The sequence below is a fragment of the Gordonia sp. SMJS1 genome, from assembly GCF_029866425.1.
Classification (GTDB): Bacteria; Actinomycetota; Actinomycetes; order Mycobacteriales; family Mycobacteriaceae; genus Gordonia; species Gordonia hongkongensis.
Window position 1 is genome coordinate 1 of sequence record NZ_CP123381.1, and the last position, 55,932, is coordinate 55,932.

55 protein-coding genes, 3 tRNA genes and 3 pseudogenes (1 of these 61 only partly in view) are annotated in these 55,932 nt (G+C 67.2%); 34 read left to right on the top strand and 27 right to left on the bottom strand.

Annotated elements, in window-relative coordinates; genetic code table 11:
* The 9 genes from dnaA (at window position 1) to QAD21_RS00045 (ending at window position 11,404) form a co-directional block, all read left to right on the top strand.
* On the top strand, window positions 1-1,509 hold the full coding sequence (gene dnaA / locus QAD21_RS00005) for a chromosomal replication initiator protein DnaA (RefSeq protein WP_068970745.1): 1,509 nt from the start codon (window positions 1-3) through the stop codon (window positions 1,507-1,509).
* A gap of 654 nt (window positions 1,510-2,163) precedes the next feature.
* Window positions 2,164-3,333: a DNA polymerase III subunit beta gene (dnaN, locus tag QAD21_RS00010; RefSeq protein ID WP_058252995.1), complete on the top strand. Its 1,170-nt coding sequence runs from the start codon at window positions 2,164-2,166 to the stop codon at window positions 3,331-3,333.
* 42 nt (window positions 3,334-3,375) lie between these two features.
* Complete coding sequence (gene recF / locus QAD21_RS00015) at window positions 3,376-4,575, top strand: DNA replication/repair protein RecF (protein WP_068970744.1); 1,200 nt, start codon at window positions 3,376-3,378, stop codon at window positions 4,573-4,575.
* Complete coding sequence (locus tag QAD21_RS00020; protein ID WP_068970743.1) at window positions 4,568-5,152, top strand: DUF721 family protein; 585 nt, start codon at window positions 4,568-4,570, stop codon at window positions 5,150-5,152. Before recF ends, QAD21_RS00020 begins: the two co-directional genes overlap by 8 nt.
* A 342-nt stretch (window positions 5,153-5,494) precedes the next feature.
* Complete coding sequence (gene gyrB, locus QAD21_RS00025; protein ID WP_068970742.1) at window positions 5,495-7,561, top strand: DNA topoisomerase (ATP-hydrolyzing) subunit B; 2,067 nt, start codon at window positions 5,495-5,497, stop codon at window positions 7,559-7,561.
* A 44-nt stretch (window positions 7,562-7,605) separates the two neighbouring features.
* Complete coding sequence (gene gyrA / locus QAD21_RS00030; RefSeq protein WP_280360326.1) at window positions 7,606-10,095, top strand: DNA gyrase subunit A; 2,490 nt, start codon at window positions 7,606-7,608, stop codon at window positions 10,093-10,095.
* Between the two features lie 117 nt (window positions 10,096-10,212).
* Window positions 10,213-11,127, top strand: a complete 915-nt coding sequence (locus tag QAD21_RS00035) for a DUF3566 domain-containing protein (protein WP_065630876.1) — start codon at window positions 10,213-10,215, stop codon at window positions 11,125-11,127.
* A gap of 66 nt (window positions 11,128-11,193) precedes the next feature.
* Window positions 11,194-11,267: transfer RNA gene (locus tag QAD21_RS00040), tRNA-Ile, on the top strand.
* Window positions 11,268-11,328: 61 nt separating this feature from the next.
* Window positions 11,329-11,404: transfer RNA gene (locus QAD21_RS00045), tRNA-Ala, on the top strand.
* A 70-nt stretch (window positions 11,405-11,474) separates the two neighbouring features.
* Here the strand turns inward: QAD21_RS00045 and QAD21_RS25285 are convergent.
* On the bottom strand, window positions 11,475-11,798 hold the full coding sequence (locus QAD21_RS25285) for a cupin domain-containing protein (RefSeq protein ID WP_348534470.1): 324 nt from the start codon (window positions 11,796-11,798) through the stop codon (window positions 11,475-11,477).
* Window positions 11,799-11,805: 7 nt separating this feature from the next.
* On the bottom strand, window positions 11,806-12,039 hold the full coding sequence (locus QAD21_RS25290) for a helix-turn-helix transcriptional regulator (RefSeq protein WP_348534471.1): 234 nt from the start codon (window positions 12,037-12,039) through the stop codon (window positions 11,806-11,808).
* Window positions 12,040-12,107: 68 nt separating this feature from the next.
* Here QAD21_RS25290 and QAD21_RS00055 point away from each other — a divergent pair, with 68 nt between their 5' ends.
* Complete coding sequence (locus tag QAD21_RS00055; protein ID WP_280360327.1) at window positions 12,108-13,070, top strand: saccharopine dehydrogenase; 963 nt, start codon at window positions 12,108-12,110, stop codon at window positions 13,068-13,070.
* Between the two features lie 8 nt (window positions 13,071-13,078).
* Here the strand turns inward: QAD21_RS00055 and QAD21_RS00060 are convergent, their stop codons facing one another.
* A complete protein-coding gene (locus QAD21_RS00060) occupies window positions 13,079-13,645 on the bottom strand; it encodes a dihydrofolate reductase family protein (RefSeq protein WP_280360328.1) in 567 nt (188 codons plus the stop codon).
* 74 nt (window positions 13,646-13,719) lie between these two features.
* Here QAD21_RS00060 and QAD21_RS00065 point away from each other — a divergent pair, with 74 nt between their 5' ends.
* From QAD21_RS00065 to QAD21_RS00070, 3 genes and pseudogenes are all read left to right on the top strand, one after another.
* A complete protein-coding gene (locus tag QAD21_RS00065; RefSeq protein ID WP_137809129.1) occupies window positions 13,720-14,289 on the top strand; it encodes a TetR/AcrR family transcriptional regulator in 570 nt (189 codons plus the stop codon).
* A 127-nt stretch (window positions 14,290-14,416) separates the two neighbouring features.
* Window positions 14,417-14,620 (top strand): annotated as a pseudogene (locus QAD21_RS25295) (protein kinase); the annotation flags it as partial.
* A gap of 7 nt (window positions 14,621-14,627) precedes the next feature.
* Window positions 14,628-15,650: a protein kinase gene (locus tag QAD21_RS00070; RefSeq protein ID WP_348534472.1), complete on the top strand. Its 1,023-nt coding sequence runs from the start codon at window positions 14,628-14,630 to the stop codon at window positions 15,648-15,650.
* Window positions 15,651-15,669: 19 nt separating this feature from the next.
* Here QAD21_RS00070 and QAD21_RS00075 read toward each other — a convergent pair whose 3' ends face one another.
* Together QAD21_RS00075 and QAD21_RS00080 are read right to left on the bottom strand one after the other, a co-directional pair.
* Entirely contained in the window at window positions 15,670-15,930 is a 261-nt protein-coding gene (locus tag QAD21_RS00075) for a type B 50S ribosomal protein L31 (RefSeq protein WP_058253002.1), read from the bottom strand.
* Window positions 15,931-15,967: 37 nt separating this feature from the next.
* Window positions 15,968-17,318, bottom strand: a pseudogene (locus QAD21_RS00080) (GTP-binding protein).
* Between the two features lie 104 nt (window positions 17,319-17,422).
* On the opposite strand from QAD21_RS00080, the gene rpmB reads away from it, so the two are divergent.
* Genes rpmB through rpsR form a run of 4 tightly spaced genes read left to right on the top strand, consistent with a single transcriptional unit; the run spans window position 17,423 to window position 18,420 of the window.
* Complete coding sequence (rpmB, locus tag QAD21_RS00085; RefSeq protein ID WP_004020952.1) at window positions 17,423-17,659, top strand: 50S ribosomal protein L28; 237 nt, start codon at window positions 17,423-17,425, stop codon at window positions 17,657-17,659.
* Window positions 17,659-17,823 (top strand): 50S ribosomal protein L33, encoded by a 165-nt coding sequence (gene rpmG / locus QAD21_RS00090; RefSeq protein ID WP_058253004.1) that lies wholly within the window; start codon window positions 17,659-17,661, stop codon window positions 17,821-17,823. The genes rpmB and rpmG overlap by 1 nt, the downstream gene beginning before the upstream one ends.
* Complete coding sequence (rpsN, locus tag QAD21_RS00095) at window positions 17,823-18,128, top strand: 30S ribosomal protein S14 (RefSeq protein WP_280360329.1); 306 nt, start codon at window positions 17,823-17,825, stop codon at window positions 18,126-18,128. Before rpmG ends, rpsN begins: the two co-directional genes overlap by 1 nt.
* Before the next feature lie 28 nt (window positions 18,129-18,156).
* A complete protein-coding gene (gene rpsR / locus QAD21_RS00100; protein WP_058253006.1) occupies window positions 18,157-18,420 on the top strand; it encodes a 30S ribosomal protein S18 in 264 nt (87 codons plus the stop codon).
* A gap of 267 nt (window positions 18,421-18,687) precedes the next feature.
* On the opposite strand, the gene QAD21_RS00105 is transcribed toward rpsR, so the two are convergent.
* The 3 genes from QAD21_RS00105 to QAD21_RS00115 form a co-directional block, all read right to left on the bottom strand.
* Entirely contained in the window at window positions 18,688-19,407 is a 720-nt protein-coding gene (locus QAD21_RS00105) for a type 1 glutamine amidotransferase domain-containing protein (protein ID WP_058253007.1), read from the bottom strand.
* A gap of 107 nt (window positions 19,408-19,514) precedes the next feature.
* Window positions 19,515-20,363 carry an SDR family NAD(P)-dependent oxidoreductase gene (locus QAD21_RS00110; protein ID WP_159369726.1) on the bottom strand — a complete coding sequence of 283 codons (849 nt, stop codon included), beginning with the start codon at window positions 20,361-20,363 and terminating at the stop codon, window positions 19,515-19,517.
* A complete protein-coding gene (locus QAD21_RS00115) occupies window positions 20,353-20,604 on the bottom strand; it encodes a hypothetical protein (RefSeq protein ID WP_280360330.1) in 252 nt (83 codons plus the stop codon). The genes QAD21_RS00110 and QAD21_RS00115 overlap by 11 nt, the downstream gene beginning before the upstream one ends.
* 78 nt (window positions 20,605-20,682) lie before the next feature.
* Here QAD21_RS00115 and QAD21_RS00120 point away from each other — a divergent pair, with 78 nt between their 5' ends.
* On the top strand, window positions 20,683-22,167 hold the full coding sequence (locus QAD21_RS00120) for a DHA2 family efflux MFS transporter permease subunit (protein ID WP_280360331.1): 1,485 nt from the start codon (window positions 20,683-20,685) through the stop codon (window positions 22,165-22,167).
* 161 nt (window positions 22,168-22,328) lie between these two features.
* Window positions 22,329-23,633 carry an IS110 family transposase gene (locus QAD21_RS00125; protein ID WP_247449427.1) on the top strand — a complete coding sequence of 435 codons (1,305 nt, stop codon included), beginning with the start codon at window positions 22,329-22,331 and terminating at the stop codon, window positions 23,631-23,633.
* 389 nt (window positions 23,634-24,022) lie between these two features.
* On the opposite strand, the gene QAD21_RS00130 is transcribed toward QAD21_RS00125, so the two are convergent.
* Together QAD21_RS00130 and QAD21_RS00135 are read right to left on the bottom strand one after the other, a co-directional pair.
* The gene (locus QAD21_RS00130) at window positions 24,023-24,457 is read right to left on the bottom strand and encodes a DUF4190 domain-containing protein (protein ID WP_280360332.1); all 435 of its coding nucleotides are present in this window, start codon (window positions 24,455-24,457) and stop codon (window positions 24,023-24,025) included.
* 732 nt (window positions 24,458-25,189) lie between these two features.
* Window positions 25,190-25,369, bottom strand: coding sequence for a hypothetical protein (locus QAD21_RS00135; RefSeq protein WP_211540287.1), 180 nt, complete (start codon window positions 25,367-25,369; stop codon window positions 25,190-25,192).
* A gap of 110 nt (window positions 25,370-25,479) precedes the next feature.
* Here QAD21_RS00135 and QAD21_RS00140 point away from each other — a divergent pair, with 110 nt between their 5' ends.
* Both QAD21_RS00140 and QAD21_RS00145 read left to right on the top strand, forming a co-directional pair.
* Entirely contained in the window at window positions 25,480-26,001 is a 522-nt protein-coding gene (locus tag QAD21_RS00140) for a peptidylprolyl isomerase (protein WP_058253011.1), read from the top strand.
* 209 nt (window positions 26,002-26,210) lie between these two features.
* The gene (locus QAD21_RS00145; RefSeq protein WP_280360333.1) at window positions 26,211-26,924 is read left to right on the top strand and encodes a rhomboid family intramembrane serine protease; all 714 of its coding nucleotides are present in this window, start codon (window positions 26,211-26,213) and stop codon (window positions 26,922-26,924) included.
* Window positions 26,925-26,937: 13 nt separating this feature from the next.
* Here the strand turns inward: QAD21_RS00145 and QAD21_RS00150 are convergent, their stop codons facing one another.
* Window positions 26,938-27,441, bottom strand: coding sequence for a PH domain-containing protein (locus QAD21_RS00150; protein ID WP_280360334.1), 504 nt, complete (start codon window positions 27,439-27,441; stop codon window positions 26,938-26,940).
* 115 nt (window positions 27,442-27,556) lie between these two features.
* Entirely contained in the window at window positions 27,557-27,847 is a 291-nt protein-coding gene (gene crgA, locus QAD21_RS00155; RefSeq protein ID WP_010843022.1) for a cell division protein CrgA, read from the bottom strand.
* 149 nt (window positions 27,848-27,996) lie between these two features.
* On the opposite strand from crgA, the gene QAD21_RS00160 reads away from it, so the two are divergent.
* On the top strand, window positions 27,997-28,656 hold the full coding sequence (locus QAD21_RS00160) for an aminodeoxychorismate/anthranilate synthase component II (protein ID WP_078114064.1): 660 nt from the start codon (window positions 27,997-27,999) through the stop codon (window positions 28,654-28,656).
* Window positions 28,657-28,816: 160 nt separating this feature from the next.
* Here QAD21_RS00160 and pknB read toward each other — a convergent pair whose 3' ends face one another.
* The 7 genes from pknB to QAD21_RS00195 form a co-directional block, all read right to left on the bottom strand.
* Complete coding sequence (gene pknB, locus QAD21_RS00165; protein ID WP_280360335.1) at window positions 28,817-30,763, bottom strand: Stk1 family PASTA domain-containing Ser/Thr kinase; 1,947 nt, start codon at window positions 30,761-30,763, stop codon at window positions 28,817-28,819.
* A 92-nt stretch (window positions 30,764-30,855) separates the two neighbouring features.
* Window positions 30,856-32,223, bottom strand: a complete 1,368-nt coding sequence (locus tag QAD21_RS00170; RefSeq protein ID WP_280360336.1) for a protein kinase — start codon at window positions 32,221-32,223, stop codon at window positions 30,856-30,858.
* The gene (locus tag QAD21_RS00175) at window positions 32,220-33,719 is read right to left on the bottom strand and encodes a penicillin-binding protein 2 (RefSeq protein ID WP_280360337.1); all 1,500 of its coding nucleotides are present in this window, start codon (window positions 33,717-33,719) and stop codon (window positions 32,220-32,222) included. Before QAD21_RS00175 ends, QAD21_RS00170 begins: the two co-directional genes overlap by 4 nt.
* Window positions 33,716-35,149 (bottom strand): FtsW/RodA/SpoVE family cell cycle protein, encoded by a 1,434-nt coding sequence (locus tag QAD21_RS00180; RefSeq protein WP_280360338.1) that lies wholly within the window; start codon window positions 35,147-35,149, stop codon window positions 33,716-33,718. Before QAD21_RS00180 ends, QAD21_RS00175 begins: the two co-directional genes overlap by 4 nt.
* A complete protein-coding gene (locus QAD21_RS00185; protein ID WP_068971405.1) occupies window positions 35,146-36,660 on the bottom strand; it encodes a PP2C family serine/threonine-protein phosphatase in 1,515 nt (504 codons plus the stop codon). The genes QAD21_RS00180 and QAD21_RS00185 overlap by 4 nt, the downstream gene beginning before the upstream one ends.
* Window positions 36,657-37,121: an FHA domain-containing protein gene (locus QAD21_RS00190; RefSeq protein WP_058253019.1), complete on the bottom strand. Its 465-nt coding sequence runs from the start codon at window positions 37,119-37,121 to the stop codon at window positions 36,657-36,659. Before QAD21_RS00190 ends, QAD21_RS00185 begins: the two co-directional genes overlap by 4 nt.
* Before the next feature lie 222 nt (window positions 37,122-37,343).
* Entirely contained in the window at window positions 37,344-38,663 is a 1,320-nt protein-coding gene (locus tag QAD21_RS00195) for a DUF3662 and FHA domain-containing protein (RefSeq protein WP_280360339.1), read from the bottom strand.
* A 277-nt stretch (window positions 38,664-38,940) separates the two neighbouring features.
* Between QAD21_RS00195 and QAD21_RS00200 the strand changes: the two genes are divergently transcribed.
* Window positions 38,941-39,026, top strand: a tRNA-Leu gene (locus tag QAD21_RS00200).
* Between the two features lie 153 nt (window positions 39,027-39,179).
* Window positions 39,180-39,614, top strand: coding sequence for a DUF309 domain-containing protein (locus QAD21_RS00205; RefSeq protein ID WP_280360340.1), 435 nt, complete (start codon window positions 39,180-39,182; stop codon window positions 39,612-39,614).
* 6 nt (window positions 39,615-39,620) lie between these two features.
* Here QAD21_RS00205 and QAD21_RS00210 read toward each other — a convergent pair whose 3' ends face one another.
* Both QAD21_RS00210 and QAD21_RS00215 read right to left on the bottom strand, forming a co-directional pair.
* Entirely contained in the window at window positions 39,621-40,169 is a 549-nt protein-coding gene (locus tag QAD21_RS00210) for a dihydrofolate reductase family protein (protein ID WP_280360341.1), read from the bottom strand.
* Window positions 40,170-40,240: 71 nt separating this feature from the next.
* Window positions 40,241-40,798: a TetR/AcrR family transcriptional regulator gene (locus tag QAD21_RS00215; RefSeq protein ID WP_348534474.1), complete on the bottom strand. Its 558-nt coding sequence runs from the start codon at window positions 40,796-40,798 to the stop codon at window positions 40,241-40,243.
* 37 nt (window positions 40,799-40,835) lie between these two features.
* On the opposite strand from QAD21_RS00215, the gene QAD21_RS00220 reads away from it, so the two are divergent.
* Window positions 40,836-41,531, top strand: coding sequence for a lysophospholipid acyltransferase family protein (locus QAD21_RS00220; protein WP_280360343.1), 696 nt, complete (start codon window positions 40,836-40,838; stop codon window positions 41,529-41,531).
* A gap of 37 nt (window positions 41,532-41,568) precedes the next feature.
* Here QAD21_RS00220 and QAD21_RS00225 read toward each other — a convergent pair whose 3' ends face one another.
* From QAD21_RS00225 to QAD21_RS00235, 3 genes are all read right to left on the bottom strand, one after another.
* Window positions 41,569-41,997: a nitroreductase family deazaflavin-dependent oxidoreductase gene (locus QAD21_RS00225; protein WP_280360344.1), complete on the bottom strand. Its 429-nt coding sequence runs from the start codon at window positions 41,995-41,997 to the stop codon at window positions 41,569-41,571.
* A gap of 344 nt (window positions 41,998-42,341) precedes the next feature.
* Window positions 42,342-42,848 carry an FBP domain-containing protein gene (locus QAD21_RS00230; RefSeq protein ID WP_280360345.1) on the bottom strand — a complete coding sequence of 169 codons (507 nt, stop codon included), beginning with the start codon at window positions 42,846-42,848 and terminating at the stop codon, window positions 42,342-42,344.
* A gap of 288 nt (window positions 42,849-43,136) precedes the next feature.
* Window positions 43,137-43,736, bottom strand: a complete 600-nt coding sequence (locus QAD21_RS00235) for an NAD(P)H-dependent oxidoreductase (protein ID WP_280360346.1) — start codon at window positions 43,734-43,736, stop codon at window positions 43,137-43,139.
* 132 nt (window positions 43,737-43,868) lie between these two features.
* Here QAD21_RS00235 and QAD21_RS00240 point away from each other — a divergent pair, with 132 nt between their 5' ends.
* From QAD21_RS00240 to QAD21_RS00270, 7 genes are all read left to right on the top strand, one after another.
* The gene (locus QAD21_RS00240; RefSeq protein WP_280360347.1) at window positions 43,869-44,621 is read left to right on the top strand and encodes a DUF72 domain-containing protein; all 753 of its coding nucleotides are present in this window, start codon (window positions 43,869-43,871) and stop codon (window positions 44,619-44,621) included.
* 130 nt (window positions 44,622-44,751) lie between these two features.
* Window positions 44,752-44,970 (top strand): DUF2510 domain-containing protein, encoded by a 219-nt coding sequence (locus QAD21_RS00245; protein WP_280360348.1) that lies wholly within the window; start codon window positions 44,752-44,754, stop codon window positions 44,968-44,970.
* A gap of 78 nt (window positions 44,971-45,048) precedes the next feature.
* Window positions 45,049-45,543, top strand: coding sequence for an Rrf2 family transcriptional regulator (locus QAD21_RS00250; protein ID WP_280360349.1), 495 nt, complete (start codon window positions 45,049-45,051; stop codon window positions 45,541-45,543).
* Window positions 45,544-45,617: 74 nt separating this feature from the next.
* Window positions 45,618-46,799, top strand: coding sequence for an FAD-binding oxidoreductase (locus tag QAD21_RS00255; RefSeq protein ID WP_280360350.1), 1,182 nt, complete (start codon window positions 45,618-45,620; stop codon window positions 46,797-46,799).
* Window positions 46,796-47,230: a hypothetical protein gene (locus QAD21_RS00260; protein ID WP_280360351.1), complete on the top strand. Its 435-nt coding sequence runs from the start codon at window positions 46,796-46,798 to the stop codon at window positions 47,228-47,230. Before QAD21_RS00255 ends, QAD21_RS00260 begins: the two co-directional genes overlap by 4 nt.
* A 461-nt stretch (window positions 47,231-47,691) precedes the next feature.
* Window positions 47,692-47,946, top strand: coding sequence for a hypothetical protein (locus QAD21_RS00265; RefSeq protein WP_280360352.1), 255 nt, complete (start codon window positions 47,692-47,694; stop codon window positions 47,944-47,946).
* Window positions 47,947-48,146: 200 nt separating this feature from the next.
* Entirely contained in the window at window positions 48,147-48,872 is a 726-nt protein-coding gene (locus QAD21_RS00270) for a GntR family transcriptional regulator (protein ID WP_280360353.1), read from the top strand.
* 21 nt (window positions 48,873-48,893) lie between these two features.
* On the opposite strand, the gene QAD21_RS00275 is transcribed toward QAD21_RS00270, so the two are convergent.
* The 3 genes from QAD21_RS00275 to QAD21_RS00285 all read right to left on the bottom strand — a co-directional run bounded on the left by QAD21_RS00275 (window position 48,894) and on the right by QAD21_RS00285 (window position 54,134).
* Window positions 48,894-50,105, bottom strand: a complete 1,212-nt coding sequence (locus QAD21_RS00275; protein WP_280361853.1) for an amidase — start codon at window positions 50,103-50,105, stop codon at window positions 48,894-48,896.
* Between the two features lie 128 nt (window positions 50,106-50,233).
* The gene (locus QAD21_RS00280) at window positions 50,234-52,054 is read right to left on the bottom strand and encodes a hydantoinase B/oxoprolinase family protein (protein WP_280360354.1); all 1,821 of its coding nucleotides are present in this window, start codon (window positions 52,052-52,054) and stop codon (window positions 50,234-50,236) included.
* 1 nt (window position 52,055) lies between these two features.
* On the bottom strand, window positions 52,056-54,134 hold the full coding sequence (locus QAD21_RS00285; protein ID WP_101820405.1) for a hydantoinase/oxoprolinase family protein: 2,079 nt from the start codon (window positions 54,132-54,134) through the stop codon (window positions 52,056-52,058).
* Window positions 54,135-54,389: 255 nt separating this feature from the next.
* Here QAD21_RS00285 and QAD21_RS00290 point away from each other — a divergent pair, with 255 nt between their 5' ends.
* Together QAD21_RS00290 and QAD21_RS00295 are read left to right on the top strand one after the other, a co-directional pair.
* Window positions 54,390-54,944 carry a MaoC family dehydratase gene (locus QAD21_RS00290; protein ID WP_065632054.1) on the top strand — a complete coding sequence of 185 codons (555 nt, stop codon included), beginning with the start codon at window positions 54,390-54,392 and terminating at the stop codon, window positions 54,942-54,944.
* Window positions 54,941-55,932, top strand: a pseudogene (locus QAD21_RS00295) (CoA transferase); it runs 251 nt beyond the window's last position. The gene QAD21_RS00290 and the pseudogene QAD21_RS00295 overlap by 4 nt, the downstream one beginning before the upstream one ends.

The window sequence follows — 55,932 nt, forward strand, 5'->3', positions numbered from 1 at the left end:
GTGACTTCAGACCGAGACACTTTCGGCGAGGTGTGGCAACAGGTCGTCGCCGAACTCAACGACGACGAAGCCGCACGCGACCACGAACCACTGACACGCCAGCAGAAGGCGTGGCTGTCACTGGTTCGACCCCTGACCCTCACCGAAGGCTTCGCCCTGCTGACCGTGCCGACGGCGCTGGTCCAGGAACAGATCGAACGCAATCTCCGGGAGACCATCCGCTCGGTCCTCAGCCGCCACCTCGACGAACCCGTCGATCTCGGCGTCCGTATCGCCACCCCGCGCAACGACGAGCCGGTGGCGGAAACACCGGTTCCCGACGTACGGCCCATCGCCGGAGCGGCCGCAGCAGTCGACTACACGGCCGCCCCCGTGGGCGCGGGCCGCGCGCCGTCCCACATGCCGGAGTCGACGCGCCCGTCCGGCGACTGGGCGTCGTACTTCGCCGAGCGGCCCACCTCGACGCCGCCGGCCACCGGCGCAAACCTCAACCCCAAGTACACCTTTGACACCTTCGTCATCGGCGCGTCGAACCGGTTCGCGCACGCATCGGCGGTGGCGGTCTCGGAAGCCCCCGCCCGGGCCTACAACCCACTGTTCATCTGGGGAGAGTCCGGACTCGGCAAGACGCACCTGCTGCACGCCGCGGGCCATTACGCGCAGCGCCTCTTCCCGGGCATGCGGGTCAAGTACGTGTCCACCGAGGAATTCACCAACGACTTCATCAACTCGCTCCGCGACGACCGGCGGGTGGCGTTCAAGCGCCGGTATCGCGACGTCGATGTGCTGCTGGTCGACGACATCCAGTTCCTCGTGGGCAAAGAAGGCATCCAGGAAGAGTTCTTCCACACCTTCAACACCCTGCACAACGCGAGCAAGCAGATCGTCATCTCCTCTGACCGGCCGCCGAAACAGCTTGCGACACTGGAAGATCGGCTCCGTACACGGTTCGAGTGGGGCTTGATCACCGATGTCCAGCCGCCCGATCTGGAGACCCGGATCGCGATTCTGCGCAAGAAGGCGCAGATGGACAACATCGCGGTTCCCGACGATGTACTCGAACTCATCGCGTCGAAGATCGAGCGCAACATCCGTGAACTCGAGGGTGCACTCATCCGCGTGACGGCGTTCGCGTCGCTCAACGACGCTGCTCTCGACAAGTCCCTGGCCGACGTCGTCTTGCAGGCCCTGCTGCCCAACTCGGGGACCCTGGAGGTCAGCGCGGCGAGCATCCTCGCGATCACCGCCGAGTACTTCGACATCTCTGTCGAGGAACTACGAGGTCCCGGTAAGACACGGTCGATCGCCCAGGCCCGCCAGATCTCCATGTACCTGTGTCGTGAGCTCACCGACCTCTCGCTGCCGAAGATCGGCGAGACCTTCGACCGCGATCACACGACGGTCATGTACGCCGAACGGAAGATCCGCAAGGAGATGGCCGAGCGCCGCCGGGTGTACGACCATGTCCAGGAACTCACCGCCCGCATCAAGCAGCGCGCCGTGGGCTGACACGCTCACACCTACAGCTCTCCGCACCCCCGAGGCCACGACGGCCCGGGGGTGCGGTCGTCTGAGGGTGTTCCGCCGCCCGCAGTGGCATCCGATGGCGGCCGCGATGGCCCGTCCGAATGCCAAGTCTGGTCCTTAGGTCGAGAGTCTTCGACGCCGTGGACCGCCTTCCCGCAGTAGGATTCGGCCGACATCGACGCTGCTCACGATCGATCACCAGCTGTGCACAATCCTTGGGATAACCGGGGTCGGCATGTGCATCGCCGGTGGACGCCGCGCGAACAACATGAGAACTCCACATCCCCGGACGGATCCGCTCGACGTTGCTCCACCGGTCATGCACACGTCCACACCCGCCCGGACTGGCCCGATGTCATGGTTGTCCACAGATTGCACAACTCCTATTACTGAGATGGATCCCTCTAGAAAGAGATTCTTTTGTAAGAAGGTCTGTGCACAGACCGTCGCCGATCGGGTCGCCCGCAGCCGGCTCCGACGACGGTGTGACTTGGCCCCAACCACTCCGGCTCGGGCGGCGGCGTTCTACAGTGGGATTCCCGGATGCGGGATCCCACTCCAGGCCGGCCGACCCACTGCGGCGCCGACCCGGCGATCCAGGCGGGAACGAGAACGAGAGAAGGGCAACCTCCCAGCATGAAGTTTCGTGTCGCGCGTGACGAGTTCGCTGATTCCGTCGCCTGGGTGGCCCGCAGTCTCCCGTCTCGTCCGCCCGTCCCGGTTCTCGGCTGTGTGGTGCTCAACGTCGGCGAAACGGGCCTGACCGTCTCGGGTTTCGACTACGAGGTCTCGGCCCAGGAAAATCTGGGCGCGGAGGTCGCCGAGCCCGGACAGGTCCTGGTCTCCGGCCGGCTCCTCGCCGACATCACCAAGGCCCTGCCGAACAAGCCGGTCGACGTGACCCTCGACGGTGCACGCGTCGCGATCACCTGCGGCAGCGCGAAGTTCTCGCTCCCGACTATGCCGGTCGAGGACTACCCGCAGTTGCCCGACGTGCCCTCCGTCACCGGAACGATCCCGTCGCAGCTCTTCGCCGAGGCGATCTCGCAGGTGGCCGTGGCGGCCGGCAAGGACGACACCCTGCCCATGCTCACCGGTGTCCGCGTCGAGATCGAGGGCAACTCCGTCGTCCTCGCCGCGACCGACCGTTTCCGCCTCGCGGTGCGTGAATTGCAGTGGGAGCCTTCCGATCCCGACACCAAGGGGGCCGTCCTGGTGCCCGCGAAGACGCTCTCGGAGAGCGCCAAGACCGCAGGTGCCGAGGGCACCGGCGTCGTCTCACTGGCGTTCGGTGGTGGCGCGGCCATCGGATCCGACGGCATTCTCGGCATCCTCGGCGAGACCAAGAAGACCACCACCCGCCTTCTCGACGCGGAGTTCCCGAAGTTCCGTCAGCTGCTCCCGGCCAGCCACACCGCCGTCGCCACCATCGACAGCGGCCCGCTGATCGAGGCGATCCGGCGTGTGGCCCTGGTCGCCGAGCGCGGCGCGCAGGTCCGGATGGAGTTCTCCGAGGGATCCGTGCTACTCACCGCGGGCGGCGACGAGGCCGGCAAGGCCGAGGAAGAGCTGCCCGTGTCGTTCCAGGGTGAGCCCCTCACGATCGCGTTCAACCCCGGGTACCTGCAGGACGGATTGTCGGCGATCAACGCCGACGCGGTGGACTTCGGATTCACCACCCCCAGCCGGCCTGCCGTCCTCCGCCCGGCCAGCGGAGAGGATCCGGTCGCGGACGAGTCCGGCGCCTTCGTCGCTCCCGAGAGCGCATTCAGCTACCTGTTGATGCCCGTCCGCCTCCCGGGCTGACGGCCGCCACGGCCTCACCGTCCTCAGGATCGACGCCGACTCGTGTTCGTCCGTGAGCTGCATCTGCGCGATTTCCGATCGTGGCGGTCCGTCGACCTCGATCTGGCACCCGGGCCGACGGTCTTCACTGGCCGCAACGGCTTCGGCAAGACCAATCTGCTCGAGGCGCTGTTCTATCTCTCGACGCTGCGCTCACACCGGGTGAGTTCCGATGCACCGCTCGTACACGCGGGCTCCGCGTCGGCGTCGGTCACCGCGACGGTTGAGAACGACGGCCGTGAGCTGACCGCCGAGCTGCGGATCAATGCCGAGGGCGCCAACAAGGCGACCATCAACCGGAGCCCGGCGCGGCGGCCCCGCGACCTGCTCGGCATCCTCCGTACGGTGCTGTTCGCGCCCGAGGACCTGTCCCTGGTGCGTGGTGACCCGAGCGACCGCCGACGCTTCGTCGACGAACTGGTCGCCCAGCGGGGTCCCCGTTACGCCGCCGCCCGCGCGGACTACGACCGGGTCCTGCGTCAGCGGTCGGCCTTGCTCAAGACTGCCGCCGCGGCGCTGAGACGTGGTGGGCAACAGGCAGATTCGGTGGTCAGCACACTTGATGTCTGGGATGGTCAGCTCGCGGATCTCGGCGGTCAGGTGATCGCCGCACGGTTGTCGGTGCTCGCCGAGCTCGAGCCGCACTTCACCGGCTCATACGCCTCGATCGCGCCGCATTCACGGCCGGCCGTGCTCCGGTATCGTCCCGCCGGCGGTGTCGAGATCGAGGAGCACACACCCGAGGCGATCGCCGACGTGCTGGCACTACGCCTGACGGAGTTGCGCGACAAGGAGATCGAGCGGGGCCTGTGTCTCGTCGGTCCGCATCGCGACGACATCGACATCGTGCTCGGCAGCGATATCGCGAAAGGCTTTGCCTCACACGGGGAATCCTGGTCGTTGGCACTGGCTCTGCGCCTCGGCTCCGTCGAGCTCACCCGCGCCGAAGGTGTCGAGCCGGTGATCATGCTCGATGACGTGTTCGCCGAACTCGACGCCAAGCGGCGCGCGCAACTCGTCGATTTCACCGCCGACGCCGAGCAACTCCTCATCACCGCCGCCGTCGCCGAGGACATCCCCGGGCGGATTGGTGGCCGGCGGATCGGCGTCGATGTGGTCGACGACGACGCGGGCCGGCGGTCGCACATCGTCGACGAAGCGCTCGACGATGTGACGGCAGCGGGGGAGGAAGCCCATGAGTGACGATCGACCGTCCGGGTCCCCGGATCCCGCCGACCCCGCACCACGGCCGACACCGCCCGGCGAACTCGGCGGGTACGAACGTGCCCGCAAGGCGCTCGAGGAGGCCCGGGCACAGGCCCGCGCCGCGGGTAAGTCGGTCGGCCGGGGCCGGGCGTCGCCCGTCCGTCGGGTCCCGCGCGGATCCCAGGGGCGTCGACGCTGGTCCGGCTCCGGTCCGGATCAGCGGGATCCGCAGCCCTTCGGCCGGCTGGTCGGCGGGCTGGCGAAGGATCGCGGGTGGCAGGAGAAGATCGGCGAAGGCACCCTGTTCGGGATGTGGGAACAGATCGTCGGTTCGGACATCGCGGCTCATGCGAAGCCGGTTGCGTTGCGCGACAACGTCCTCCACGTGCAGGCCGAGTCGACGGCATGGGCGACGCAACTTCGCTACATCCAATCCCAGATCCTCGCCAAGATCGCGGCCGCCATCGGCAACGGCCAGGTCACCTCGTTGCGGATCAGCGGTCCGAAGGGCCCGTCGTGGCGTAAGGGTGAACGGCATGTGCGCGGGCGCGGCCCACGCGACACCTACGGCTGACGCGCCGCTAGCAGAGTCGACCGCACTTTACTAGTTGCAGAGCCTCGTGGGCCGTTTTCCATCCCCAAGCCACGATCGAACCGGGATCGAGGCAAAAAAATCGTTCTGAGGGCCTGTTAGCGGCCCCGGATGCGCGTTCCAGGGCGAGTCAGGCAGTACACTGTGGAGAGTTGTCCCGACAGGGGTGCACAACAGCAGACAGACAGCGCCTCCAGGCTACCCGGATGTACCCACCGGGTATTCCTGTGCGCGCAACCGCCGTGTGCCCCGTCGAGAAGGATCGACGACGGATCCGGAGACCACCTGATCCGTCGATGAGCAGAACAGGAGCGGACGCACCTCGTGGCCGACACCAACGACACCGGACCGAAGAAGAACAAGAAGAAGCCGTCAGAGTATGGCGCCGATTCGATCAACATCCTCGAAGGTCTGGAAGCCGTCCGCAAACGGCCCGGCATGTACATCGGATCCACCGGTGAGCGAGGGCTGCACCACCTGATCTGGGAGGTCGTCGACAACTCGGTCGACGAGGCGATGGCCGGCTTCGCCTCGCGCGTCGACGTGACCCTCCTGGCCGACGGCGGTGTCCAGGTCGTCGACGACGGCCGCGGCATCCCGACCGGCATGCACCGCACGGGCGTGCCGACGGTCGAGGTCGTCATGACCCAGCTGCACGCCGGCGGCAAGTTCGACTCCGACGCCTATGCGGTGTCCGGTGGTCTGCACGGCGTCGGCATCTCGGTGGTCAACGCGTTGTCCACCAAGGTGGAGCTGGAGATCCAGAACGACGGATTCAACTGGGAGCAGACCTACACCTACGCGACACCCGGCGCCCTCGAGAAGGGGACCCCGACGCGCAAGACCGGCACCACGGTGCGGTTCTGGCCGGACCCCGAGATCTTCACCGAGACCACCCGATTCAACGCCGAGACCGTGGCGCGTCGTCTGCAGGAGATGGCCTTCCTGAACAAGGGGCTCACCATCACGCTGACCGATCAGCGTCCGCAGGCCATTGAGCCGCCGGGTGACGCCGACGGTGACGAGGAGAGCGGCACCACCGAGGCCGCCGAGGTGGTGAAGTCCGAGGAAGAGAAGGCCGCCGCCGCGGCCAAGCCGAAGACCCGTACCTATCACTACCCCGACGGGCTCGTCGACTACATCAAGCACCTCAACCGGACCAAGCAGTCGATCCACACCACCGTCGTCGGCTTCACCGGCCAGGGCACCGGCCACGAGGTCGAGGTCGCGATGCAGTGGAACGCAGGTTATTCCGAATCGGTCCACACCTTCGCCAACACCATCAACACCCACGAGGGTGGTACCCACGAAGAGGGTTTCCGCGCCGCGCTGACCCTCACCGTGAACAAGTACGCGGTGGACAAGAAGCTCATCAAGGACAAGAAGGAAGACCGCCTCTCGGGTGACGACATCCGCGAGGGCCTCGCCGCAGTGATCTCGGTGAAGGTCGGGGATCCGCAGTTCGAGGGCCAGACCAAGACCAAGCTGGGCAACACCGAGGTCAAGGGATTCGTCCAGCGCGTCTGCAGTGAACACCTCGGACACTGGCTGGAGGCCAACCCGGCCGAGGCGAAGACGATCATCAAGAAGATCGTCGAGTCGCAGCGGGCCCGGATGGCAGCGCGCAATGCCCGCGATTTGGTGCGCCGCAAGACCGCCACCGACATCGGTGGTCTCCCCGGCAAGCTCGCCGACTGCCGCAGCAACGATCCCGGCAAGTGCGAGGTCTACATCGTGGAGGGCGACTCGGCCGGCGGCAGCGCCAAGTCGGGCCGTGACTCGATGTACCAGGCGATCCTTCCGTTGCGCGGCAAGATCATCAACGTCGAGAAGGCGCGAATCGACCGGGTGCTCAAGAACACCGAGGTCCAGTCGATCATCACCGCCTTCGGCACGGGCATCCACGACGAGTTCGACATCAGCAAGCTCCGCTATCACAAGATCGTGCTGATGGCCGACGCCGACGTCGATGGTCAGCACATCTCGACCCTCCTGCTCACCTTGCTGTTCCGCTTCATGCGGCCGCTCATCGAGCACGGTCACGTGTTTCTCGCGATGCCGCCGCTGTACAAGCTCAAGTGGCAGAAGTCGGCTCCGGAGTTCGCCTATTCCGACCGCGAGCGGGACGGACTGCTCGAGGCCGGTCGTGCGGCGGGCAAGAAGATCAACACCGACGACGGCATCCAGCGGTACAAGGGTCTCGGTGAGATGAACGCCAAGGAACTGTGGGAGACCACGATGGACCCGGCCGTGCGTGTCCTGCGCCAGGTCACCCTCGACGACGCCGCGGCCGCCGACGAACTGTTCTCCATCCTGATGGGTGAGGACGTCGCCGCCCGACGCAGCTTCATCGCCCGCAACGCGAAAGACGTTCGCTTCCTCGATGTCTGATCGCGGGTTCCTGCGATTCCGCTCCGATCGGAGAAAGTACACACATGACTGACACCACCCTGCCGCCCGCCGGCGGTGAAGGCGATCGCATCGAGCCCGTCGATCTCGGGCAGGAGATGCAGAAGAGCTACATCGACTACGCGATGAGCGTCATCGTGGGCCGTGCGCTCCCCGAGGTCCGCGACGGTCTCAAGCCGGTGCACCGCCGCCTCCTCTACGCGTCCTTCGACGCCGGGTTCCGCCCGGACCGCAGCTACGTCAAATCGGCGAAACCCGTTGCGGAGACGATGGGTAACTACCATCCGCACGGCGACACCGCGATCTACGACGCCCTGGTGCGCCTCGCCCAGCCGTGGTCGATGCGGTACCCGCTCATCGACGGTCAGGGCAACTTCGGCTCGCGGGGCAACGACGGTGCCGCGGCGATGCGTTACACCGAGGCCCGGCTCACCCCGCTGGCCATGGAGATGCTGCGCGACATCGGCGAGGAGACAGTCGATTTCGTCCCCAACTACGACGGCAAGACGAATGAACCGACGGTCCTGCCGTCGCGTATCCCGAACCTGCTGATCAATGGTTCCGGCGGTATCGCCGTCGGTATGGCGACGAACATGCCCCCGCACAACCTCAACGAGGTTGCCGATGCGGTGTTCTGGGCGCTGGAGAACCACGACGCCGACGACGAGACCACCCTCGCCGCGTGCATGGAGTGCATCAAGGGACCCGACTTCCCCACGGCCGGACTGATCGTCGGCAGCCAGGGGATCAAGGACGCCTACACCACCGGGCGCGGCAGCATCCGGATGCGCAGTGTCGTCGACATCGAGGAGAACAAGGGATCCACCACGCTGGTGGTCACCGAGTTGCCCTACCAGGTCAACCCGGACAACCTGATCCAATCGATCGCCGAGCAGGTCAACGAAGGAAAGCTGAAGGGCATCAGCCGGATCGAGGATCAGTCCTCGGACCGCGTCGGCATGCGGATCGTGGTGACGCTGCGTCGCGACGCCGTCGCCAAGGTCGTCCTGAACAACCTGTACAAGCACAGCCAGTTGCAGACCAGCTTCGGTGCGAACATGCTGTCCATCGTCGACGGCGTGCCCCGCACGCTGCGTCTGGACCAGATGATCCGTTACTACGTGGCGCATCAGATCAACGTCATCGTGCGACGGACGCGGTACCGGTTGCGCAAGGCCGAGGAGCGCGCCCACATCCTGCGCGGTCTGGTGAAAGCCCTTGACGCGCTTGACGAAGTGATCGCGCTGATCCGCCGTTCGGCCAACACCGAGACCGCGCGTACCGGCCTGATCGACCTCCTCGACATCGACGAGATCCAAGCCGATGCCATCCTCGCGATGCAGTTGCGCCGTCTGTCGGCCCTGGAACGTCAGAAGATCGTCGACGAACTCGCCGAGATCGAACTCGAGATCGCCGATTACAAGGACATCCTCGACCGGCCCGAGCGTCAGCGCGCCATCGTGCGCGACGAGCTCAAGGAGGTCGTCGAGAAGTACGGTGACGAGCGTCGGACCAAGATCATCGCGGCCGACGGCGATGTCAGCGACGAGGATCTGATCGCTCGCGAGGACGTCGTCGTCACGATCACCGAGACCGGATACGCCAAGCGCACCAAGACCGACCTGTACCGCAGCCAGCGTCGCGGCGGCAAGGGTGTCCAGGGTGCCGGGCTCAAGCAGGACGACATCGTCAAGCACTTCTTCGTGTGCTCGACCCACGACTGGATCCTGTTCTTCACCACCAAGGGTCGCGTCTACCGCGCCAAGGCCTACGAGCTGCCCGAGGCGAACCGCACCGCCCGTGGTCAGCATGTCGCCAACCTCCTGGCCTTCCAGCCAGAGGAGCGGATCGCCCAGGTCATCCAGCTGAAGACCTACGAGGATGCGCCGTATCTGGTGCTCGCCACCCGCAACGGCCTGGTGAAGAAGTCGCGACTGGTCGACTTCGACTCCAACCGCTCCGGCGGCATCGCGGCGATCAACCTGCGTGGCGAGGACGAATTGGTCGGTGCCCAATTGTGCAGCGCCGACGACGATCTGCTCCTGGTGTCGCAGAAGGGACAGTCGATCCGGTTCCACGCCGACGACGAAGCCCTGCGGCCGATGGGCCGGCAGACCTCCGGCGTCCAGGGCATGCGGTTCAACACCGACGACACGCTGTTGTCACTGAACGTCGTCCGCGAGGGCACCTACCTGCTGGTCGCCACGTCCGGTGGATACGCCAAGCGGACCGGTATGGACGACTACCCGGTGCAGGGTCGCGGCGGCAAGGGTGTGCTGACGATCGCCCACGATCGTCGACGCGGTGAACTGATCGGCGCGCTCATCGTCGACGACGACTCCGAGCTCTACGCCATCACCTCGGGGGGCGGCGTCATCCGCACCACGGCGAAATCGGTGCGCAAGGCCGGACGCCAGACCAAGGGTGTCCGTCTGATGAACATCGACGAGGGCACCACGGTCATCGCCATCGCCCGCAACGCCGACGAGCCGGACGAGACAGAGGTCTCTTCCTAGGCGTTAGGGTGAAGGCCACTGTTGCTCGACCCGTCGCGAGTCGACGGGTCGGGAACGGTGGGTTCGGACCCGGCGCCGAGCGAGCAACGTCAGGAACGCCTGAGTGAGGGAATGTCTGTGAGCACACCGAACGAGCCGCATCAGGACCAGAACGGGCGCCCCGCCGGGGGACCGGCGGGACCCGGAACGGGGACCCCGACCGGGGGACTGGTGCCGCCGTGGCAGCGGGGGCCGGCCGACGATCCGTCAGCCGCCCCGACCGAGACGTTCAACCGCGACGCCGCCCAGCGTCCGAGCACCGGTGAGGGCCCGGCCGGCCCGCCGCTGAACAACCCGGGCGGCCCGCCGCTGAGTAACCCGGGCGGCCCGCCGCCGCGCGGCGTCGTGACGAACAGCGGCACCGCTGCCGCCAGCATGAGCGGCCAGCAGGCCCCGGTGACCAAGCTGGAGAGTCCGCGCCGATCGGGTACGGCGACGGCGACCGAGGAACCCGGCTTCGTCGAGTCACCCACCAGCACGATCGATCGCGGACACCTTCCGGAGAACGATCTGCCCGACCTCGATCAGATCCACCACACGGCGGACCTGAAGCGACCCGAGACGGCACAGGCGCCGGGATCCAAGCCCTCCGCACCGCGGTCGGCGCCTCGCCAGGTACTCGCCGCCGGGACCGCGCTGCGCGCCTCGGTGCAGGTGCGTCGGATCGACCCGTGGGCGACGTTCAAGGTCGCGGCCGTGCTGTCGGTGGTCGGGTTCTTCATCTGGATGATTTCCGTCGCCGTGCTGTACCTCATCCTCGACGGCATGGGCGTGTGGGATCAGGTGAACAACAGCTTCGGAACGCTCATGGCGGAGGAATCGGCCGCGAGTAACGACGTGATCGGGGCGGGCACCGTCTTCGGCGCCGCGGCGCTTCTGGGCGCCATCAACGCCATCCTGCTGACCGCGCTCGCGACGATCGGCAGCTACATCTACAACATCTGTGCCGACCTCGTCGGCGGCGCCGAGGTGACTCTCGCCGACCTCGATTGAGTGAGCGCCTGACCAGCCGTTTTGTTTGTTGGGGCATCGGTCGGGTAATCTCACTCCTCGGTTCAAGGGCCTATAGCTCAGGCGGTTAGAGCGCTTCGCTGATAACGAAGAGGTCGGAGGTTCAAGTCCTCCTAGGCCCACTGCGACAGATGTTTTCGGACATCGGAATCTCGCATCCCGCCGAACCGATCGGTACGGCACGGGGCCTTAGCTCAGTTGGTAGAGCGCTGCCTTTGCAAGGCAGATGTCAGGAGTTCGAATCTCCTAGGCTCCACCATTTCTCGAAGGCGACGATGCGGCTCGACAAGCCACTCGTCGCCTTCGGCGTTTCTCTCGATCGCCGACTCTCATCCCAGCCGCACAACAGGCCGGTCACCATGTGGACCGAAGAGATGCAGGATCTCGACGGGGCTGTCGCCGACCGGTCCGAACCAGTGTGGAGTCGTGGGATCGAACTGGACCGTCTCGCCGGGTTCCAGGACGTGCTCGGCGTCGGCGAGAAGTAGGCGCACTCGCCCGGCGAGCACATAGAGCCAGGCGTGCCCCTCATGGGTGACTAGGTGCGGCTCGCGTGGGCCGAGGACGTGCTTGAACGCCCGTACCCGCCCCGGGTAGCCGCTGAGTGGAACGATGACACCCCCGGACGCCACCGACCTCGGTTCGAGATGCACACGAGGATCACCCGTGGGCGGTGCGTCGACGAGTTGATCGAGCGAGACCCGATAGACCTTCGCGAGGGGGAGCAGGACGTTCGAGCGTCGGCTGCCGCTTCCCGGTCTCCACCCGGGAGAGTGCGCTGATGGACAGTCCCGACTCCTCGGCCACAGCGGTCAGCGTGAGCGCCCGCGCGAGGCGGAGCGTACGAAGCCGCGGACCGATCGCGCTGATCAGCTCGGTCAGGTCAGCTGTCATGGCGTCATCTTTGCAGATTCCGCAAAAGCTCTCGCCGGTCGCGACTGCCGTCGCAGACCATGGACTCCATGAGCATCGGGAACGACGCAGGTGGCGTTGAGGTGGACGAATCGAACGAGCATCTACGAATCCTGCTTCTCGGCGGGCGCGGTGCGGTGGGCGAAGTCGTCGCCCGGGAGCTGGTGGACGCCGGCCACGTCGTGACCGCGACGAGCCGCACGGCAACCGGTGACGCCCGGGTCGATCTATTGGGCAACCTCTCGGAGTTGTGTGGTCTCGTTGCGCGACACAACGTCGTCGTCAATGCCTCCGGGATCGAGCGCCCGGAGCTCGGCACCGCGACCGGACCGACGCCACTGGTCGACATCTCGGCGACGGGGGCCTACCTCGACGCGCTGCGGGCCGCCGCCGTGGGGCCCGTCGTCCTGGGAGCGGGGCTTGCACCGGGCCTGAGCACGATCCTGGCCGCCTCCCTCGACTCGCGCCCGGACGACGACCTCGATGTGCTCGTGATGCTCGGGGCGGGCGAGAAGCACGGCACGGCGGCGGTCGCCTGGACGGTCGGTCTGGTCGGCACCGACGTCCACCACCCGCCCGAAGGCCGCCCGGTGCGCAACCTCGGCGAGACCCGCCGCGCCACCGGACCGGACGGCCGCACGAGGCGCTATCTGCGCGCGGACTTTCCCGACCACGTCCTGCTCGGCGACAAGCCCGGGGCGATTCGCACGTATCTCACCCTCAGCTCGGCACCGATGACCGCGGCGCTGGGTCTGATCGGTCGGGTGCCGGTGTTGCGGAGCACGCTGACGTGGGCGCCTCCCCTCGGGTCGGACGCCTGGCACGTCATCGCCGAGAACCGGCGGTCCGGTGAATGTCGACACGCCTGCGGTACAGGGCAGTCCGAGGCGACAGGTCGGTTGACGGCGCTGGCTGCCATCCGCGCTGCGACAGAGCTGCGCGATTCGTCGCGGACTGCGGTGACGATGGCCGACCTCGTCTCGCTCGACGACGCGCTCGCGGTGGTGACGTAGGTCCGCTCCTACGCTGCGGCGTATTCGACGATCGACACGCCGGTGTCGAAGTCGTGTGCGCTGACGCGTCGAAACCTCCTGGGCGCGTACCGGCCGGGCGCCATCAGCGGAATGCCGCTCCCGAACATCACCGGCTGACGCTTGAGGACAAACCGGTCGATCTCGTCGGCCAGTTGAGTCGCGAGATCGCCGCCTCCGCAGAGCCAGATGTCTTTTCCCTTGCGCTGTTTGAGCTCACGCACCACCTCGACCGGGTCGCGATCCGTGAACGTCACGCCGTCCACCGGGTCGCGTCGACGATGGGTGAAGACGTACTGGTCGAGGTGGCGATACGGACTCGTCACCTCTGGCAACCCGGCGGCATAGGTACCGGCTCCCATCAGGACGGTGTCGAAAATCCCTGTGCTCTGGTCGATCCCGAGTGCGGCGGCGTAGTCCGTCGGGATGGTGTCGGCAAACCGCTCGTTGATGCCGTCCATGTGATCGCCCTCCATCAGAAAGGCGTCGAACTGGCCGTCCGGTCCGGCGATGTACCCGTCGAGACTCACGGCCACGTAGTACACGAGTTCACGCATGCTGATCCCCAATCACCTCAGATGTAGTGGTTGAGAAACTACAGCACATGTAGTGGTTGCGCTATCGTTTTCTCATGGCCCGTAACGACGACCGTCGACGCGCCCTGGCCGATGCGGGTCTAGAAGTGCTCGCCGACGCCGGCGCGCGGGGGCTCACCCACCGCGCGGTGGACCGTGCCGCCGGCGTGCCCCTCGGTACGACGACGAATTACTTCCGTTCTCGCTCAGCACTTCTCACCGGATTGGTGGAGCGCATCTACGAGCGACTGGCACCGAGTGACGAGTTCATCGCCGAGCGAGCCGGACGCACACCGACGCGGGAGCTCTTCGCCGAGTATCTCCGCAACATCGTCGAGCGTCTGATGGCAAACCGGACTGTCACCATCGCACTGATCGAACTCCGGTTGGAAGGAATTCGACGCCCCGAGGTCGCGGAGATCATCGGCGAATGGCGTCGGACCGGGTTCACCGGGGACGTGGCGTTCAACGAACAAGCCGGCCTGCCGGGGACGGCCCGGGAGATCGCCCTCTTCCACTACGCCGTCGACGGACTCCTCCTCGACCAGCTGACCGGCCCACTGCTCCCGGATGTGCCTGTCGACGACATCGTCGACGCGCTGGTCGACGGGTTGCTGCCGGGCTGAGATCACGCCGTCCGACTCCGGCTCCGGGTCGACGATGGCCGGGAATGGCACCCGCTACCGTGAACAAGTGGACCGAGACCTGCTCGACGGACGCTACGAGATCCGGGGAGTTCTCGGACGCGGTGGCATGGCGGTGGTCCACGACGGGTGGGACCGGCGACTCCACCGGTCGGTCGCCATCAAGCTACTGCGCTCAGAGCCGGAGACCCCGACGGTCGCACGTGACCGGTTCATTGCAGAGGCGCGGGCGGCCGCCGCGCTCAACCACCCCAACATCGTCGCCGTCCACGACTTCGGCGAGCACGACGGAACGCCGTACATCGTGATGGAACGGCTGAGTGGCACAACGGTCGGCGATCTCATGGCCGGCGGGCCGTTGCCGCCCCACCGCGTCGCCGCGATCCTCGAGGAACGTCCTGGCCGCCCTGTACGCCGCCCATTCCGCCGGGGTGCTGCACCGCGACATCAAACCCGCGAACTTGCTGATGTCCGGCGACCGGGTGAAGGTTGCCGATCTCGGCATCGCCAAGACGGCCGGGATGGCGCACACGGCGACGGGAGAAGTGGTCGGAACCATCTGTTACCTCAGTCCCGGTCGCGTGTTGGGCCGGGCGGCGACACCGGCCGACGATCTCTACGCGGCTGCGGTCGTCGCATATGAGGCTCTGACGGGTCGCCGAGCGTACGACCACGACAACCCTGCCGCCGTCGCGCACGCGATCCTGCACGCGCCGCCGCCGCTGCTGGCCGACATCCGGCCGGATGTCGCCCCGACACTGCGCGAGACGATCGACCGGGCCATGCGTCCGGGTGGCACCGTGCCGTTTCCGAGTGCTGCGGCGATGAGTGCGGCGCTGGCCGGGCATGGCGACCACATGGGCCCGGACGGGACGAGTCGGCTCACGGCGCCGATGCCGCCACCGTCCCCGCCAACTCGCACCGCCTCGGGGACGGCTTCGCTTCCGGAAGGGCCGAACCGCTCCCGACGTCGAACGTCGATCGCGGTGCTGGGCGGCGCCGCCGCTCTGCTGACCGCCCTTCTCGTCGCCGTCGTCGTCATCGCCACCGGATCCGACGACGACACCCCAGTTCCGGCCACCCCGACCTCCCTGCCGGCCGCCGAGTCCTCGACCACCGAATCACGGCCGACTCCACCGCCGAGCACGATCGACGCGCCCGCGCCGATCCCTCTGCCGACCGGCGCGACGGAGATCGACACCCCCCAGACCGAGGAGGGACCGGCCGGAAGCGGCGGAAACGGGCGGGGCAACAGCGGCGGTGGCAACAGCGGCGGTGGCGACGGCGGCGGTGGCAACAGCGAGAACAAGGGGAACGGGAAACCGAAGGACGACAAGAACTGACGTCGTCCGACGATGACCCTCAGTCGCTCTTCTTGTCCAGGTGCGCGTAGCGCCGGCGGAACTTCTCGACCCGGCCGGCGACGTCGGGGATCGTGTTGACCCCGGTGTAGAACGGGTGCGAGTCGCTGGTGACATCGACGGTGATGAGCGGGTACTCGTTGCCGTCGGACCAGGTGACGGTCGTCGACGATGTCGCCGTCGATCGGGTGAGGAACTCCTTGCCCGTCGATCCGTCGCGGATGACGACGGGGTGGTAATCGGGGTGGATGCCCTTCTTCATGTGGGTGCCTTCCGGTGAGATGTGGGTCGGTGCGGGTTCAGTTGTCCCGGGGATCAGCGTCGACGCCGGGGAATGCGTCCACGGTCGACTCGCCGACGTCGAGGTCATCGCACGGGTCGGCGTGGAACTGCCCGAACGGATCGTCGAAGTGCGACCAGAACTGTTGTCCGGCAGCGAATTCGACCTCGTTCAGGCAGGCGCCGCGGAGGGCCTCCTCGATCTCGGCGGGGTCGCCCTGATGGACGAGCGCGACGAGCGAGGTGTGCCGGTCGCCGAAGGTCTCGTCCCAGCGCAGTGCACCGAGAGCCCGACGCTCGTCGGGTACTTGCGCGAGTTCGTCATCGGTCATCGAGGCGAGCCAGGGACCTCCGTGCGCGACGCGCAGTCCGCCGCCGGCCGACTCGAGCCAGAGCGCCTCGTCGGGCTGGGTGGCGATCCAGAGTCGCCCGCGGGCACAGACGACCCCGTCGAGGAGGGCGTCGATCGCCTCGTGGAAGCGACCCGGGTGCAGCGGTCGATCGCTGTGGAACTCGACCCACGTGACCCCGCAGTCGGAGTCCAGTGGCGGTTCGCCCGCGAGGAGAGGGTCGTGCGGACCGTCGATGCGTCCGCGACGTGAACGGGGCGGTACCGCGGCGAGCAGTTGCTCGGCCAGGACGGGTGTGATCGGGCGCTGCGGCAACTCGAACATCATCGGGACGTTCGGCGCGAGCCGTTTGAGGACGGCGACGAGTCGCGCGGACGCCCAGGCGTCGCGGACGGTCGGGTCGCATGCTGCGACCACCAGTGCGTCGGCAAAAGCGACCTGACCGACCGCCACCTGGGCAAGGGTGCGGTCGTCGTCGAGCGCGACATGCCCACCCTCGGCGAGTGAGAGATCGCCGGCCGCCGACGTCAGCCAATCCTCCTCGGCCACACAGGCAACGGTGAGATCGACGCGGACGTCGGCGGCCGCCGGGGCGTCGTCGAACCCCGGCATGTCCGAGACGATGACGTTCTCGATCGACCAGGCGACCTGCTCGGGTTCCAGGACGGGATCGAGTGTGAGGACGATCCGGTTCACCGACGGTCGACGGTGCAGCCGCCGCAGCAGAGGGAGCAGGTCTTCGCGCAGGGTGCACGAGATGCAACCGTGGGCCAGTTCCACGATGCAGAACGTCATGGTGGCTGCGACCGTCGGGACCCCGCCAGCTGAGGGTCCGGACGACGCGGCCATCCTCGACCTGTGTGAGGTCGTGGTGGACCTGGACGCTGCCGACGCCGCCGCACTCCAACGCGTCGCCCACCCGGTGGATCGACGACGCGTCGAGCCCGGTGACCAGCACGACCGGGGTCCGTTGGTCGCCCGGGGCGTCCTGCGGGTGGTTCGCGGATTGATCGTCGAGCACGACTCCACTCCGTTCTATTGAGAATGATTTCCATTTGTGCTTCGACGACGGTACCGTGGCCGCACAGTTAATGCCAATCATTGTCGATAAGAACAGGAGGCAGCATGTCCAAGAGGTGCCAGGTCACCGGTCGGGTACCCGGCTTCGGCAAGCAGGTGTCGCATTCGCACAAGCGGACGTCGCGCCGGTGGGACCCGAACATCCAGCGCCGTCGCTACTACGTGCCCAGCGAGGGGCGGTACGTGACGCTGCGCGTCAGCGCCAAGGGGATCTCGACGATCGACAAGCACGGCATCGAGTCGGTGCTGCGCAAGATCCGTGCCCGGGGGGAGAAGGTCTGATGGCGCGCAACGAGATCCGGCCCATCGTCAAACTGCGTTCCACCGCCGGGACCGGATACACCTATGTGACCCGGAAGAACCGCCGCAACGATCCCGACCGGATGGTGCTGCGCAAGTACGACCCCATCGCCCGCGCCCACGTCGACTTCCGAGAGGACCGCTGATGGCCAAGAAGTCCAAGATCGTCCGCAACGAACAGCGCCGCGAGGTCGTCGCGCGGTATGCCGACCTCCGCGCCGAACTGAAGCGCGCGAGCGTCGCAGCCAGTTCGACGTCCGAGGAGCGTTCGGAAGCGCTACGACGCCTACAACGGCTGCCGCGCAACGCAAGTCCGACTCGGCTGCGCAACCGGGATGCCGTCGACGGCCGGCCCCGCGGGTACATCGGCAAGGCGGGCCTGTCGCGCGTGCGGTTCCGCGAACTCGCGCACCGCGGCGAACTACCCGGAATCCAGAAGTCCAGCTGGTGATCCGGACCCACGAGAACGAGGAACAGTGATGGCCAACAGAAGACAACGTCAGCGCGAGGAAGTGCCGGCGAAGCGCAAGCGGAACCTTCTCATCGCACAGGGCGTGCGGGTCGACGGGCGGAATCCCGTGGACTACAAGGATGTCGCATTGCTGCGGCAGTTCTTGTCCGACAAGGGCAGAATCCGCAGCCGACGCCTCACGGGGCTGAGCCCGCAGGAGCAGCGCCAGGTCGCCACCGCGATCCGCAACGCGCGAGAGATGGCGTTGCTGCCGTACGACTCTCGGCATTGACAATTGCGCTCGGAGGTGCGAGCGGAGCGCCCCTCACCGCTCGCTGATCCGAGAGAACTACTCACCCACTGGTCCCTGAGGTGCGAGGAGCGCAAGCGACGAGCCACGAAGGGCCTGGTGAGACGCCTTGCGAGACCCTTCGTGGCTCGCTTCGCTCGCACCTCAGGGAGCAGGGGTGTGCTCCTCGCACCTCAGGGAGCAGGGGTGTGCTCCTCGCACCTGAGGGAGCAGAGGGTGTGCTCCTCGAACCTCGAGGGGCAAGAGGTGCTACTTGGAACCCTGCGGCACGTTCTCGAGGCGATCCAGCAGGGTGCGTGCCAAGGATTCCGACGACGCGGGATTCTGGCCGGTCAGCAGGTTGCCGTCGGTCTCGATGTGGACCGTCCACGGTTCGGCGAGGGTGACCTTGAACCCCGCCTGGGTGAGCCGATCCTGGAGGAGCCAGGGAGCCTTGTCGGCGAGCCCGGCCTGTTCCTCCTCGGCGTTGCTGAAGCCGGTCACCGTGCGGCCGGCGAACGCGTTGACGCCGTCGGAGTTGTTCGCCGCCAACAGGATCGCCGGACCGTGACAGACGATTCCGAGCGGCAGTTGCGCCTCGTCGGCCGCTATCAGCAGAGCTCCCGCGTCCGCGTCGACGGCCAGGTCCTCCATGGGTCCGTGGCCTCCCGGGACGAACACGGCGTCGTAGTCGGCGATGCGAACGTCGGTGAGCGCGATCGGCTTCTGCAGCTCCGGAGCGGTCTCCACGACATGGCGGATTTCCGCGGCGCGCTCAGGTGTGCCGATGCTCTCGACCGCGAGGCTCGTCTCGTCGACCGGTGGCTTCGCGCCGTTCGGAGTGGCTACGGTCACCTTGTAGCCGGCCGCGCGGAACACTTCCAGCGGCGCGACGGCCTCCTCGGCCCAGAACCCGGTCTTGTGGCTCGAGCCGTCATTCAGCGTCCAGCTGCCGGCGCCGGTCATGATGAAGAGGATGTTGCGTGTCATCTGAACCTCCTGTGTCCAGGTAGACGGTGTCGGTCTCCGACCGCCAACGTAGAGAACAACCGCGGTCTCGGCCACGGCCCAGGTCAGGGCGGGGGAGACGGGTCAGGTCACGTCAAACCGGTGAGTTCCGCCGATCGCAGCCACAACCCGTCGATCAGCTTCTGGTCATGGGCCTGACGGTTCTCCCGACCATTGGCCTTGTGGCGATCGAAGTACACGCCGTTGACCGTCGGGTCGGCGCCGCGCTCGGCCAGGGCGATGAGCGGGGCAGCTCCCTGCTCGGGGGTGATGGTCACCAGGCGCGTCAGCGGAGACCGGTAGGCGAGCCCGACGAAGCGCGAGTCGCGGCCGAAGCTCGTTGCCGCCGGTCCGGGATGCACTGCGGCGGAATAGATCTTGTCACCGGTCCAGCGCTGCGCGATCCCGCGTGTGAACATGATGTTCATCAATTTGGCCGTACCGTAGGGCCGCATCGCGAGGGTCCGGCGCTTCTCGAAATCCAGGTCGTCGAGGTCGACCTTCCCGAAGAGGTTGCCGACGCTGGACGTGTTCAGGACGAGCGATTGTGGGGCCGCGGCCAACCGGTCCCGCACCAGGTGGGTCAGCAGGAACGGTGCGAGATGGTTGATCTGGAAGTTGGGTTCGTGCCCGTCGGACGTGCGGTGCGACGCGTCGAACGTCCCGCCCGCGTTGTTCATCAGGACGTCGATGGTCCCGACGGCGGAATTGATCTCGGCGGCTAGATCCCGCACCTCCGAGAGCGCGGAGAAGTCGGCGGTGAACTGCCGCGCACCGGTCTCGGCGGCGATCGGCGCGAGCTTCTTCGCCGAGCGTCCGACGAGGACGAGATCGGTGTCGGGTCCGGCCAGGGATCGCGCGGCGATCGCGCCGATCCCGTCGCTGGCGCCGGTGAGGACGATGGTGCGTTTCTGTCCGGACGGGGTGTCACTGGCCATCGGTCGTGCCCTCCGATCCGCCGACCGCGTGACCCTCGTCAGTGTGGTCGGCCGGTGGCTGCGCTCCGTCGTAAGACGCCTTGTCTTCCCGGATTCGGTCGGTCTCGCCGATCTCCGTGTCCCCTGCGGTGGGCAGTGCCGAGGCCGGCCCGCCATTCTCGTCGGGGTCGGTCCGCATGTCGGGGTCGGCCTTCACTTCATCGTCGGTCGTGGTCCAGGTGGGCTTCTCGTTGTCCGGCATCTCTCCACCTTGCCCCAAGACGCAGGATTTCACACCGCCCTTGACTTCAACTGAACTTGAGGTTGTGTGCTCGTCGTCGTGACCACACTCGACCCGGCGAGCCGGCGTATCGGCCTCATCCTCGTCGTCCCGACCCTCATGGCGATGCTCGACGTGACGGTCGTGACCGTCGCGCTGCCGCAACTGACCACCGAATTCGACGCGCCGCTGTCCAGCGTGCAGTGGGTGACCACCGCGTATGCACTGGCCCTTGTCGCGGTCATGCCGCTGTCGGCCTACGCCAGCAACCGCTTCGGCGGCCGACGGGTCTACTGCGCCGCCCTCCTGGTCTTCGTTCTCGGTTCGCTCCTCACCGCCCTGTCCTGGAACATCGGCAGTCTCATCGTCTTTCGTGCACTCCAGGGGCTCGGTGGTGGGATGCTGCAACCCGTCGGCATGGCCATTGCGCTGCAGACCGTGCCGGAGGCGCTGCGCGGTCGGATGATGGCCATCCTGGGACTACCCACCCTCGTCGGTCCCGTGCTCGGTCCGGTGCTGGGCGGCGTACTCGTCGACCACGGCAGCTGGCGTGTCGTCTTCGCGGTGAACGTACCCCTCGGCCTGATCGCGGCGGTCCTGGCGTGGCGGTTCTTCCCCCGAACCGCCACGCGCGGCATGCCGCGAATCGACCTGCGAGCCGTGGCGGCGCTGTCACCGGGCGGGGCGTTCCTGGTTCTCGGCCTGGCCCGCGCCGGGGACACCGGGTCGCTGCTCGCGGCATCGATACTTGTCCCGGTCGGTATCGGCCTGGTCCTGCTGCGCTACTTCGTCCGACGATCGCTGCGCAGCCGCACGCCCGTCCTGGATCTCCGGTTGCTGGCGCACGCGCGTCTGCGCGGTGGCGTCGTGGTGATGATCTTCTTCGCCGGGGCGTACTTCGGATCGATGACGATCCTGCCCATCTACGTCCAGTCGGTCCGATCCGATTCGGCCACGACCGCCGGCATGCTGTTCGTCCTCCCCGCGCTCCTGAGCGGCATCACTCTCCAGATCGCCACGCGGGTCGCCGATTTCGTGGACCCGCGACGGGTTGCGATCTGCGGCATCGTGCTGTCGACGACGGCGATGATCCTGATGGCCACGCTGCTCGACGAGTCGCTGCCATACCCGGTCGTCGTCGCGATCCTCGCTCTCATGGGGATCGGAGTCGGCGCGACGATGCTGCCCACCATGACGGCCGCCACCCGCGACCTCGAGGGCGCAGACACCCCCGGCGGCACGACCATCCTCACGACCTCGAACCAGTTCGCCGTCGCGCTGGCGTCGGCCGCGATTACGGCCACCATTGCGGCCCTGATGAATTCGCGCAGCCCGGCGGTCGACGGTCGGGGAGTGGCGGGTGCGATGTCGTTGAGTCCCGCCGAACGCATCGACGCTGCGCCCGAGTTGGCCTCGGCGATCGCCGACACGTACCTCCTCACGGCAGGTCTCCTCGTGTGTGCCCTCCTCGCGACCGTGTTCGTGATGCCGGCGCGGCGGACCCTTCGAGACGCTCGCAAGCTCGCTCCTCAGGGGGCGGGGTGATGTGCTCGCACGCTCGCTCCTAGTAATAGCTGGAAGGGCTGGTAACTGGGACATCCTCCTGATGTGGTCATAAGGGGCTTGGTTATCCCAACCACAAAAGGAGGATGTCAATGTCTAAGGCTAGTCGTTTGAGTCGTGGAGACAAGCGTCGCAACGATCGGTTGAGCAAGTTCCGGGGCATCGTGCGCCGTGACTACGCGGTCGCAGCGATTGATCTGGCGTCGAAAAAGCAAGTTGTCGCTGTGGTCGATCACGACTCCCGCATCGTGGCGCGCAGAACTTTTCACTGCGCGCCACCGCAGTTGGCCACCGCGATCGAGTGGAGCCGTACCGCCGCTACCGCTGCCGGGTTTGCCGGCATCGTCATCGCGTGTGAACCGACCGGGCATCGCTGGAAAACGGTCCGAGACCTGACCGCGGCGGTCGGGGTGCAGATGGTGTGTGTGCAGCCGATCGCGGTGGCACGGGCCCGAGAGACCGAAGACTTCACCCACGACAAATCCGATGACAAAGACGCCCTGCTGATCGCACGGCTGACCACCCAACTTCATATCTATCTGCCCGAACACGCCGACGAGCAATGGACCCGGCTACGTCACCTCGGCGTACGCCGATCCCAGCAACTCACCCGCCGTGGTGCGGCGCAGCAACAAGCCCGCGACCTCCTCGAAGGCGCCTGGCCCCACGCCCTTGACTGCGCCGGGCAACCGTTCAAATCGGTGACCTGGCTGGCCGCGATGGCCGTCATCGGTTGCACCCCGGAAACGTTGACCGCCCAGGGCAGCCGGGAACAGGCGGTGGCGTGGCTCCGCGAACACGTACGCGCCGAACTGCCCTGCTGGGGTGGGCGTCGGGTCACTACCCGCATCCTGGTCGCGATCGTCGATGCCGCTTTCGCCGTCCAGACCGAGACCACGATCACCGCCGAGGCCGGTGCGCTGGAACGGGCCCGCTACGCCTTGGCCGACTTTCACCACGCCCGCACCGCCTGCGAGCAGGTCGAGGCGGCCATGATCGAGGTCCTCACCGGGCTGGGCCTGCACGAACTCGCCGGATCCATTCCCGGAGTATCGGCGGTCTCGGTGGCGGCGATCCTCGCCGAAACCGGTGACCTGACCCGCTTCGACTCGGCGCGGGCGGTAGTCAAACATGCCGGACTATGCCCCCGGGAGAACTCCTCCGGCGCCTACCGCGGCGCCACCCGCATCAGCGGTCGTGGCCGGCCGCTGTTGCGGGTCGCCGCCTGGCGAGCGGCGTTCGCGGCGTTGACCCACAACGAGGTATACGCCGCCCGCTATCGGCACCTGACCAGCCGAGAAGCAAACCGCCTCAACCCCAACCAGGCCCGGGTAGCGATCGCCGCGGCTCTGTTGCGGCAGCTATACGTCGTCATCACCACCGCCACGCCGTGGAACCCTGACATCGCTGCCGGCCGTACCCGACCCGTAGAAAGGACCGCCGCCTGACCCCTAAACCCCTTCCGGCCGGGACAAGCTCGCTGCTCCTTGGGCACATAAGCCCGACCCTGAGCCTGAGCAGTCCCACCCCGGCGCGAACCAAGCTCGAATGAAGGCTGTTGGGTACCAACCCGTTTGACCGCTAGGTAGAGCCCGCGCCAGGCAACGACCCCGGCCATCCAAAACCCCACCATCATCCATCCCGCAGCCACCACCGGCCGCCGGGCCACACCCCCACGCCCACACCCATCACAGGACCCTGTTGACACAAACCCTCATAGGCTGCTCAGGGGGCGGGGTGAGGTGCTTGCACGCTCGCTCCTCAGGGGACGGGGTGAGGTGCTCGGAAGCTCGCTCCTCAGGAAGCGGATGGGCGACTCACCGCTCGTCAGTCCGGCTCAGGCGATGAACAGAATCCACCCGTAGACGAGCAGCCCGAAGACGAAGACCCCGGCGTAGGCCCAGCCGACCCAGATGGCGGCGGTGGCGAAGGGGAGACCCGCCTCGCGACGCTGCCGGATCTGGGTGCGCGCACGGTATCCGAGGACCAGTCCCACGATGAAGGTGATCCCGAGGATCGACAACGCCAAGGCCCACAACGCCATCCGATTGACGCGCGGACCGGCACCGGACTGGGGAGCCACGCTGTCCTCCGAACTTCTGGCGGGTTCGACTGCTGAATAGGCCTGGGTCGCCGGGGAGGCAGGGCCCGAGGTCTCGGTGTCCAGGCGGTCGGCGGCGGCAGGTGCGCCGGCCGCGCCGGGACCGTCCACGACGCGGGTATCAGGAGACGGATCGCCGGACAGACCGACTGCCAGTCCGCCCGCACCCACCACCTGTGTCGTGTGATCGTCCCGGTCGGAATCCCGACCGGAGGAGTCCGGTCGTCCGCCCGGCGCTGCACCCGGCCGGGGTCCGGCGAAGGGTGGACGGGAGCCATCTGTGGGCCTATTGCCTTGCGGCGGAGTGCCTTTGGCGAACGGCGCTCCTCCCGGGCCCGACCGTTGACCGGGTGGGGGTCGGCGTCCGGGCGGACCGGATGGCATCGGCGGTCGCGGACCCGGCCCGGGCGGATTGCCGCCTGGGCGCTGCACGGTTGGGTTGGCGCCCGCCACCGGCGCGGCCGGCGCGGGCCCGGGGCCATTCTGCCGCGGACGCGGCGCACCGGGCGGATGCGGTCCCCCGGAGGGACCAGAACGTCCCGAACGAGTCACTGCGCGGCGGGGCCGGTCGCCGGCCCGGCGGGGGCCCGGGTCTGGTGGGTGGTCGACCCCCGGGCGGCGGCGTGAAGTCACCGCGGGGCGCCGGCCGGCCGTCGGAACGGTCGGGAGCGTCGGCTCGCTGCGACGAGGTCGGCGAGCCCGCAGGTCGTGCGGGGGACCGTTCCCACGGCGCCGGGTTGCTCGTCGGTGCGGAGCTCTCGGGCGCCGACCAGGACTCGCGGGTCCGGTCGTCTGCGCCGCCGGACCCCGGCGGCGGGTTCGGGGAGCGCTCGTCGTCTGAGGTCACGAGACCAAATTACCCGTGCGTGGCGAGCGGCCCGGTGTCGCGTCGGCCGCGGCGGGTCACGAAGCCTGCGTCTCGGTGCTCTCGGCGAGCGCCTCGCGGACCTCCTCGATCCGCGGGACGGTCGGGGACACCGGGGCCACCACGCGTCGGGCGCGGCGCAGCGAGCCGGCGACGACGGCGGCGGTGACGGACGCGGCGACCACACCCAGCGCGGTCAAGAGGTAGTTCTTGGACATGGGCTCAAGAGTGCCAGCCGGTGTGCGGCGCTGCCACCCCGCCCGGTGCATCTGCGCACCTCGGGGCCATGTCCCGACCAGCGGATCCGGGTGAGTGGTTGGATGGAGGGATGACTACACCGAAAAGCTCCGCAGTCATCCACACCAATCGCGGCGACATCAAGGTCGACCTGTTCCCGAACCATGCACCCAAGACGGTCGAGAACTTCGTCGGGCTGGCCGACGGCAGCAAGGAGTACAGCAAGCCCAACGCGTCCGGCGGCAACTCCGGCCCGTTCTTCGACGGCTCGGTCTTCCACCGCGTCATCTCCGGTTTCATGATCCAGGGCGGCGACCCGACCGGAACCGGCATGGGCGGCCCCGGCTACCAGTTCGGCGACGAGTTCCACCCGGAGCTGCAGTTCGACCGTCCGTACCTGCTCGCGATGGCCAATGCCGGCCCAGGTACCAACGGCTCGCAGTTCTTCATCACCGTCGGCCCGACCCCGCACCTCAACCGTCGCCACACCATCTTCGGTGAGGTCACCGATCCGGCTTCGCAGCAGGTCGTCGACGCGATCGCCACAACGTCGACCGACCGCAGCGACCGCCCGCTCGACGAGGTCGTCATCGAGAAGATCGAGGTCAACTGACCTCTCCGGAGCACACCGCCCCGCAGCGGGCGGTGTGTTACCGGCATCCCGACCGTCCCACCGGCTTGTCCTGCAGCCGGTGCGGACGGCCGGCGTGTCCCGAGTGCCTGCGTCCGGCATCGGTCGGCCAGCACTGTCTCGAATGCCTCCGCAACGACGGCGTGCAACGGTCGCCGTCGCTCGGCGGCCCACGCCGCGGTGTCCCCGTGATGGCGCGCACCCGCACGGCCCCGACGCAGCCCTACGCCACCTACGCGCTGATCGCGGTCAACCTGCTGATCTTTGCCCTGTGTGTACTCCAGGCCGGCGTGGGCGATCCCGGCGGTGCGGCGATCTTCGGCGCCGGCGACCTCCTCAAGAGCGACGTCGCGACCGGCGAGTACTGGCGACTCCTCACCGCGGGCTTCCTGCATTTCAGCCTCATGCACGTGGCCGTGAACATGCTGTCGCTCTACATCCTCGGCCGCGATCTCGAACTCGCCCTCGGTATCGGCCGATACCTGGCCGTCTACCTGATCGCACTGCTCGGCGGCAGCGCTGCCGTCATGCTCTTCGAGGACGACCGCGCCCTGACCGCCGGAGCCTCCGGAGCCATCTACGGACTCATGGGCGCGATGCTCGTGATCATCCTCAAGGCCCGCGTGTCCCCTGTCCCGGTTCTGCTCATCATCGGCTTCAACGTGGTGCTGTCGTTCTCACTGCCCGGCATCTCGGTCCTCGGGCATCTCGGCGGGCTCGCCTTCGGAGCGGCCGCCACCGCGGCGATCGTGTACCTCCCCGACGCCGTGCTGCCCGCGGGTCGTCGGACTCCCCAGGCCGCGAGTCGCGTCGGCTGGATCGCGCTCGCCGCACTGTTCCTCGTGGCGCTGGGGCTGGGCATCGGCGCGGGCGTCGCGTACGACGGGCTCGTCTACATCCGCTGAGCTGCGGCGCGACCTACCCCTCGTCGACGACGAAGCCGGCGTCGCGCAGCGCGTCGACCACGGTCGGCAGGTCGGTCCCGAGGTCCCAGCGGCTGAAGACCACGAGTCGGGTGTCGTCGCGAGGGCCGACGCCGCGGTCGTGCGCGGTCGTGCCGGCTGCGTCGTCGTCGAGAACGTCGATCTCCAACTGTCCGACCCGCCGGCCGACCCGACGGATCGACAGCGTCCGAATCCGTTCGATGCGTTCTGGGGGGTACGTCCGTTGGCCTCGCAAGGTCCCGAGGACCAGAGCGGGGGTCAGCCCCGATGTGATGGCCAGTCGGGGACGCACCAGCAGGGTGTAGGCGCCGAGCACGAGAAGGAGAATCCCGGCGACGCCCATCAGGACCATGCCGGCCGGATCGGCAGCGGCGACGACCGCCGCCACCACCAACGCGACGCCGCCGAGGCAGCCGGCCAGACCGGCGCCGACGGGGGTCGCCCACGCATGTGTGTAAGAGACCTCGGAGTTATCCACAGGAGTTACTCACAATGGGGATGACTTACACACATGTGATTTCCACAGTGTGGATAACTTACACGCGTGTGTTTCAGCAGCTCAGCGCATTCGACACGCGAACGACCGCCGGCGTCTACCGCCAACGCATCGTCATCAACAGGCCCGCCACCATCAGCGAGAAACCGATCAGGAAGTTCCACGAGTTGAGTTCGGCCATCCAGTGCAGGACCTGGCCCTCGCCGCCGTACGCGGTGGGCGTGGCGGCCAGGTAGTAGACGACGAGCCAGGCGAGACCCAGCACCATCAGGCCGAGCATGACGCCTACATAGATGGTGCTCGAAGGGCCGGCCTTGACCTTGACCGGCGTCCGGCTGGCCGGGTTGATGGTGTAATCGGTCTTCTTCCGGACTTTTGACTTCGGCATGACTTCCTCCGTTGTGCGGCACCGTCGGGGCGGTCGTACGCGGGCGGGAGAAGGTGAGCTCGTCCCCGCCACTGGCAAACACTCGAGATCTACGGTATCTCACCAGGTCGCCGACGCCGACCACCCGCTTCGGCGGTAGCCTTTCTCGCGTGAGTCGCATTCTGGTGGTCGACAACTACGACAGCTTCGTCTACAACCTGGTCCAGTACTTGGGCCAGCTGGGCGTCGAGGCCGTCGTGTGGCGCAACGACGACCCGCAACTCTCCCCGGCCGATCCCGACCATCTGCGCGAGGCCGTTGCCGGATTCGACGGCGTCCTCCTCAGCCCCGGTCCCGGCACGCCCCAGCGGGCCGGGGCGACGATGCCGATGGTCCGTGTCGCCGCCGAACGGGAACTGCCACTGCTGGGTGTGTGCCTGGGACATCAGGCGATCGGTGCGGCGTTCGGCGGCACCGTCGACCGCGCACCCGAACTCCTGCACGGCAAGACCTCACTGGTCTTCCACGACGACGCGGGCGTGCTCGAAGGACTGCCGGATCCGTTCACCGCCACGCGCTATCACTCGCTGACGGTGCTGCCCGAGACGATCCCTGATGAACTCGTCGTCACCGGACGCACCGAGTCGGGCATCGTGATGGCGATGGCCCACCGTGAACTGCCCATCCACGGCGTGCAGTTCCACCCGGAGAGCGTCCTGACCCAGGGCGGTCACCGGATGCTCGCCAACTGGCTCAAGACATGCGGGATCGAGATCGACGAGACCCGCGTGGCCGCCCTCGAAGCCGAGATGGCGACCGCGGTCGGCTGACTTCGGTGGCGAGGTCACCGAAGTGGTTTCGACTCGGCTCCTCGCTCCGCTCGGTGCCGGCTCAACCAGCGGAGACTCGGCTCCTCGACCTCGACGCGCTCCGTCGTCGCTTGCTCGGCCCGGCGGCTCCGCTCGGTGCCGGCTCAACCAGCAGAGACGATCAGTTGGGCAGCAGGCTCGCCTGGCCGACGATGATCGTGATCGAACCGCTCTTGCGGGCCTGGGACCCGGGATTCGGCTCCTGGCCGACGACGCGACCGTCGTCGGGGCTGCCGAGCGGCACGTTGCGGGTCTGCCGCGTCAGCGTCGACCGCTCCCAGCCGGCCCGCTCGAGATCGGCCTGGGCCTCGGCGGGCGTCTTGCCCCGGAGGTTCGGGACGGTGAAGAGGTTGCCCCGCGACACGCTGATCTGCACGGTGCTGCCCTGCTCGGCGGTCGACCCGGGACCCGGTGAGGTGCTGATGACCTCTCCGGCCGGACGCTCGGAGTCGGCCGCGACCACGACGACCATCATCCCGAGCTCTTCCAGCACGGCTCGTGCCTGACTCTCGGACATGCCGACGACATCGCGGACCGTGACCTCGCGCGGGCCGTTGCCCACATTGACGACGACCGCACCGTTGACCGGGACCTCGGCGCCGACGGCCGGTGCCGTCGAGACCACCTTGTCCTTCATCTCGGTCGTCGAATCCACGCGGTCGGTTCGCACGTTGGTGAACCCGAGCACCTTGAGCTGATCCAACGCCTCGGCCGGCGTCTTTCCCACGAGATCCGACGGCAATCGAACACGCTGAGGACCCGTCGAGACATAGAGCGCGACCTCGGATCCCTCGACCGCCATCACGCCCTCACCCGGGGTCGACCGCGTGGCGAGACCGACACCGACGTCGAGGCTCGGTTCCTCCAGCACGCGGACCTCGAAGCCGGCCCGTTCCAGCGAGGCCTGCGCGTCGTCGGAGCTGAGTCCGGAGACCGCCGGCACCGACACCTCCGCCGCCGAGCCCGAACCCCACGGCGACCACAGGAAGAGACCTCCGACGAGCACCACGACGGCGAGCAGCGCGCCGGCCATGAGGAGCCGTGACCGGCGTCGGGGTGTCTCCTCGGTGTCCTCGTCACGGCGGTGGTTTCCGCCGTTGCCGTTCGAGGTGCGGCCCGCGATCGGCCGACGCGGACCGGTCGTCTCCGTCCGGGTGGGCCGGCGCGGTCCGGTGTCGATGAACTCGGTGCGTTCCTCGTCCGAGAGCAGCATCGGCGCCGACGGTTTGCCACCGGCGAGCACCCGGATCAGATCGGCGCGCAGGTCGGCCGCTGATTGATACCGGTTGTCCTTGTTCTTGCTCATCGCCTTGAGGACGACGGAATCGAGTTCGCGCGGGATCTCCGGCCGGACGTGCGACGGCCACGGCGGGTCCTCGTGCACGTGCTGGTGTGCGACGGCCACCGGCGAGTCCCCGGTGAACGGCGGCTCACCGGTGAGCAGCTCGAAGAGCACGCACCCCATCGAGTAGATGTCGCTGCGCGGGTCGACCTTGATGCCACGGGCCTGTTCGGGCGACAGGTACTGCGCCGTACCCATGACCGCGGACGTTTGGGTCATCGTCGACGTCGAGTCGCTCATCGCGCGGGCGATGCCGAAGTCCATGACCTTGACGGCGCCGGACTTGTCGATCATCACGTTCGCCGGCTTCATGTCACGGTGGACGATGCCGTTGCGGTGCGAGAAGTCCATCGCCGCGGCGACATCGGCCATCCACGTCATCGCCTGCCGCGGCGAGATCGGACCGTTGGCGCGCAACACATCCCGCAGGGTGTCACCGTCGACGTACTCCATCACGATGAACGGCAACGGGCCGTCCTCGGTCTCGGCCTCGCCGGTGTCGAAGACCTGCACGATCGTGGGGTGGTTCAGCTTCGCGGCGTTCTGGGCCTCGCGGCGGAACCGGAGATAGAACGACGGGTCACGGGCGAGGTCGGCACGCAGCACCTTCACCGCGACGTTGCGGTGCAGCAGCAGGTCGCGCGCATAGTGCACCTCGGACATGCCACCGAAACCCAGCGTTTCGCCGAGTTCGTAGCGGTCGGAGAGGTGGTGTGGTGTCGACATCGGCCTCGGTGGTTCGCCCCTCAGGATCTCTGGTCAGAACGGGTCAATCGGAAACTATCGGCTCATACCCACGGCTCGCACTCGGTGACCCATCAGCACAGCGGTGAGAACGGTACGCCGGGGAAACACGGGGTTCCGGTGGCGGCACCGGGGTCCGGCGGCGGCTCGGAGGTGTCGGTCTGCTGACGCGGCGTGGTCGTCTCCGTCGACGTCTCTTCGCTGGTCGTCTCTTCGCTGGTGGTCGTACGGGTCGTACGTCGAGTCGTGGTCGGCTCGTCGGGCTCCTCGGTCGGTTCCACCGCGGTCGTGGTCTCGACGACCGTCGTCGACGGCGGCGGCGGTGTCGCCGCGTCCCCGTTCCCGCTGTTCACCAGGTAGAACCCGATGAGCCCGATGGCACCGACGAGAAGGGCGGCCGCGATGCCGGCCAGGACCTTCTGACCGGTGGTCCAGCTGTTGTCCGGCGGCGGTGGCGCCACCGCGGTCCGCGACGTCGGCCGAGGAGTCACCGGCCGCGAGGCCGCACCCGTCGGGGTGGCCCCACGAGCGACTGCGGCGCCGAGCGCGGCGGCTCCGGCTGCGCCTGCCGCGGCACCGGCGATCGCGCCCGGCCGCGGCGGGCGACGCCCGGCACGCACGGCGGCGACCGCGTCGGCGAACTCGCCACCGTTGGCGTAACGCTGCCGCGGATCCTTGGCCATCGTGATCTCGATGAGCTCGCGGACCCCGGACGGCAGGTTCGTCGGCAGGGGTGGCGGTGCTTCCCGGATGTGCTTCATCGCGACGGTGATCGCACCGTCGCCGAGGAACGGACGACGCCCGGTGAGGGCCTCGTAGCCGACGACACCGAGCGAGTAGACATCCGACGCCGCGGTCGCCTCGTCGCCGGTGGCCTGCTCCGGGGAGATGTACTGCGCGGTACCCATGACCATCCCGGTCTTGGTGACCGGGGCGGAGTCGACGGCCTTGGCGATGCCGAAGTCGGTGATCTTCACCTGGCCGACGGGGGTGATCAGGATGTTGCCGGGTTTGACGTCGCGGTGGACGAGTCCCTGGCTGTGCGCGGCCTGCAGGGCGCGGCCGGTCTGCTCGAGCATGTCGAGCGTGTTGGTCAGCGACAACCGCCCGAGGCGGGAGATCACCGAGTTCAGGGGCTCACCGTCGACGAGTTCCATCACCAGGTACGCGAGCGGGTCGCCGCCGTTGTAATCCGGGGTCTCGCCGTAGTCGAAGACGTTCGCGATCCCGGGGTTGTTCAGCTTCGCGGTGGTCTGGGCCTCCGCGCGGAACCGCGCGATGAACTCCGGATCGCTGGTGTACTCGGCCTTGAGGACCTTCACCGCGACGCGACGATTCAGGCGCGTGTCGAGCGCCTCCCACACCTGGCCCATGCCGCCCGTGGCGATCAGGCGGATGAGTCGATACCGGTCGCCGATGGTGGTGCCGCTCTGCAGGCTCATCGACTGCCACCTCCCACCAGTGAGTTGATCACTTCTCGTCCGATCGGCGCCGCGACGGTCCCTCCGACCGAGTCCGCGCCGAATTGTCCATTCTCCACCACGACGGCCACCGCGATCTGTGCGTTCGACGACGGTCCGAAGGCGATGTACCACGAGAACGGGGTGTCCGTGCTCGATCCGCTCTCCGCCGTACCGGTCTTCGACGCGATCGACACCGGGCCGCCCGCGCCGGCCGTCGACCGCTCCGACTCGATCATCATCAACGTCAGCTCGGCGGCCTGCTCGGGCGTGATCGGCTTGTTGGCCGTCGTCGGCGGTGTGGTCTGCAGGGTCCGCAGGTCCGCCGCCTGCAACTTGTCGACCAGGTACGGCTGCATGCGCACACCTCCGTTGGCCACCGTCGCGGCGATCATCGCGTTCTGTAGCGGGGTGAGCCGGACGTCACGCTGGCCGATGGACGCCTGCGCGAGGACGTCGAGGGACGGGATCTGCCCGACCGTCGAGTCGACGACGGGCATCGGGATGTCGGGGCCGGGCTGGTCGAGGCCGAACAGGCTCGCGGTCTCGGTGAACTTGGGGATCGCGTCGGACATCTTCTCGGTCACCAGTTCGGCGAAGGCGGTGTTGCACGAGTACTTGAACGCCGTCTCGAGCGACACGGTTCCGCCCGACGACCCGGGGCAGGTCTCGCCGCCGTAGTTCGGGAGGGAGACGTCGGTGCCCGGCAACGGGAAGGTCGGAGCTGCGGTGAGGCGGATGCCCGGGGTGATGTTGTCGCGCAGGGCCGCGGCCGAGGTGACGACCTTGAAGGTCGAGCCGGGCGGGTAGAGCTGGCTGATCGCGCGGTTGAGCATCGGCTGCGCGGTGTCGCCGGGCCGGTTCCACGCCTCCCAGCTGCTCTCGCGGACCTCCTGGTCGTGGCTCGCGAGCCGGTTGGGGTCATAGCTCGGCGTCGAGACCATCGCCAGGATCTTGCCGGTGTTCGGCTGCAGCGCCACGACGGCCCCGCGGCACGGACCGTCGCACGGCCCGTTGAGCATGGCCTGGTACGCGGCCTGCTGCACCTTGGGGTTGATCGTCGTGACGACGTTGCCGCCGCGCGGGTCGCGCCCGGAGAACATGTCCATGAACCGCTGACCGAAGAGCCGGTCGTCGGAGCCGTTGAGAATGCTGTTCTCGTAGTGCTCGATCTGGCTCGCGAGGTACTGGAACGAGTAGAAACCGGTGACCGGGGCGAACGCCTCGGCGCCCTCCCGCGGGTACTGGCGCAGGAACTTCAGGCGGCTCTCGATCGGCACCGACAACGCGATCACCGTGCCGTCGGCGGTCGTGATCAGGCCGCGCTGCCGGGAGTACTCGTCGAGCAGCACCCGATTGTTGCGGGTGTCGGTCTTGAGGGCGTCGGCCTTGAACACCTGCACGTAGGTGGCGTTGGCGAGCAGGGCGATGATCATCACGATCACCGCCATCGACACATTGCGGATGGGCTTGTTCATCGGCGCTTCACCACCTGCGTCGGCAGTGCCTCGACGGGCTTGGGCGCGGGCCGCTTCTTCCCGGGATCGGGCTCCCGCGCGGCGTTCGAGATCCGGATGAGCAACGCGACCAGGATGTAGTTGGCCAGCAGCGACGATCCGCCGTAGGACAGGAACGGCGTCGTGAGACCCGTCAGCGGGATCAACTTGGTGACGCCGCCGACGACGACGAAGATCTGCATCGCGATGGTGAATGCCAGACCGGTCGCCAGGAGTTTGCCGAAGCTGTCGCGGACGGCGATGCCGGTCCGCAGCCCGCGGTGGATGAAGATCATGTACAGCAGCAGGATCGCGGTGAGGCCGGCCAGGCCGAGTTCCTCGCCGATGGTCGAGATGATGAAGTCGGTGTTGGCGAACGGCACGATGTTGGGCCGGCCCGAACCGAGTCCGGTGCCGAACAGTCCGCCCGTGGCCAGACCGAACAGGCTCTGCCCGATCTGGTAGCCCGAGCCGTCGAAGTCCTCGAAGGGGTTCAGCCACACCGAGACCCGGGTCTGCAGGTGCGAGAAGATCGACCACGCGAAGACCGCGCCGATCGCGAAGAGCCCGATGCCCAGCACCAGCCACTCGACACGCGAGGTGGCCACGTAGAGCATCGTCAGGATGGTCGCGAAGATCAGCAGCGACGTACCCAGGTCTTTCTGGACCACCATGACGGCGATGGCGATGGCCCAGGCAGCCAGCAGCGGACCGAGGTCACGGGCGCGCGGGAGGTCGACACCGAGCACGTGCGGACCGGCGGTGATGAACAGATCACGCTTGGAGACCAGCACCGCGGCCGCGAAGATGATGATCAGGATCTTGGAGAACTCACTGGGCTGGATCGAGAAGAACGGCGTGATGATCCAGTTCTTCGATCCGTTGATCTCCGAGAACGCGCTGGGCAGGATCGCCGGGATGATCAAGAAGACCAGTCCGCCGAGGCCGAGCGTGTAGGCGTACCGCGAGAGCGTGCGGTGGTCGCGGATCAGGATGAGCACCGCGGAGAACGCCACGATGCCGAGCACTGCCCACAGCAACTGCTGATCGGCGTTGCGGGTCGCCTCGGTGGCGTTCACCGACTCCCCGGTGTTGCCCGTGCCGAGGTCGAGACGATGGATCAGGACCAGGCCGAGACCGTTCAGGACGGCCACGACGGGCAGCATGATCGGATCGGCGTGGGGTGCGTAGCGGCGAACCACCAGATGGGCGACCCCGAACAGTGCGGTGTACGCGGCGACGTACTTGAGGATGTCCCAGGTCAGGTTCTGGCCCTGGGCGGCTTGGACGATGAGCAGCGCCACCGTCACCAGGCCGATGGCGAATCCCAGGAGCAGCAGTTCGGCGTTGCGGCCGGTGCTCGTGGCGGGATGGCGTGGCGGGGCGTGCGGGGCGGGCGCGGCTTGAGTCATCTCACCTGCTGCCGGCAGCTCGTGACGGCGTCCTGGTCAGGTGCGGGCGTGTCGGCCGGCCCGGCGTTGCCGGTGGACGGTGCCACCGATTCGGTGGCGCCCTGCTGCGGGATGCCCGGTGCCGGCGCCGCGGTGGCGCGGGGTGCCGGGGCGGACGGATCGGTGCTCGGCGTCGACTCCGACGGTGCCGGTGCCGGGGGAGTCGGCGCGGGGGAGGGCGACGAGGGTGCGTTGTCGCAGCGGAAGGTGAGCTCGTCGGTGACGACGCCTTGGATCTGTTCTTCGCTCTTGTTCCGGATCATCACGTTCTTGACCGACTGGGCAGGTCCCGACACCAGGTCGTCGACGTTGAGCGGGAACTCGCAGGAGGCGTCGTAGGAGATGAACGTGTAGCTCGGTTCCGCCTGGTCGAGATCTTCGACGCAGACGCGCTGCACCGGGTTGCTCATCGACAGGAAGAAGACCTTCTCCGGTGAACCCTGGTAGATGAGCACATCGCCGGTGTCGTCGGCGGCCACGTAGTAGTTGCTGCGCACGATGGCGCGGACGACGAAGATGCCGACGACGAGCGCGGCGATCACGGCCAGCGCGACTCCGGCGACGATCCAGCGGCGGTACTTGCTCTTCTGCTTGGCGGGGGGCTCGTCCTCGGTCAGCACCGTCGGACGCTGCGGTTCGGCAGGCGGCGGGCGTAGTGCCGCGGCGCGTCCCGCGGCGGTGGCGGGATCGGGGGTGTAGATCTCCTCGTTGCCGCCGGCCGCCCCGCCGACGATCGGTCGCGAGTCGCCGTACTGGGTGTCGACGACGTCGGCGAGGACGACGGTCACGTTGTCGGGGCCGCCCCCGCGCAGTGCGAGCTCGATGAGGCGGTCCGCGCACTCCTTGGGGTCAGCGATGGAGCCGAGGGTCTCGGCGATGGTGTCCTCGGTCACGACGTCCGACAGGCCGTCGCTGCAGAGCATGTACCGGTCACCCGCGCGCGCTTCCCGCATGGTGAGGGTCGGCTCGACCTCGGTGCCGGTCAGCGCGCGCATGATCAGCGAACGCTGCGGGTGGGTGTGTGCTTGTTCGGCGGTGATCCGACCTTCGTCGACGAGGGTCTGGACGAACGTGTCGTCGCGGGTGATCTGGGTCAGGGCACCGTCGCGATACATGTAGCCGCGAGAATCGCCGATGTGGCACAACCCGATTCGGCTACCGGCGAAGAGGATCGCGGTGAGCGTGGTGCCCATGCCGTCGAGTTCGGGTGACTCCTGCACCTGCGCGGCGATCGCCTCGTTGCCGGCTCGGGTGGCGCTGTCGAGCTGGGTGAGCAGGTCGCCGCCGGGCTCGTCGTCGTCGAGCGTGCTCAGCGCGCGGATGACCAGTTGGCTGGCGACTTCGCCGGCCGCGTGGCCGCCCATGCCGTCGGCGAGTGCGAGCAGGCGCGGACCCGCGTAGAAGGAGTCCTCGTTGTTGGACCGAACGAGACCGCGGTCGCTGCGCGCGATGTAGCGCAACACAAGTGTCACGGGCGCAACTCGATCACGGTCTTGCCGATGCGGATCGGCGTGTTCAGCGGCACCTTGACCGCGGTTGTCACCTTGGAACGATCGAGGTAGGTGCCGTTGGTGGAGCCGAGGTCTTCGACGTACCAGTCGTCGCCGCGTCGCGAGAGCCGCGCGTGCCGTTCGGAGGCGTAGTCGTCGGTGAGCACGAGCGTCGAGTCGTCCGCGCGTCCGAGCAGGACCGGTTGCTGGCCGAGGCTGATCCGTGTGTTCGCCAGTGCACCGTGGGTCACCACGAGGTAGCGGGCCGCGCCGCGGACGCCACCACCGCGGCGTCGTTTCTCCGAGCCGCCCGAGTACCGGGGCATACGCAGACCGCCGGCCGACGCGATGTCGGCGCGCAGGGTGCGGATCACGGCGAAGACGAACAACCAGAGCAACAACAGGAACCCGATGCGGGTCAGTTGCAGCACCAAGCCCTGCATGTCGTGTTCACCTCCAGCGCGTTCCGTCTCGGTCGGGTCGTACCCGCGGCAGCAGTCGTCGGACCGCCGATCGAAAGGAGCGGACCCGACTGCATCTTATGGGCAGATCCGCCGAACCCGGTCATTCGGATATGACAGTTCAGTATCAACCGGCCGGAGTGGTCTCTGGCCGGTGTCGACTGCCGCGCGCCCGCGGTGGGCGTGCGCTCGGCGTATGCGGGTCTACTGGAACCGGACGGTGATGTCGGAGTGTCCGACGCGGATGCGGTCGCCGTCGGCGAGTTCCCAGGTGTTCACCTGGAGATCGTTGACGGTGGTGCCGTTGGTCGAGTTGAGGTCGGTGAGCATGGCGGTCGCACCGTCCCAGCGGATCTCCACGTGACGGCGCGAGACGCCGGTGTCGGGCAGACGAAACTGTGCGTCCTGTCCGCGGCCGATCACATTGGATCCCTCGTGCAGCTGGAAGGTGCGGTTGCTGCCGTCTTCGAGCAGCAGCGTGATCGACGACGGGGCGTACCCGGCTGCCGGCCGGCCCGCGCCGTAACCCTGGTCGTAGCCGCCCTGGTAGTCGTATCCGGCGGGCTGCTGACCATAGGCCTGCTGGCCGTAGCCCTGCTGCTCATAGCCCTGCTGGCCGTAACCCTGGTCGTAGGCGGGCTGCTGGCCGTAGCCCTGCTGGTCGTAACCCTGCTGTCCGTAGCCGGGCTGTTGACCGTAACCCTGGTCGTAGCCTTGCTGGCCGTAACCCTGCTGCTCATAGCCCTGCTGGCCGTACCCGGGCTGCTGGCCATAGGCCTGCTGGTCGTAGCCCTGCTGGCTGTAACCCTGCTGTCCGTAGCCGGGCTGCTGGCCGTAACCCTGGTCGTAGCCTTGCTGGCCGTAACCCTGCTGGTCGTATCCCTGGTCGTAACCGGGCTGCTGACCGTACTGGTCGTAGCCCTGCTGGCCGTAACCCTGGTCGCCCTGCTGTCCCGATCCCTGGCCGTACTGGTCGTACGCGGGATCGGCGCCCCTGCGCTGGTCGTATCCGGGATTCTGAGTCATCTTGGGGGCTCCTTGGTCGGGGGCGTCGGTAGGTGGGGGAACAGGGGCCGGGCGTCCGACCGGCGGGCCGGGGACCGGTGCACCGTGCGGTTGTTCCGAACGTGCTGCCACCGGGCGGGGCCGCGCGTCCGGGTTGACCGTGCCGCGTGCGCGGAAGATCCCCGTGTGCAAGGACGGCGATTGCTCGAACTCTACGACGACCTTGCCGTAGGTCTGCCACCCGTTGTCCTTGATGAAGTTTTCCAAATGCTTCGAGAAAGTCTTGCGGTTCAGCTCGTATTCCGCAGCGATGTGCTGATGATCGGTGGGACTGAACAGCAGCGTGTAGCTGTTGGCCGCAAGGACCGTACCGTCACCGAGGTTCTCGAGCGACTCCTCGGCTTCTCGCTGTAGCCCGTTCTCGATCTCCTGCGGGGCCACCTGACCACCGAAGACACGGGCAAAACCGTCGTCAACTGCACCTTCGAGCTTGCGTTCCAGTCGTTGCAGGATCCCCACCGAGACCTCCTTTCGCGGCAATAGAGCGTGTCGCCGTGCATCTGGCCTTGGTTGATGATAGCGACATCAACGGCCAACTGTGCCACCAAGGCAACTGGTGCACCGTCTGCAACACCTGTCCCATTGGTGTGTATTCGGCATCTGACGTAACCCGACGTAGTGCGCAAATGCAACGTCGGAGATCGAGTTTTGTTTCGGTGGCGGCGTGCTGCTATCGTCGTCCAGTCGCCGGACACACCCAGTTCGACGACATGCCCACCGGAACTCCGGTGGCCACGGGCGAGTGGCGGAATGGCAGACGCGCTGGCTTCAGGTGCCAGTGTCCTTCGGGACGTGGGGGTTCAAGTCCCCCTTCGCCCACCATGAGCGGACAAGGTCAGGTTGCACACGGCAGCCTGACTTTTCTCGTTTCCGGAGCCTTCAGATGGGTACCGTCCTGTCGTTCACAGATCCTGCGTCGACTGCGTGAGACCGGTTGACCGACAGGATGCGATCACACGGCCCAGGAGGTGCTCGGTGTCCGACGACCGCGATCGCGACCCCGATGGCCGCGCGCGCCAGGCCCGGCCGCGCGACGAGTTGGGCCGGCCGTTGCCGTATGGCGCGCAGGGCGTCGAGCCGGTGTCCGAGGAACCGTTGCCGCCTGATGAGACGATCGCGCTCGCGTGGCAGTTGCTCGAAGAGGGGCGGCCGTTCTCGGCGCACGAGGTGTTCGAGACACGGTGGAAGTCGTGTCCGCCCGAGGAGCGGCCGCTGTGGCAGGGACTCGCGCAACTCTGCGTCGGGCTGACGCACCACCGTCGGGGTAACGCCGTCGGTGCCCGCCGTCTGTACGACCGGGCGGCTGCGCGGTTGGAGGAATACGAGCAGTCTCATGGTCTGACGTACGGGATGGATCTCGCGGCCATCCGCGACCGTGCGTTCGCGGAGATCAACTCCGACCCCGCCTGAATCGGGTCACACCGTTCGATACCGCAGCAGCGAGACGCCCAGCTCGAAACTCTTGGTGTCGACGAGCCGCAGTGTCGGGATCTCCAGGCCGTCCGGGAACAGACGCCGTCCCGTGCCCTGGACGGTCGGGTAGACGAACAACCGGTATTCGTCGACGAGACCGGCTTCGATCAGCGTGTGGCAGAGGCTGATGCTGCCGGTCACGACGATGTCCTTGCCGTCGGCCTTCTTCAGCGCGGTCACCTCGTCGACGAGATCGCCGGACAGCACGGTCGAGTTCTGCCACTCCGGGTCGGTCATCGTGCTTGACACCACGTACTTGGCGACGGTGTTGAGATAGTCGGTGACGCCGGTGGCGTCGTCGGTCTGGTGCGGCCAGAAGCCGCGGAAGTCCTCGAAGGTCTGCCGGCCGACGAGCAGCGCGTCGGCCTCGGCGTCCTGCCGGTGCGACTCGGCCATGAGGTCCGGTGCCTCGACGGTCGGGTCGAACCAGTTGGTCAACATCTCGATCGAACCGTCGAGCGTCATGTTCTGGGTGATCGCCAGCGTGCGCATGCTTCTCCCGGGGGTCGTTGACGTGGTCTCCCAGATATCGACCGGCGGGCCGGTCGATAGTCATCGGACGGTCAGTGAGATGGGTGCAAGCTGCTCGTGACGACGCGCTGGACCAGCTCGCCGTCGTCGACTCCTGGGACGGCCAGGCCAAGCGCCCCTGTCGAGGAGAGCATCGCGATCCCGTGTACGCCGACCCACAGTTCCGCGGCGCGCAACTCGAGGTCTTGGTCTGCGCCACTCTCCTCGATCAACGACGCCAGCCATGTGAACAGCGGCCGCGACGTGGTGCGGAGGTCCGAGCCGCCACCCTCGAGTAGATCGTGCCGAAAGATCAACGCGAACATGGCGGGTCGGCGACGGGCGAACGCGACGTACGCGAGTGCGACTGGCAGGACGCTTCCGGGAACCCCGCCGGCCGCACGCAGCAGTTCCGACGACAGGTCCTCGAGACCTTCACTCGCGATGGCGGCCAGGAGCGAGCGATGCGTCGGAAACCATCTGCGGGGCGCTCCGTGGGAGACGCCGGCGCGGCGCGCGATCTCGCGCAACCCGACATCGGGTGAACCGGTCTCCTCTAACAACTCGACGCCGGCACGAACCAACCTGGCCCTGGTTTTCGCTGACTCCACGTAGACAGTGTCACCCATCTTCCGGTAGACACTGTCTATGCGCGTGAGAATCAAGCTGGCATACGCCCTGTGTCGGTACCTCCTCGTCGGTCCGGCCCTCGTCCTGTGGGCGCAACCCTGGATCGTGGGCCGAGATCATCTCCCCGCAAGCGGACCGGTGATCTTGGCTGCCAATCACCTCTCGGTGCTCGATTCCTTCTACTTGGCTCTCGCCGCGCGTCGCCCGGTGACGTTTCTCGCCAAAAGCGACTACTTCGAACGGCGCGGCCCAGTCGGTCGCCTGCAACGCTGGTTCTTTCTCACCCTGGGGCAGATTCCGGTCGATCGGCGCGGAGGCCCGGGAGCGTCTTCGGCGCTCCGGCAAGCCGTGAACATCCTGGATGAGGGTGGGATCTGGGGAATCCATCCCGAAGGGACGCGCTCGCCGGACGGTCGTATGTACCGGGGACGTACTGGCGCCGTTCGCGTGGCGCTGCGCACCGGCGCGCCGCTCGTACCGGTGGCGATTTCCGGGACCGGTCGTTTTGCTGCTCCTTCAGGAAGACGACGCCGGGTCACGATCGAGTTCCTACCCGCGTTGGACCTGAGGTGTGGTGACGACGCAGCAGAAGCCTTTATCCGTCAGGCGACCGACGAGTTGATGGCAACCATCTGTCAGCGATCCGGTCAGATCTACATCGACGAATACGCGCGGCGATGGACTCGCGACGAGCGGAGTCCAGACGCAGCGTGAGCCAACGGGCGGCCTTGGGACCTCTCTGGCGCCACAGTTACCGCGGCGTCAGCTCCACGATGGCGAGCGGGCGCGTCGTCTTCTTCTGATAGCCGGCGTAGCGACCCTTGTTGACTTCGTCGACGAGAACGAAGCGTCGGGCGTACTCCGGGTCGTCGGGGTAGGTCGCCTTCGCGATGACCTGAATCCGACGACGACCCACCTGGACTTCGACGTTGGGGTGCGCCTTGAGGTTGGCGAGCCACCCCGGTGGTCGCGGCGATCCGCCGTTCGACGCGACCACCAGGTAGGCCTCACCGTCGCGCGCATAGGTGAGCGCGTTGCACCTGGCCTCGCCGGTCCGGCGGCCGATCGTGCGCAGCAGCAGCGTGGGATTGCCCATCAGCAACCGATGGCCGACGAGTCCGCCGGAATGCTCGTAGAGCCATTGGTGGGTCTGCAGTGCTCGGATGAACAGCGACGTCATGGGTTCACTATCTCGGATGTCGAGCCCCAGAGGGGACCCTTCGAGGCTCGTCGCTTGCGCTCCTCGCACCTCAGGGAGCATAGGGCTCGTCGACCTCGACGCGCTCCTTCGTCGCTTGCTCGGCCCGGCGGCTTGCGCTCCTCGCGCCGCGGTAACTGCGGCCCGCCGGCCGTAGTCAGGCCACCGGCCGCCGGGCCACACACCCACACCCACGCCCACACCCATCACAGGACCCCCTTGACACAAACCCTCATAGGCTGCTCAGGGAGCAGAAGTAGACGCGCCCTCCGGAAGCTCCGGGCGCTCCTCAGCTCAGGGAGCAGGGGGCAGGTCGTTCTCTCGGATCAGGGAGCAGAGGGGCTGTCGCCGCTCGCCACCCGCTTTGCGAAGCCGGCCAGGTGGCTCCGCAATGCCTGAATGCGCTGTTGCCGAACGGTTTCGATGTCGTCGGTGGCGAAGATGGCCGACGGCTTGGCGCGGACGTTCGCCGAACACTCGAAGTTCGAGCAGATCAACGTCCCGACCGTGTTGCCCTTGCGTCCCGCGGCGCCGGCGAGTTTCGCACTGAAGAAGGCGACCTCGTTGGGTAGATGCACGTCCTCGCAGAACGAGCACAGCGGACGGTTGCGCGGCTGTCGGCCACCGAGTCGGAGCATGATTCCGACGACATCGTCGTCGGTCGGGATGACCACGTATCCGACCATCGGTAGTTTCGGGTCGCGCCAGCCGACGAAATCGAGTCGCTCCCAGTCGAAGTCGTCGAAGTCGGGTGGAAGGGTCACGCTCTTGCGTTCGCGCAGCGAGGCGTTGACGAACGACGAACGGATCTGGGTTTCGGTCAAAGAATGCATGAGTGGATACACCTCAGGTGTCGGAGGAGGAAGAAGAGTGCACGATTCGACCGGCGCGGTCCACCACTGCGGGGACGCGCGCCGATCGGAGCGGGCTACTCAACCGTCGGCGCGCACGACGCCGACGACCTCCTCACGCCCGGAGGGCGACACACTGACAGACACGAGCACCGATGGTGAACCGCCGAACCTTCGCTGTCAACTCGATTACGGCGACCGCGCGCTCACAAGATCCGTCCCCGCCCGATCCAAACGGCTGAGCGGGAACGGATCTCGTGACGACGACTATCAGGCAGCGAGGAGGCCTGCGATCCGCACCACCCGCTGCGCCATGTGTTCGAGCGCGGCCTTTGTCGCGTTGTCGAGCTCGTTCTTGTTCTCCGGACCCGTGACATGGGAGACGCCGTACGGGTTGCCGTCGGCGAACTTCAGTCCGTCGGTGTACCCGGGCGGGACGAGGATGCCGCCGAAGTGCATCAGCGATGTGTAGAGACCGGCGAGGGTGGTCTCTTGCCCGCCGTGGGCGGTGTTGCTGGAGGTGTAGGCGGCGTAGGCCTTGTCGGCCAGCTTGCCCTCGGCCCACAGTCCCCCGAGGGAGTCGATGTAAGTCTGGAACGGCGACGCAGTGCTGCCGAACCGCGTCGGGCTCCCGAAGATGACGCCGTCCGCCCAGACGATGTCGTCGCCGGTCGCGGCGGGTAGGTCCTTGGTGGCCTCGTAGTTGGCCGACCAGGCCGGGTTCTCGGCGAACGTCTGCGGGTCCCGGGTTTCGGCGATGTGGCGGACTCGGACCTCGGCACCGGCGTATTCAGCGGCATCCGACAGCACCCGTGCCATCGCAGTGCCGTGTCCGGTGGCCGAGTAGTAGATGATCGCCAGCTTGGTCATGTGTACTCCCGTCTCGGTGATTGGCATGTGCCACCGACGGGTACCCACGAACCGTGAGTCGACACCCACGCGCATACCGGGTACTCGTCGTGGACGGGATTCGTAGCCCCGTCCCGAACGGATAGTTGCGCGATGCTCTTCATCGGCACCTCCGGCTGGCAGTATCGGGACTGGCGTGGCGCGTTCTACCCCGAGAAGCTCCCGCAACGGTTGTGGTTGGACTACTACGCGCAGCGGTTCCCGACCGCCGAGGTCAACAACACCTTTTATCGGCTGCCCGAGAAGAAGGCGTTCGAGAACTGGGCCGAGACCGTCCCCGCCGACTTCCGGATGGCGGCGAAGATGAGCAGGTACCTGACGCACATCAAGCGGTTGAAAGAGCCGGCCGAGCCGGTCCAGCGCTTCCTTGATCGCTCGGCGGGTCTCGACGGACGGTTGGGACCGGTGCTGCTGCAGCTGCCACCCAACCTCCGCGCCGCACCCGACGCGCTGGACGAGACGCTTTCCTTGTTCCCGAAGACGGTCCAGGTCGCCGTCGAACCCCGGCACGAGTCCTGGTGGGCCGACGAGGTCAGGTCGGTCCTCGAACGGCACAATGCGACGCTCTGCTGGGCCGACCGCAAGAACCGAATACTCAATCCGCTTTGGCGCACAGGCGATTTCGGCTATCTACGGTTGCACGACGGAACGGCGCGACGGCCGATGAGTTACGGAACCCGAGCGATCGACAGCTGGTTGCGCCGTCTGACCGACACGTACGACGACTCCTGCGATGTCTACGTCTACTTCAACAACGACCCAGGGTGCGCCGCGATCGACAACGCGGTCACCATGATTCGTCGCGCGCAGCGGATGGGGCTCGCCGTCAAGACTGTTGAGGCCTGAACCGGCGACTTCGGAGACGGTCGTCCGGCTCGGCGTGGGTCCGTCGTTCGACGGAATCCGAGCAGAGCTTCCGGCGACGCGTGGCGACGCGCCCCGCGCTCTGTACGGTGCGAGCATATCGGTCCTCCTGATGCTGCTCGTCCTGATCGCGCTGCTGGGCGTTCTCGGCGCCGGAATCGCCGGGATCGTCGTGCTCGTATCGCGCAACTCGAAGAGATCGACGGGCGGCGGAGTGCAGGGAGTCGTGGGTGGCTGGTACCCGGACCCGCAGGACCCGGTCGTCGATCGGTATTACGACGGCCAGACCTGGACCGTTCACACCCGGCCACGTATCACCGCCGACGAGTAAGCGGCTCGCCGAGCTGCGTGACCGGCATCACGACTCTTAATTGGGATCCTGAGTGCCAATTTATGGTCTACTTACGGCATGCAGCTGACACGCTTCACCGACATCGGCCTCCGGGTCGTGATGCGGCTGGCGGTCGTGGGTCAACATGATTCTGTCGCAACATCTCTCACCACCAAGGATCTCGCCCGGGAACTCGCTGTCCCGTATACGCATGTCGCCAAGGTCGTCGGCAGGTTGTCCGAGATGGGCGTCGTACATGCCCGACGCGGTCGGACGGGCGGGCTGACGATCACCGAACTCGGCCGGGAGGCCCGTGTCGGGTGGCTGGCGCGTTCGCTCGAGGGCGACGGCGAGGTCGTGGAATGCGAAGGGTCGCAACCCTGCCCGCTGCGCCATGCATGCCGGCTCCGGGGATCCCTCGCCCGCGCGGCCGCGGCCTTTTACGAGAGCCTCGATTCCGAGACGGTCGCCGATCTCGCCCGCGAGCCGACGACTGCGGTGTTGTTGTCGCTGACGCCGCGGCCTGTCCGCGATGAGTCGTCCGCGACGCCGGCTCGACGCCTCGGCTCCTGACCTACTCGGATCGCCTCGATCCGCCCCAGATTTGCTGCGCACCAACCGATGAGCAGATGAACAAAGGAGTTCTCATGCTGTCTGACACTCAACGCGCGACGATCGCCGCCACGCTGCCCGCCGTCGAAGGATCGCTCGCGGAGATCACCCCGCGCTTCTACCAGGGACTCTTCGCGGCGCACCCGGACCTGCTCGACAATCTGTTCAACCGCACTCACCAGAAGTCGGGCGAGCAGCCGCAGGCCCTCGCCGGTTCGATCGCCGCGTTCGCGCGTCTCCAGCTCGAACCAGACATCCGTCGCCAGCGCTTCATCCTCGATCGCATCGCTCACAAGCATGCGTCGCTGGGGGTGACGGCCGAGCAGTATGCCGTTGTGCACGAACACCTTTTCGCGGCGATCGTCGAGGTGCTCGGTGCCGCGGTCACCCCCGAGGTCGCCGACGCCTGGGACCAGCTCTACTGGGACATGGCCGACCTGCTCATCGCGTCCGAGGCGCAGCTGTATGCCGACGCCCAGGTCGATCCCGGGCAGGTCTGGCGAGAGGTGCGAGTGACCGAGCGCGAGCAGGTCTCGCCCGACACGATCGCCCTGACTGTGTCGGCGATCGACGGAAAATTGCCGGGATTCCGCCCCGGGCAGTACATCTCGGTGCAGGTACCGCTCCTCGACGGTGCTCGCCAGATCCGTCAGTACAGTCTCACCGGTTCACCGGCCGAGTCGCGATGGCGGTTCAGTGTCAAACTCGCCGGCGAGGTGTCGGCGCATCTGCACGAGCAGATCTTCGAGGGTGATCTCCTCGATGTCAGCACGCCGTTCGGTGACCTCGTGCTGCCCGACGACGACGCGCCGCTTCTGCTCGCCTCGGCCGGGATCGGCTGCACACCGGTCATCGGCTTGCTCACCGCACTGTCTGAGGTGCGCGACACCCGGCCGGTGACGGTGCTCCATGCCGACCGTTCGCGGGATCGTCAACCGCACCGCGGAATGCTGGCCGCGCTGGTCGATTCACTGCCGTCGGGCCGCTTGATCCAGTGGTACGAGAGCGCGTCGCCTCACGTGGTGTCGGGCACGATCCGGGTCGGACAGATGACGCTCGACGACGTCGACATCGCTCGCGACTCGCACGTCATGCTGTGCGGACCGACCGGATTCCTCTCGACGATGCGCGAGGCATTCCTCGACCACGAGGTGGACGAGGGCCGGATCCACTACGAGACCTTCGGTCCAGAACTGCTGCGCACCGGCACCCGATGAGCACCGCGGCCGCGGTCGTCATCGCGCTGACCTTCGTCTGGCTCGGCATGGTGTTCGCCATCTCGTTCATCGAGGCACCCCTCAAGTTCCGCGCACCCGGGGTGACCCTGCCAATCGGACTCGGCATCGGCCGATTGGTGTTCCGCGCACTGAATGCGGCCGAGATCGTCTGGGCGCTCGGCATTCTGATGGCAATCGTACTGGGCTCGTGGTCGGGTCTTGCCGAGCCGATCGCGGCCGGCGTGGCGATCGCCGCCCTCGCCATCCAGGTGGCGGCCGTACGGCCCGCCCTGACCAAGCGATCCGACGCGGTACTCGCCGGGCACGAGGGACCTCGTAGTCACGCCCACTTCGTGTACGTCGGCTTCGAAGTCGTGAAGGTCGTCGCACTCGTCTGGCTCGGCGTCGCCGTGCTGATCGCGGCGACCTGACCGGTGGCCGCGGGGTGGTGGTCGGCCGGCGCCCACCGAGGAGCGAGCTTGCGAGCGTCGTTCTCTGTTCACTGAATCGAACGAACCACAGCAGGGCGGGCCCGCGACCGGCAGACTTCAACTCGACCGATGGACTTCGATCGAGGTCTAGAGGTCGAGTTGAAGTCTGTCGGTCACGGAATGGGGCATCGGGGCGGGTCTTCTGTGGACTACGAAAGAACACTCGTGAGCGTCCGCATTCTCCGTCCCTGAGGCGCGAGCGAAGCGAGCCACAGACGGGCGTTGCAAGGTGTCTCACCGCGCCCTTCGTGGCTCGTCGCTTGCGCTCCTCGCACCTCAGGGACCAGTAGGTATGTGGGACCTTCGGATTAGGGGGCAGGGAGTGGCGCTTCGCAAGCTCCGGGATTGTCGTACCCACGGCATAGCGTGTAGCCGGGAATCACGCCGACGAGGGGACTTCGATGCCGAGCAGGATCGCCGCACTGAGAAACCACGACGCCGCCACACTCACCGGTTACCTCGAGGTGTGTGACGACCAATGGGGGCACTGGCAGAGCAGGGCCAACGGGGCCCGGCTGGCGGGCGCCGATCCTCGGACCATCCGGTTCTACGACGATGAGGCCGCTTACTGGAGTCGCTTCGCCGAGATGCTCCGCGTCGCGATCGTCGAGGTCGAGGCGTCGAATGGTCGTGCCACGGGACGACGAACGGCGTGACGCGCCTACGTTGGCGGGCCCGCTGCCAGACGAAGCCCACACCTGACAGACCGAGTCGCTGCCAGACGTTGTCCAGGTCTGTTGGCGCGAGGTGAGGCGGTCGGCCGCCAGCCGACGCACCGAAAACCGTTGCCGCAGCACGGTCTTTACGTCCTCGATCTGGTAAGTTGGGTCACACCCTCCCACGATCGGAAGATGTTGTGACGGAAGCGAATAAGTCGGCCCGGCGACCGGCGTACCAGGTCGTGGCCGATGCGCTCCGGGTGCGCATCCTGGCGGGAGAACTGACCCCCGGTACGCGGTTGCCACCCGACACCGAGTTGCGGGCCGAGTTCGGCGTGGGACAGAGCACCGTCCGCGAGGCCATCCGCTCGCTCGCCAGCGAGAACCTGGTCCACACCACGCGCGGCGTCACCGGCGGGACGTTCGTCGCCACCCCCGACATCGGCCAGCTGAGCGCTCACCTCGAAGCCGGGGTCACCCTGCTCGCGGCGGCCGAGGGGGTCACCGTCGACCAACTGATGGAGGTCCGGCAGCTCACCGAGGTGCCCGCCGCGGGAGTCGCGGCATACCGGCACACGGACGTACATCTGGAAGAGTTGCGCGCCACCATCTTCGACCCGACCGGTGAGATCGGTCCCGAGGTGTACGCCAACAACCAGGAGTTCCACCGCGTGCTGCTCCGGGCGGCGGACAACCCGCTGCTCGACCTGATCACCGTGCCCGTCTTCCGTGTCATCGGCAGCCGGTTCAGCCGGGACGCGGCCCCGGAGGACTTCTGGAAGTGTGTCGACGAGGATCACCGCGCCATCCTCGACGCGGTCGAGAAGCGGGACTCCATGACCGCGATGACCCTCATGCGACGCCACCTCGACCATCTCGGTGACGTCTACAAGCAGATGGACCTGCTCAGACGCCAGGGCTGAGCAGGCCCACCCCGCTCGAGCTCATCCCACACCGACCCGCACCGGCGGGAGTCGACGATGCCAGTCGGTGCGCGCCTGGAACTGCTCGGCGAGAGCAAACAGTGTTCCCTCGCCACCTCGTACCGCGGTCAACTGCGCCCCGATGGGCATGCCGGACGGGTGTGTACCCACCGGCAGGGCGAGCGTCGGGCCGTCGTGCAACGACCACGGATAGGTCAGCTGCCCCATCCGACGCGCCTGAGCCACAACGGCATCGCTGCCACCGAGCAGGGGGACGTCTCCCGGCATGGCCGGGGTGAGAACCACATCGACCTCGCCGAAGAGCTCGGCAGTACCGGCACGGAACACATCACGCTGTCGCCGAGCAGCCACGACCTGATCGTCGGAGATGTTCAGCCCGAGCCGGATTCGTTCCCGGGTCGCCGCCTTGAACCGGCTCGGCTCGTCCCGCAACCGCTCGGCGTGGATCTTCGCCAGATCCGAATAGATGAGGGTGTACACGACGTCCTGCGCGGTCTCGCTGTGGCGCACCGGGACGTTCTCGACGCTGTGGCCGAGTTCGCGAAGCAGGTCCGCGACACCGACCACGGCATCGCGTACGGCCGGGTCCACGTCGTCGGTGACGAACGGCCAGGGCAGCGCGATCCGCAACGACCCGCTCCGGAACGGTGTCGAGTCGGCGCCCGCGAGCACCGCGAACGTCTCCCGCACGAGTGCCGCCGATCGGGCCAGCGGGCCGACGGTGTCGAAGTCGGCACTCACCGGGAAGATCCCGGTCATGTCGAGCACGCCGACGGACGGACGCAGGCCGGTCACACCGCAGCACGCGGCAGGCAGCCGGATGGATCCGCCGGTGTCCGTGCCGAGGGACACGTCGACGATTCCCGCCGCCACCGCGACACCGGACCCACCGCTCGATCCACCGGGTACGCGGTCGGCGGCCCAGGGGTTCACCGGCCCACCCGATGCCGAGTTCTGACTGGTCACACCGACGGCGAACTCGGCGAGATTCAGCGTCGAGGTGATGACGGCACCGGCCCTTTTCAAGGCGGTCACGCACGCCGCGTCGGCAGATGCCACCCGGTCGGCGAAGTACTCGGACCCACAGGTGGAGCGCACCCCGCCGACCTCGATGTTGTCCTTCACACCGATCCGCACCCCGGACAGCGGGCCGGACTCAACCCCGGGGTCGACGCCGAGCTCCTCGGGCACCCACGAGATGACCGTGTTCAAATGCTCAGCGAGCAAGACGATTTCGGCAGAGGAACTCCCGCCCGCGCCGGGAGCGGAGCGAGCGGGCGGAATGCCACCGACGCCGGAAGGGCCGGCGACAGAATCACCTGCCCTTCCTGTCGAACTGTTCAGGACGCCACCCGCGACGAGCGCAGCTGCTCGGTGGCCGCTGCGTCGACGGTCCAGTCGTCGGTGTTCACGACGACACCGTAGTCCTGACGCGCCTCGTCCGCGGACAGGTACTCGTCCCACACGTCGGAGAGCACCGCGAACGGATCGCGCAGGAACGGATCGCCGAAGCCACCGCCCGACGGCATCCGGATCTCGAGACGCTCGCCCTCGCGGATGACCTCCTGGGTCACCTTCGAGAACAGCACCTCCTCTTCGGGCGTGCCGGGGTTGCGGACGAACGAACCCGACGCGCCGTCGCCGCCACCGAGCGCGCCCGCGGGCGGGTCGGTGCGGTTGTCGGCCTCGGAACCGAGGAACGTGTCGGTCTGCATGTACCAGGTCCGCACGCTGCCGATGCCGCCGCGCCACTGGCCGGGTGCCGGTGACTCGTCGCGGAGCTCGTAGCGCTCGGCACGCATCGCGTGGTTGAGCTCGAGTTCCTCGATCGGGTTGTTGCGGGTGTTGGCCATCAGGGCGTCGACGGCGTCCATGCCGTCCTTGCCGTTACGGGCGCCGTAGGAACCCTCGTTGATCTCGATGTACACCCAGTACGACTCGCCGTCCTCGGCCAGACCCGAGTACGCGATGGCGCACAGCGCCGCCGACGAACCGGCGATCGCCCGCTCGGGCAGCACCGGTGCCAGCGCCAGATTGATCGAGTCGAAGATGCGGTTGACCTGCGAGAAGCGTGCGAAACACGATGCCGGGAAGTCCGGGTTGAAGATCGTGCCCTCCGGCGCGTAGGCGCGCACCGGACGGAAACACCCGTCGTTCTGCGGGACGAACTCCTCGGTGAGGTACTCGTCGAGCAGGATGGTGCGGATCGCGCTCACCGCCACCGGCAGCACCGAACCCTCGAACGGCACGTTGAACGCCGTCGGCACCTGGTCGTTGGAACCGGTGAGGTCGATGAGGACGTCCTCGTCCTCGACCTGCACGCGCACCGCGACCTTCAGCGGCACACCGCGGTTCTTGCCGTCGTCGTCGAGGTAGCCGATCGGTGCCTCGTAGCTGCCGTTGGGGATCTGGCGGATCCGACTGCGCAGCATCTCTTCCGAGTAGTCCATCCACCGGTCGGCGGCACTCATCACGGTGTCGAGCCCGTGCTTCTCGAGCAGTTCGACGAACCGCTTCTCACCGATGCGCGAGCAGGCGATGAGAGCCTCCAGGTCACCGCGGTTCTGCTCCGGGGTACGCACGTTGTCCAGGATGTGCTGGATCAGCATGTCGTTGCGGACGCCGCCGTCGTAGATCTTCATCGAGTCCATCAGCTTGCCCTCGGCCCAGACGTCGACGACGTCCATGCACAGGCCGGGGAAGTTGCCGCCGATGTCGGAGACGTGACCGGTGCAGCCGGCGAACCCGATGTGCTCGCCTTCCCAGAAGATAGGGATGATCACGCCGTAGTCGGGGGAGTGCGCCGCACCGTGATACGGGTGGTTGTGCAGGATCACGTCACCGGGCTTGTAGGTACCGGCGAGCTTGCGGTTCACGCCGCGGATGTACGCGGGGATCGAACCACAGTGCATCGGAGTCGAATCCGACTCGCACAGCTCGCGGCCGTTGACGTCGAAGATGCCGGCGCCGAGGTCCTCGGACTCACGGATGAGGCTCGAGTAGGCCATCCGGTAGAGGACCTGGGCCATCTCCTTGGCCATCGAGTTCAGCGCGCCACCGATGACGCGCAGGGTGATCGGGTCGACCTCGACGGTGTTCCAGGTCCGGTTGGCCTCGGCGGCGAGCGAAACGCCGTCCGTGGGCATCAGAGCTTTCGCCATGTCAGGCGCTCCTCTCGATGATGATGTGGCCCACGGCGTCGACCGTGGCCTTCTGTCCGATGCCGACGATGGTCGTCGAGTCGAACTGCTGGACGATCGCGGGACCGTCGAAGGTGTTGCCCGCCTTGAAGAGTGCGCGGTCGTAGATGGGGGTGTCGACCCATTCCGGATCGGCCGAGTCGTTCTTCCAGAACAGCGCGCGAGTTGTGGCCTTGATCGCCGACGACGCGTCCGCGTCGCCCTTCTCGATCTCGGCGATGCGGATGTGCTCGACCGCGCCCACCCCGGTCACGCGGATGTTGACCAGCTGGACCGGCTTGTCGTCGAAGCGCTGCGAGTACGTACGACCGTGGACCTCGTGGAAGGTGGCCGCGGTCTGCTCGACCCACTCGTCGGTGATGTCGCCGGCAGGTGCGGGCACCCGGAGCTCGTAACCCTGTCCGACATAACGACAGTCGACGCTGCGCTCGAGAGTGATCGCGTCCTCGGCGATACCGTCGGCGCGAAGCTGGGCGACGGCCTGCTCGGACAGCCGGTCCATCTCGCGACGCAGCAACTCCAGATCGGGTTCGGCCGACGAGGTCCACACGGTGGTCGGCACCTCGTAGCGAACATCGGTGGTCAGCAGGCCGACCGCCGAGGTGATCCCGGGGTGGCCGGGCACGATGACACGCGGGATGCCGAGGTGCTCGGCGATCTGCCAGGCGTACAGGGGCCCGGCGCCACCCTCGGCGACGAGCGAGAACTCGCGCGGGTCATAGCCTTTGCGCACCGAGTGCAGCGAGATGGCCTCGGTCATCGAGTGCGCGAGGATCTGGAAGATGCCCATCGCGGCATGCTCGATGTCGGCACCGAGCTTGTCGGCGATGTGGGTCTGGACCGCCTCGGTGGCGAGTTCGGTCTTGACCTCCATGGTTCCCGACAGGAAGCTGTCCTCGCGGAGCCAGCCCATGACGACCATCGCATCGGTGGATGTGGGTTCGGTGCCGCCGCGGTTGTAGCAGGCCGGGCCGGGCATGGCACCGGCGCTGCGCGGTCCGACGCGGAACATGCCGCCCTCGTCGATGCTGGCGATGGATCCGCCGCCGGCACCGATGGTGTCGACCTCGGCCATCGGCACCATCGCGTGGTAGTCGCCGATGCGGGTGTCGAGCAGGTGCTTCATGCGGAGCTTGCCGTCGGGGGCGACGCCGATGTCGGCGGAGGTGCCGCCCACGTCGAGGGTGATGACGCTCGGGTAGCCCGACGCCTTGCCGATGAAGCAGCCGCCGAGGAGTCCGGCGACGACACCGCTGGTCAGGAGCGAGACCGGGACCTCGCTGGCGCTGCGCGACGTGACGAGACCGCCGGCGGAGGTCATCAGGTGGACGTCCTCGCCGACCTGTGCGGCCTTGGCCTTGCCGGCCAGGTTCTCGATGTAGCGGGAGGTCTTGGGGCCGACGAACGCGTTGAGCGCGGTGGTGGAGAAGCGCTCGTACTCGCGGTACTGCGAGGCGACGTCGCTGGACAGCGAGACGAACACGCCGGGGTACTCCTCGGCGATGATGTCCCGGACGCGGTGCTCGTGGGCCGGATTGCGGTAGGCGTGCAGGAAGGCCACCGCGATGGCCTCGACACCGCGCTCGCGGAGCAGGCCCACCTCGCGGCGAACGGCGTCCTCGTCGAGCGGGGTGAGCACGTTTCCGGCCGCGTCCATCCGCTCGGCGACGGTGCGCCGGTTGCGACGGGGCACCAGCTGCCACTTCTGCCACGGCAGATCCTGGTAGTTGGAGTAGTTCAGGGGGCGCTTCTTGCGCGCGATGTGCAGGATGTCCCGGAAGCCGTCGGTGGTGATCATGCCAACGTCACTGCCGTTGTGCTCCAGCACGATGTTGGTGGCCACGGTCGTGCCGTGGAAGAACATCTCGATGTCCGCGACGTCGATGCCCGCGCGTTCGGCGAGCACCCCGATCCCGTCCATCGTGCCGATCGAGGGATCGTGGTTGGTCGACGGCGTCTTGTGCACCGTGACCGTCCCGTCGTCGTCCCACAGGACCAGGTCGGTGAACGTGCCGCCCACATCCACGCCGATTCGCTTCATCGAAACTCGCTTCCTCTGTACATGCCGTCACCCCGACGTCTTCAGCTGTGTCCCCGATGACGGGAGTGATCTGAGCCATAGCTGCGCTCCGGAGCATCATGCAATACATCGGAGGGTTTCGGCAACACCTGCGGCGAAACTCAGGGTATTGCCAGGATGACGAGATCCTTGACGTTCTAAAGATCAGATGTTTATGGTGGTCCGCGTCACGGCTCGTTGTGTGCATTCCACGACGCCGCACCCTGAGGAGGACCATTGACCACCCATCCCGCCACTCTCGGACGCTTCTTCGAGGACTACGTCGTGGGCGACGTCTACCAACACCCGATGGGCCGCACCATCACCGACACCGACAACGCGTGGATCACATGCCTGTCGATGAACACCAACCAGAACCACTTCAACTCCCACCTCGCCGCGACGAATCCCATCACCGACGGCAAGGTCATCGTGAACTCGGGTCTGACCATCGCCCTGGTCCTCGGACTCTCGGTCATCGACATGAGCCAGAACGCGGTCGCGAACCTGCAGTTCACCGACGTCAAACTGGCCCACCCGGTCTACGTCGGCGACACCATCTACGCCGAGAGCATCTGCACCGACCTGCGTCTGTCACAGTCCCGTCCCTACGCGGGGATCGTGTCGATGGTGACCCGCGGGATCAACCAGGACGGCGAGGTCGTCATCTCCTGGAAGCGTTCGGTGATGGTCGCGACCCGCGAGAGCGGCATCGGACAGAACTACTTCCCCGAGGTCAAGGCCCCGTCCCTGACCGAGCTGACCGGAACCACCGAGGGGAGCGTCGGATGAAGCCGCTCGAGGACGTCCGCATCATCGCCATCGAGCAGTACGGCGCCGGCCCGTTCGGCAGCGTCCACCTCGCCGACCTCGGGGCGGACGTGCTGAAGATCGAGGAGCCGCAGTCCGGCGGCGACGTTGGAAGGTATGTCCCCCCGTACAACTCGGGCGAGGATTCGCTGTTCTTCGAGGCCTTCAATCGCAACAAGCGCAGTCTCTCACTGGATCTCGCGACCCCCGGCGGTCGCAAGGTGTTCGAGGACCTCGTCCGGACCAGCGACGCGGTCTACTCCAACCTGCGCGGCGACGTCCCGGCGAAGATCAAGATCACCTACGACGACCTCAAACACCTCAACCCGGCGATCGTCTGCTGCAGCCTGACCGGCTTCGGCATGACCGGTCCGCGCGCCAAACAGCCCGGCTACGACTACATCCTGCAGGGCCTGGCCGGCTGGATGGACCTCACCGGTGATCCGGACGGACCACCCACGAAATCCGGTCTGTCCCTGGTGGATTTCTCCGGCGGATTCGTCGCCGCCCTGAGCTTGATGGCCGGTCTGCACGCCGCGCGCCGCGATGGTGTCGGCGGCGACTGCGACGTCTCGCTGTACGACACCGCGGTCTCCATGCTCACCTACCCGGCCGCATGGCATCTCAATGCCGGTTACCGTCCGGGTCGCACCAAGAACTCGGCGCATCCGTCGCTGGTGCCGTTCCAGGCCTTCGAGGCCACCGACGGTTGGTTCGTCGTCGGCTGCGCCAAGGAGAAGTTCTGGGTGCGCCTCGCCGAGGCCATCGGTCTGGCCGAGCTGCTCGACGATCCGCGGTTCACCGACTTCGCCGCCCGCGGACAGCACAAGGACGAGCTGCTGCCGATCCTGGAGAAGCGATTCGCCGAGTCGACCGTCGACCACTGGGTGTCGCTGCTGACCGACGCCGGGGTTCCCACCGGGCCGATCAACGAACGTCGAGCAGGCGCTCACCGAGGAGCACACGCTCG

What these genes read in the sequence shown, in the direction of transcription:
- QAD21_RS00210 (WP_280360341.1), bottom strand. Translation starts at nt 40,169, where the DNA reads ATGCGCACGCTGGCGATCACCCAGAACATGACGCTCGACGGTTCGATC.
- QAD21_RS00170 (WP_280360336.1), bottom strand. Translation starts at nt 32,223, where the DNA reads ATGAGCCTGCAGAGCGGCACCACCATCGGCGACCGGTATCGACTCATC.
- QAD21_RS00055 (WP_280360327.1), top strand. Translation starts at nt 12,108, where the DNA reads ATGAGCATCGGGAACGACGCAGGTGGCGTTGAGGTGGACGAATCGAAC.
- QAD21_RS00135 (WP_211540287.1), bottom strand. Translation starts at nt 25,369, where the DNA reads ATGTCCAAGAACTACCTCTTGACCGCGCTGGGTGTGGTCGCCGCGTCC.
- pknB (WP_280360335.1), bottom strand. Translation starts at nt 30,763, where the DNA reads ATGTCGACACCACACCACCTCTCCGACCGCTACGAACTCGGCGAAACG.
- rpsN (WP_280360329.1), top strand. Translation starts at nt 17,823, where the DNA reads ATGGCCAAGAAGTCCAAGATCGTCCGCAACGAACAGCGCCGCGAGGTC.
- QAD21_RS00140 (WP_058253011.1), top strand. Translation starts at nt 25,480, where the DNA reads ATGACTACACCGAAAAGCTCCGCAGTCATCCACACCAATCGCGGCGAC.
- QAD21_RS00235 (WP_280360346.1), bottom strand. Translation starts at nt 43,736, where the DNA reads ATGACCAAGCTGGCGATCATCTACTACTCGGCCACCGGACACGGCACT.
- QAD21_RS00180 (WP_280360338.1), bottom strand. Translation starts at nt 35,149, where the DNA reads ATGACTCAAGCCGCGCCCGCCCCGCACGCCCCGCCACGCCATCCCGCC.
- QAD21_RS00240 (WP_280360347.1), top strand. Translation starts at nt 43,869, where the DNA reads ATGCTCTTCATCGGCACCTCCGGCTGGCAGTATCGGGACTGGCGTGGC.
- QAD21_RS25290 (WP_348534471.1), bottom strand. Translation starts at nt 12,039, where the DNA reads ATGACAGCTGACCTGACCGAGCTGATCAGCGCGATCGGTCCGCGGCTT.
- QAD21_RS00065 (WP_137809129.1), top strand. Translation starts at nt 13,720, where the DNA reads ATGGCCCGTAACGACGACCGTCGACGCGCCCTGGCCGATGCGGGTCTA.
- QAD21_RS00145 (WP_280360333.1), top strand. Translation starts at nt 26,211, where the DNA reads ATGGCGCGCACCCGCACGGCCCCGACGCAGCCCTACGCCACCTACGCG.
- QAD21_RS00225 (WP_280360344.1), bottom strand. Translation starts at nt 41,997, where the DNA reads ATGACGTCGCTGTTCATCCGAGCACTGCAGACCCACCAATGGCTCTAC.
- QAD21_RS00190 (WP_058253019.1), bottom strand. Translation starts at nt 37,121, where the DNA reads ATGCAGGGCTTGGTGCTGCAACTGACCCGCATCGGGTTCCTGTTGTTG.
- QAD21_RS00110 (WP_159369726.1), bottom strand. Translation starts at nt 20,363, where the DNA reads ATGGCCAGTGACACCCCGTCCGGACAGAAACGCACCATCGTCCTCACC.
- QAD21_RS00230 (WP_280360345.1), bottom strand. Translation starts at nt 42,848, where the DNA reads ATGCATTCTTTGACCGAAACCCAGATCCGTTCGTCGTTCGTCAACGCC.
- QAD21_RS00285 (WP_101820405.1), bottom strand. Translation starts at nt 54,134, where the DNA reads ATGAAGCGAATCGGCGTGGATGTGGGCGGCACGTTCACCGACCTGGTC.
- dnaN (WP_058252995.1), top strand. Translation starts at nt 2,164, where the DNA reads ATGAAGTTTCGTGTCGCGCGTGACGAGTTCGCTGATTCCGTCGCCTGG.
- QAD21_RS00060 (WP_280360328.1), bottom strand. Translation starts at nt 13,645, where the DNA reads ATGCGTGAACTCGTGTACTACGTGGCCGTGAGTCTCGACGGGTACATC.
- QAD21_RS00175 (WP_280360337.1), bottom strand. Translation starts at nt 33,719, where the DNA reads ATGAACAAGCCCATCCGCAATGTGTCGATGGCGGTGATCGTGATGATC.
- QAD21_RS00280 (WP_280360354.1), bottom strand. Translation starts at nt 52,054, where the DNA reads ATGGCGAAAGCTCTGATGCCCACGGACGGCGTTTCGCTCGCCGCCGAG.
- QAD21_RS00260 (WP_280360351.1), top strand. Translation starts at nt 46,796, where the DNA reads ATGAGCACCGCGGCCGCGGTCGTCATCGCGCTGACCTTCGTCTGGCTC.
- gyrA (WP_280360326.1), top strand. Translation starts at nt 7,606, where the DNA reads ATGACTGACACCACCCTGCCGCCCGCCGGCGGTGAAGGCGATCGCATC.
- crgA (WP_010843022.1), bottom strand. Translation starts at nt 27,847, where the DNA reads ATGCCGAAGTCAAAAGTCCGGAAGAAGACCGATTACACCATCAACCCG.
- rpmB (WP_004020952.1), top strand. Translation starts at nt 17,423, where the DNA reads ATGTCCAAGAGGTGCCAGGTCACCGGTCGGGTACCCGGCTTCGGCAAG.
- rpmG (WP_058253004.1), top strand. Translation starts at nt 17,659, where the DNA reads ATGGCGCGCAACGAGATCCGGCCCATCGTCAAACTGCGTTCCACCGCC.
- QAD21_RS00265 (WP_280360352.1), top strand. Translation starts at nt 47,692, where the DNA reads ATGCCGAGCAGGATCGCCGCACTGAGAAACCACGACGCCGCCACACTC.
- rpsR (WP_058253006.1), top strand. Translation starts at nt 18,157, where the DNA reads ATGGCCAACAGAAGACAACGTCAGCGCGAGGAAGTGCCGGCGAAGCGC.
- QAD21_RS00250 (WP_280360349.1), top strand. Translation starts at nt 45,049, where the DNA reads ATGCAGCTGACACGCTTCACCGACATCGGCCTCCGGGTCGTGATGCGG.
- QAD21_RS00245 (WP_280360348.1), top strand. Translation starts at nt 44,752, where the DNA reads ATGCTGCTCGTCCTGATCGCGCTGCTGGGCGTTCTCGGCGCCGGAATC.
- QAD21_RS00020 (WP_068970743.1), top strand. Translation starts at nt 4,568, where the DNA reads ATGAGTGACGATCGACCGTCCGGGTCCCCGGATCCCGCCGACCCCGCA.
- QAD21_RS00105 (WP_058253007.1), bottom strand. Translation starts at nt 19,407, where the DNA reads ATGACACGCAACATCCTCTTCATCATGACCGGCGCCGGCAGCTGGACG.
- QAD21_RS00115 (WP_280360330.1), bottom strand. Translation starts at nt 20,604, where the DNA reads ATGCCGGACAACGAGAAGCCCACCTGGACCACGACCGACGATGAAGTG.
- QAD21_RS00220 (WP_280360343.1), top strand. Translation starts at nt 40,836, where the DNA reads ATGCGCGTGAGAATCAAGCTGGCATACGCCCTGTGTCGGTACCTCCTC.
- QAD21_RS00075 (WP_058253002.1), bottom strand. Translation starts at nt 15,930, where the DNA reads ATGAAGAAGGGCATCCACCCCGATTACCACCCCGTCGTCATCCGCGAC.
- QAD21_RS00255 (WP_280360350.1), top strand. Translation starts at nt 45,618, where the DNA reads ATGCTGTCTGACACTCAACGCGCGACGATCGCCGCCACGCTGCCCGCC.